Origin of the sequence: Rheinheimera texasensis DSM 17496 (assembly GCF_000711985.1) — a bacterium.
GTDB classification, from domain to species: domain Bacteria; phylum Pseudomonadota; class Gammaproteobacteria; order Enterobacterales; family Alteromonadaceae; genus Pararheinheimera; species Pararheinheimera texasensis.
On the sequence record NZ_JONU01000016.1, the window covers coordinates 1 to 57,671 of the forward strand.

Genomic DNA, 57,671 nt, shown 5'->3' on the forward strand with positions numbered 1-57,671 from the left:
TAGCAGCGCTACTGAAAGCAAAACTGTAAATCCAACGATGCGACTGAGTGCAAAACAAATTCATTTTTGTTCTGCGCCAAGCACATGCTTTTACCTAAATAAACCATAAGGAATTTTTATGGATAATCTTAAGATTACCAACCCAACCATAAGCAGGAACAAAAAGTTCCGCTCTTTCTTTTCAACGATTGCGAGGTGGCAAACAACTAAAAAAACCGAAAACATCTACTGCGGTACATTCCAAGTGAATGGGCCATCCGAACCAATTGGACAATTCGAATTTGATTTTACAATGGCATCTAAAGAGCAAATTACACTTCTTGAGATGCGGATCTATAAGTACGATCAAGGCAATCACACTAAAATTGCCACATACAATTTTGTTACAAACTCAATTGAGATTCATAGACTCAAGACAACCAGTACGATCAACCGATACCTGAAGAATCTTAAAAAGTTGATCGATTGGTTCTGCGCTGAGTACGAATTCAATGCGCTCAGACGGACTGAATTCAGCTTATTTGCCACTAGTCACTAAACCCAAACCAAGCAACCTACAGCCTCAATATCCAGATATCCACCACATATCTGGCGGCAAACTTTTATCCAAAATTTAGTAGTAAGGTACTTAAAATGAAAAAAACCAACTCAAACTTCAAACTGTTCAGCTTGCATAAAACAGAAGAAATTGCATACCGACATGCAACTTCACAAGAACGCTTATCGGCGTTAAAAACTGCTAACTGCGAGGAAAGAGCAATCGATGAGGCAGAACGTTGCAAAATTACGAAGATATCAAGAGCAACTTGGAACCGATATGCTAGAGAGAATAAAGTACCGAAGCCCTTGTCAGGTAGTACTAAAAATCGATGGATGCTCTCGGAAATTCTAGCCTACATGTATCGTCTTTCAGACTCGTCCACTGATACTAACGGTAACACGAACTGAAAATTCATGATGAAACTTAAGTGATGTGATCAATCAATGGCAGATCACATCACGCCTAAAATGCTTAGCAAAATAACAAACAAAAAGTTTATCTGTATCTTTAAACGTTTTTTGGGTTGTTTTTCGGCTGAAAAACGCTGATTTCGCAATTTATATAAAGTTTAAACTTGTGATAAACGCAAATTGTAAAGATTTTCTTTCGATTTGATTTTTTGGACGTAAATTTTTCATGGAAGTGTTTTCTTTTTTTAAGCAACCTGGTCTGACCTGTTGATTGTCAGATTGATCACCTCGAGGTAAAATTCTAACTCGTTCACGCTTTGTGAATTCGTGCGACATGTCGTTGAAGAGTAAAAAGTTGCTTCAGCTTTAGGCTTTTTTCCGCAGTGTAAAAATGACACTAATAGGAAAATTGATCTATTTCCTCTCATCGCAACAACACACGTAATAATCTTCTCAATCAATTTTGTTGTTCATTACTTGCAAACTTCACAAAAAAATTGAGCAATTACCTTGGATTTCAATACATCTTAGCTTGAATAAAAATACACATATGCAAACCACATTCACATTAGATTATTCTAATTAAATTGAGTTCTACGAAGCTAATCTCGGTTTTCGGTCATATGTCCGAAGAGCTCAACTTGCAATTAAGACGATACAACTCATGAATGACGTTGAGTAAAATTAGATAAACCTTATCAACAATTTTTCGTTTTACTTTCCAAAGTACTTGTCGCAAACAGCACGGCTTATAATGCGTTTAACAACTCAAGGATAGTGAACTGCACTTCTGAAGTGAATAAATAAGACTAACTTGATGTTTAATTTTTTGTAAATTTAATTTCTTACTAGCTAATGAACATCGTCTATCAAAGTAGAAGTACAGGCCAAAAACTTTGACTGTCGGCTGCATTCAAACGGATACAAGAGGAATGGCAAGGACTCTTCTTGTAAGAATTCAAACTTATACCATTAGCAGATTTTTCTTCGTTCACTCTGCTTCAGAATAAACAGCAGGCTAGCTTTCGACGCAGAAGCTAAAATTCTGAGTCTGACATCGACGATGTTATTGTCGACCCTAAACTAAATTTGTGGTCGTAGTGAACACGGAATCGATAAATAATTCTTATCGATACGCTATATATTTGGCGACAAAGTTTTGAGAAATATTTTGCTAAACTCAGTTAAGGTCGAGTTGAATTTCATCTACCGCCTGTCGTAATCCAAATAACAATGGTCCCCATAAAGTACTGTTCAAACGCATACTAGGATGACCAAAGTTGATGATCGCTGTTTTACGACCAGAGTTGTTTAAACTGACAATAAAATACTGAACACCATTTTGGGTAAATTTGTACTGGTCATTTTCAGTCGCAAAGAGAATCTGAGTGAATGCAACCCAGTTGTCGTTAGAACCACAAGAGATGATAATGTCAGGTGCATAGATCGAAATTTGTTCCAGAATCAGCTGCCGGTATTAGATTATCACTTCAAAGAATTTTTCTTTGTTAACAACATCAGTGTATTTTAACTGACGCCAGCTCATCTTGTAAGATGATTAATCGATACAAGCACTCAATGATTTAGAGTAATTAAAGTTGGAGGCCAAAAATAAAAATGACAATTTTTAAGCCCTGTAGTACGATTAGCAAGCTAAAAAATGACCGAAACCTACCCGCATTGTCATAAAAATCATTATCTTGCAGAAATAGGCATTTTTGCAAAACTCATTTAGCTTTCGGAGCTTAACTAACTTACTTGACCGGAGCTTGTGTTGTATAAAGGATTTACAAATTGAGCAATAAGTATATAAATGATTCATTAAGAAAAGTTGTTTCTAGTTATAGTTTTAATCTATTTGCTGGTCTTTGTAGTATTATTGCTCTTGTGGGTTGGGCTCTACAGACATTTATCACTTGGAGCGGAATTTCTGGCGTTGTAGGCTGGTTAGCAACTACGGTTATAGTGTTAACATTTTTTATGACTCTTATGGTACTTGTAGTTTTTGCGAGAAAACATTATGTATTAGCTGACGAAAGGGAAGCAAACTCTAAGTTGTTAGAGCATCAAAATTTAAATTTGCAGAACTTTTACCATTTGCGTTCAGCTATTGATCGACTTCAAAAGCTAGAACAAGAAGTGTTATCAAAAATGAACGAATTCACTTCAATCGAAGCTCTAAATTCTTATATAGAGTTAAAAGAAAAAGATGGCGCCGCCATATTCAAAAAATTTGCAACAAAGGCGGTTAACAACTCATTCAAACTCGCCAAAATTTATTTCATTGCTAAAAAAATAAACGTTGGGAGTCTTCGACTAACAGTTAAAGCTATAATTTCTCAAAACAATCAAAACAGCGCTGACTGGTTAGTCAAAACAGTTGTTAGAGACTCTGAGACTTGGCAAAAGCTTGGTAATGATGATGAAAATTACACTATCGATAGTAAAGAACATAAAATTGGTGATAACACAGATTTTTTTTACATTGTAGACAAAAACAATCCGATGTTTGTATCAAATGATCTTAAAAAACTTTCTGCTAAGTACAAAAATAGCTCTAACAATTGGAGTGAAAACTATAACGCTACTTTCGTTGTTCCGATTGCGACACAGTATAAAGAGTCTTGGATGTATTTTGGATTTATTGCTTTAGATAGTTTAAACGAAGAAAATCTTGAACTATTTATAAAGTCTAAAGATAACGAACTTTATCAAATACTAAAATCTCTCTCAGAGGCAATTGCAATTTGGCATATGGTCTATAATGGATATATTCAGAACGTTTTAAAGGAATTTTCTTTGATTCAGCAAGCCAAAAATGAAACCACATGTACACAAGCTGGAGCATGACAATGAACGAGAATCAGTGGAGAAATCAAGCATTGCGTAGAAAAGTTGGTCATACTTCTGAACAAGTTTATTATGCATCGAATTCTGTAGGCACAGTATACTCTTCTCCAAATACTGTAAGATTATATTTAAGTTTATCCGACAAAGATGAAGCTCCCAAAAAAATGACTGGTATGAAGACTAAGATAGTAACCAAGTGATACTTATTCACTTACGTTATTTATGAATTTATTCATACTTTTATTAAAAATTGAATTCAACTTATGTTCTTTATCGATATTATTTTCGAAAGCAAACCCTAGTTATTTTTCATAAGTAAAATCAATTTTCAATTTTGAAAATAATTTATATTAGCATTCCCAATAATTGGTCACTCTATTTTAAAAAACTAAAAACACTTTTTATTCCGATAATATTCTACCCAGACTATATTTATTTTTTCGTTCTTCAGTTGAGGTATTAAAAACTATCACCTCTATACAGTCCAATTTCACTCTGTCTCCAAGACGAAGTTTTCTTACATCTGAAAAAAGCTTTTTTGAATATGATACTTTTATAATTTCACCATTATCTTGCTTAATATCTAATTTTCCAGAACAGCTAATAAGCTCAACAACACCAGCTACGATTGTGTTAATGGGTTCAGTAGAATTAAATCCATCTAGTAAATTTTCAAGAATTTGAATTTTATCCCGACGTCCTTTCCAAAAATGTTTTGTTTGATTTGGAGCTGTCCAGCTCAATTCCAACTCAATATTTTTTTTCCTTAAAACTTTTAAGAACTCGGCTAAATTATGGGTACTTCTTATTCCAAGAAAATGAACTTGATCGCTTAAACTTTTGTTTAAATCTGAATTCAATAATTCAAACAACCCGTTAAGACTGCTCTCCAAAAGGCTTTCGCCAAAAAGATCAGGAGAAGTGTCACCGGTAATAAATAAACGAGACGAGCCTTGACCAATATCAGCAAATCTTAAATTAAGTGGATAGGTTATCTCAGAAGGAATAACACCAGAAAAATCCTGACCAAGTTTTAATTTAGCAGAGGCTGCTGTAATTAAACCCGAGAAATACTTGGAAATATTTGCCAATAATTCGAGTGGAACTGTACCATTATCAACTTCATGACCAATCAAACGTAATTCAACGACTTCTTTCTTTCTTTGTTCTTTCGCGGTTTTCAATTGAAAAGATAAATCATTAATGTGAGATCTGAGAGAATTTATACTTAATTCAAGAGCGAAATTTGCTTCGTGTGATAATAATTGGCTTTTTTCATTTAAAAGTTTTTCGGCAGCAGCGATCTTAGTCTCCAAATTTAAAATACTCATAACTAAGCCCCAACCCTAATCCGTGCTATGCCTTTAGGATTTTCATTTCGATCAAATCCAAATAATCCACGCCAGTAACTTTTATCATGCAAGTCATCAATCACGAAATAAGCATCACATTCATATCTCAGCTTAGTCGCAATTTGATCTTCGAATAGCTCCTTAAGAATCAGCTGCTTTTCTATAGACAGTTGATTGACCTCACCTTCTTTGCAAACAACAACAAGATCAATATCACCAGGATGTTCTTTTCTTGTTGCAAATGACCCGTCTATCCAGACCTCCATATCAATTGCTACTTCTTTTAGCCGACTAATAAACGCTTCAAAACGACTTAATAACTTTTCTCTACGCTCAAAATTTTCAAAGGGGTCAACAAAAACACTTCTGAGTTCTGATACAGTCATGTTGTGCATCCCTGCCTCAAGTAACGCCGGATAGTCCATTTCTAGATCTCGCAAGTTTTATTCTGGCTTTTGACTAATAGTCATCACTGTCTAAATTTCGTTAAGTACTAAACACGATCCAATCTACTTAGGTAACGCTTCAAGTCAATTTGAGTAATACACAAGCATATACTGCCGTTTTATAGCCGTTGTTGCAACAATCGGAAAAATTGAACTTACGCAACTTATTCTTTCGTATAGAAAGATTAGAGATCACTCAGCTCCACATCAACCTATTTAGAACTTAGACTAGTTGGTTAGAACTCCAACTCTTAATATCTTTATACCTTTGGGCTAGATCACTCCACAGTAATTGCTTTTCAATGACTTCAACAAATCTATTTGCTGTGAAACCTTCCTTAAAAAACGATGTTGCATCAGCATTCGCATCGATATCGATATCGATTGGATTTAGTAGATGCAATTCGTCCCTAAGCACAACTTCAATTACCTCACGAGAAACCACCAAAAAATCATCAATGTACTCTCCATCGAATTCGACCGACGTATCGACTATCCATGAGCGGATGGTTGTTGGTGTACTTGATAGATCGAGCTGCTTTTGCAGTTCAACATTTGTTTGAAGTAGCTTTAGCAGCACCTGTTGTTTTCGCTTCAGCTGCCAACTCGCTTTTCGAAGTGTGTTATTGCGATGAAGCCATATTTCCGAGCGCTTACCTCGGACATAGGTAGTTTTCATTTCAATAATGAGAACAAGTCCATCTCTTGCGCAGATCAAGTCTACTTCCCCAACACATCCATCTGAAGAAGGTTCTGGCTCATAGCCAACAAGAACCGAAAATCCTTTTCCCCTTAGTAATTCCGCTAGATTGTTTTCCGCAGCAGACGTTTCACTTTTTAGTTCAGGTCTAAAACGATTGTAACGACGTAAGTTATTTACAAGCGCAGCGAAGTTATCTGTCTCACTGCAAAAAAATGGTAGCTGCACCAGATAATCACCAAAACGTATAATCGGTTTCTCATGCAGACGAGGTTTGGTTGTTGCTTGATTTGTATTTTGAGCGGAGAAATCCTTTGCGTTACAACTCCAAAACTCTAAAGCCGACTTTGCAGTTAATGGATTGCCGTTGGGATATTCTGGCGTTTTAAACCAATCTGACATTCGAATCATTTTTTCAGTTGTTCCTGCCCATGTGATTGGACACCTGTTCTCGTTAGTTAAAACTCCATCAACCATCACCTTTGCTAATGCGGCATGAACAGTACTGCCATTCTGAATTGAATGTAGTAATGGTTTTACAAATTGATCCGTGAAAAAACCCGAGCATAGCTCGATCAATCGTGAGCACTGTTCAGCATTTAATTCGTCTGTCGATGTTAATTCTCTTTCCGGAGATATACCGAATAAAGTCTCAATTTGGAGCATAGAGCGACAAGTTTTCGTTAAGGCAGTCCATACAGCATCTTGTTGATCTTCTTTAACAGCTAATATCGAGTTAGTGCTTGAGGTAATCAGTGAATCAAGGCCACGATGAAACCAATAATTCCACAAAATTCTTGATTTTTGTCCGGTCCTTTCCCAAATAACATCGGAAAAATTACATGAAACAGTATCCTGACTATTTGAAAAGTCGACAGGAACAACAGTGGCGACACAAAAGGAATCGATTTTAGCTTGGTGGTTTAAAAGACTCTGTGCAGATGCAACAAGTTGAATCACCGAAGAAAAAGTTTTATGCGACTGTTGTATTCTCTGCTGAATACTTCGCGATGGAATTAATAATGGAACAAAGTGATAACTAAAATCTTGATGGATAGATTGCTCATTTAAGGTTAACTCTGCCAATTTACTTTGCGAGTATTTGTTAGCTAGAATCAGATCGATTAGCCCACTAAAATCTCTACTCTCACCTTCCAAGACACTTTCAAAGTAAAGCTCCCAACAAACCATACTTACGTAAAAAGTGAAGGCAAATGGTGACAAATACTTCAAACGCGTTTCTGCGGCCTTAAGCTGTTTTAGCTCATGAATTTCTTTTGCAACTAGTCCATCACAATATTTGAAAAACTCTGTCCATTCGTTATCTGTAAAAGTGGTTTTAAAAAACAAATACAACTCACTATCGCTGACTCTAAAGAGCTGTGAATTGCGTATGGCGGCACGAAGTAAAATCGGTGACTGATTTTGCAATACTATTTTGAACTGAATGCAAAGTGATATATCAGTGCGAAAAATTTGGCTGAGTGCAAAGCGAACAACTGGTGTATCTGGCAACGATTCTGATCTATTCCAAATATCTGTTTGCGTAAGACCAACAATACGATCGTGAATGCTCGTAGTCGCAGGTACACCGTTTAAAAATACATGAAGTGTAGACTCAAGCGCTTGAGGAAATGGGTCTGTTTGGCGCTCGAAGTATTCCTGATAAAATGTTTGACATCGTTGAGCACCATCCATAAATGGCTTTTTAATATTCATTATCTATTTTCCCTGTGCCGAACGATGTTTCAAATATCATACCAGCGATGTTCATATCTTGTAGGGAAATAATCTTGTAGGTAAACCGCTTAAGCAGGCGAATTGACGAACAACCGATTAAGATTCCTCATTAATCATCGGAGTCATGATTATCCATTTTTCAAACTCTTCTATGATCTTTTCATAGTGATTCTGATAGTTGGCAAATTCATTGACTATAAAATGCGGGTCGATACCTGAAGATAGAGCAGTCTTGACCGTTTTCGTGTACATGTTTACGACCAGAACTTGTAGTGCAACTTCTAAAGGAGGAGAAGTCATTTGATTCACTTGTGTTTGTGGTATGAAGGCCCAAGCAAACATTTTCCAAAAATCACTGATGTTGATATTTAAAGTACCATTTTGCCAACGCTGTACTCGTTTTTTTAACTTGGCATGATCAAGAAGTGTTAATTTGGCCTCTGAACTGCTTTTGGGCAAACATCTTTGCTCCTCAAAATAGGATAAATACCTGAAAAACTCTTCCTCACTTTTCTTAGTTTGGTATTTCTTTATTAAACTAGTCTTCAGAGAACTTATAAGTTGCTTTGCTGGTAAGGTTAGAGAACATGTATTATCTATGGTTGGCAGGTAATTGTGGAATACCGACGTTTGGACATTTCTATTATCGAGAGCACTGCCGAAAAGCAACTCACTTAACGAAGCAAATTGCGTCAGTACTGCAATTTGAATTGCGAATTCTAATTGCGTTTGAGTGCTGAATCTTTCATAAGAAACATCCAATGCATCCTTAAAAATTTTGGCAATTTCAGAAGCCTGTGTTTCTCCGTTTTTAATTGTTTTTACTCTAGCAACTGATTCGACCTCTTTGGCCAAAATGCTTTTATAAAAATCTAAAACTTGCAAAAATCTGGGATCTTGAGCAATACCAGTTAAAGGACTACTCAAGCCATTTACAAAATCTAGCATTGTAGCGGACGCACATATAAGATCGTTTCCTTGAGAAAAATCCTGAAAGTTAGGAAATTGCCATGTTCGAAAGGCGCACATTTCAGTGAATAGATCACTAACATCCCCAAGTTCAGCTGAACCTAAACGTATTTTTCGGATGATCTGATCATCTGAATTAACCAACCTTCGGTCGCTCGCACGATCTACATTTTCAATTTTTTTGGCAAGTAGCAGTATGAACTCAGATAGTGTGGAGTTTATTCCAATTGCAGTTAGGAGCTTTCTAGGCAGTTTATAAAAACGAAATCCAAGGTCTAAAGCAGCAGGATGGATTTCATTCATTTGTCCCAGATTTGGTTCATCCATTTTGTTATTTTTCTCCTGCTTTATAAATGAACTTAACAAGGAGTAATCAATGTCAAGAACATCAAACGACGACCGTAGCGATAGCATGAACCCTAACAACGATGCCTATTGGGATAGCTTGGATAACCATGCTAACCAGCTGAATCCGAACAACGATGAATATCGCGGAAAGGACGAAGACGAATAGTTACCATGAATACAACGTATTGGCTTGCCAATACGTTGTTCGTTTTCCTAAGAGCATTTTGTCGAGATGATGTGAGATATCACTCTAAAAGCAATTCAATGAGGTGAGCTCTGCCGATTATTAAATTACTGAATATACAAAAAGAGGGAAAAAACAGCCACAAATTCAAATGCTCACTTTGATTTTTATCATACACCTTAATAGCCTGTAAGGCTCGCAAGAACAGACTCTGCACTCTGTAATTTTATCTAATTTATACCTAACGATATCTTTGCTTCGTCCAAGGATAATGTGTGTCCTTCACAAACATCAATCAGCCCCTGCACTACCGCCTTTAGAAGGCTTAACTCCTCTGCAGTTCGCTCAAAATCGTCAAGACCTTGCACAACTGCGATACCACGACCATGACTAGTAACCAAAGTAGGACGGTGTGAGTCCTGTGCTCGGCCAACCACCTTTCCGGGATTGATTTTAAGGTCTGATAACGGAATAACGCCTTAGAAAATGTCGCAGTGCATAAAATTTACTCAACCATCCTGATTAGTTCACTTGAAGCATCTGCTCACTGGCGATGACCATTCGCATGCCACTAAATCCGTTCTATTCTGTTGCTTTAGGTGAAATAGTAGCTCAGATGCTTGTAGGAGGTCACTGAATACAAAGCAGATGCGCAGAGGAAGAGTTAGGACATTTGCAACTGCTGAAGACTAGCTTTTGACCACCTGTGCAGCTATGATAGCTGGAGTAGTAGAGACCTTCACTCTTGTCTAAACCGCCCCACTAAAAGCCAATCAAACTGATTCATTCAGCATCACAAAAATGGTTACCAGTATGGTTACCAGTTGAGAACCTTTTTTGACTCATATCTATACATATCAATGATTTACAGTTTAGAATCAATAAACAGATCCAGAATATTGAATAGCGTTAATCTAGATTTATCTAGAATAAATACCAATAAATTACAAACACTTAGACGCATTTCTACAACTAACTATACCTAGTTAAATTAAGTTGGCTTAAATCTAAGGTATGACACAAAGTTTGACACGTGTGTCATACCCCCTATACTCATTCACGAGATGTCATACTTTTGAGTACTACCTGAATGAGTAAATCCTTACCAACTACAGACGCTCAAATCAAATCACTTGTCACCGCTGGTAATCCAAGTCTGCATAAAGTCGAACGTAACTTATACCTCCGTGTAACCAAACCTGGTACGGGTTTTTGGGTGTTTCAATACACCCTTGCAGGAAAGCCACATCGCATGACGCTGGGCCGATACGGTCGCAGACCAGAGGGGATGCCGTTAATTGATGCTCGCGAGGCATTGATTAAGTCAAGGGCACAATTTCGAGAAGGGATAGATCCACTATCGGAAAAAAGGCGCACGCGCGCAGCCATATCACAGACTGTAGATGACGTCGCAGAGTTATGGCTCAAAGAGGTCAAAAAGAGTATTACTAATCACCACATACCCGAACGAATTTATCGCAAAGAGATCAGTCCCCTAATTGGAAAAATGTCTATTGCCCGTGTAACAGGGTTAGATATCAACAATGTACTGAACACAGTTAAAGACAGCGGTAGGCCATGTACAGCGAACGACACACTCACGCATCTAAAACAGCTATTTCATTCTGCAAATAAGCTGGGGCTCATTTCTGTAAACCCTGCTCTATCATTCAAGATTAGTGATGCTGGTGGGGCGGAAAAATCACGTGAAAGAGCTTTGTCAAAAGAAGAAATCGCGGCTTTCTTCAGTGTCGCAAGGAAATACCGAATTAATTTCACCAGAGAAAATTACTTAGCTGTCGCTTTACTATTAGTCTTACTTGTTCGAAAAACAGAGCTAACCTCCGCACCCTGGAGAGAGTTCGATCTGGATGCTGGGGTATGGCACTTACCCGCAGAGCGTGCAAAAACTAAAGTAGCAATTGCAATTCCTTTACCACATCAAGCAATCGAGTGGCTGAAAGAACTTAAAATAAGAGCCTCAGGCTCTGACTACGTCTTCCCTTCCCGTCGAAAAAGTAGCAGGCCATATATTTCTGACGATACTTTAAATACTGCGCTCGCCAATTTGTTTGGAATATCAACACGCAAGACAGGCAGCACAACAGGCGATGTATTAACACCCGCAGGCATCGAGCATTTTGTTGTGCATGACCTACGACGAACTGGGCGTACTTTGATGTCATATTTGAAAATCTACCCACACGTCGCAGAAAAATGCCTAAACCACAACCGCGGCGGAAAGCAGAAAATTTATGACCGTTGGGAGTATTTCGAAGAGCGGAAAGAGGCTCACCAAAAGCTTGCAGATCTGATTGCTCTGTATGTTGATATTACATCAGCAGATACAGCATGAAAATGTCACCCGAATCTACCGTCATCATACCCGGCTGATTACCTCTCATTACATTTAGGCCAAACTAAAATCCAGTACTTAGCTCGTCGATTTTCTCGAATTTCTCCCCCCAAAAAATTATACATAAATCGCGAATGTAGTCACTTTGCGCTGCCTTGCTAAGTTTAGTAAGCAGCGGCAAATGTAACGTGGTTGCTATTGGTCGTGGCAGCCACAGTTCAGTCACAAAATAAATGCTGTATTAAGCGCGCTGAACGATTCTTGAGTAACCAAGCATTTCTTGAGGAGGCCCGTTTTTTTCCGCTTAGCAAATTCTACAAATTGAGATAAACCGGCCACAAAATTGTGGACCGGGTTAATTGACTCTTGCAACTCAGAACTCAGCCGTCAATCATCCAGCCGTTGAGTTCCAACCAAGCGGATTCGAGGTCTTTTAAGTTTACTTGCAAGTTCGGATTGTTCTTTACCACGAGCGTCCAAGCAGCGAATGGACTTATTCCAGCAAAAAGGCCTCCTTCGCTAAAGTCCGACTCTAGCAGATCACCTTGACCGGTGACGCTAGGGAATCCGCGGAATAGCATAGATTTATGCGTAAAAGTCTTGGAAGTACCATCGGCACGATAGATTCTCTCGCTTCCCATATGAGTGAGTTCAACTGGGAGATATTGCTGACCAGGCGCAGCCTTAGCTCCAATTAAAGACAGCTGGCACCCCGTAATTCTAAGTCCAGGGGAGTTATCAAAAATCGTTCCGTAAAATTCATGGTTGTGCCTGATCGTGAAAGTAAGTATGCCGGTTTTCTTGAACATTACCCAAGTGTCCTTCGCGACCAGTTTTTGTAGATCAATTTTAAACAATCCCGGTTTTAATGGCCGCTTATGCTGTGATTGCTCCTTCCACGATGCCCATTTTGACTTGTTTTGCAATACAGCCCCCATAAGATCTGCTACGTTGATCGCCGAAATTGGAGCATCTTTTATCTCAACCATATAATAGTTCAGGGCTTTTCTTTCAGCATGGACCAGTTGAGCTGCCAGAGATAGCGTGTCGCGATACAAGCGGCTCATCATGCATATTAAGTAAGGCTCAGCGGGGTCGGACTTGGCATTTAAGCCGCTCTGAATACCATCCACAATTCGATCAGCAGCCTCCAACTGGGCACGTATATCTATCAACTGCACTAGCATCCCATTGTAGTCGACGATAGCCTGATTTCTAGCTTCCACGGCAGCCAAGTAGTCATATCCAGCTTCCTTATATTCTGAAGCTTCTGGCATTTCAGCGTATTCCTCAGCAACCCGATCAAACTGTTCACGCTCCATCCTAAATTGTGGTAATGACATTTGCTCAGGGTTAAGCTTACTCACAGCCCCCTGGATTGATTTAATTGATTCGTTAACAGTTTTGGCTTCCTTGCCAATAGTTTTAAGGTCTTCCTCCAGCACACTCTTACTGTTCCACAATGATTTCAGTGTACCGTCGGTAGCTGACATGTCATTCCACAGCTTAGCACCAGCACCAGCGGCGCCAATAAGAGCCGCCCCGCCGGTGGCCACCCCAGCGACAATCGTACCAACAGCCATCAAGGAACCAACGAGGTCGCACTCCTTGTTCTTCGATTGGATGACAGCGTCCAACTTGTCCCGCGCCGCAAGAAGCGTGTGCATCGTGGTATCAACGCGGCTATCTAAAACTGTCAATTCCTTTAAATGTCGGTGCGCTCGTGTTTTGCTGTCTTCGTAATATGCGAGAACATGGTTCTTGCGCGCGACAGCCTCATTCATTGAAGAGCGTAAAGCGCTGCGCTGCTGTTCTGGTACTTGACCTTCATCCCAATAACGATTGAATGTGTCCTCAATGATCTTTGCTTGGGGCAGGATGTGTTCCCGGAGCAGCTCGCCATATGCATAAAAAGAAAGTAATGGAACCTGCTCTTGGGTATATCCGTAAAAATCTAAACCCAAGTTAATTTTACGATTCATAGCAAAGGCTCGGGCATAAACTTCCTGCCTGAAGGATGAAGGTCGCTCGCCAGCATTTGCTATGTTCAAGAGGAAGGTCACCCTCTCAACCAGATCTGTGGCTTGTGCGTTGCCAGCTCGCCGGTAGTCGTTTTCGATAAGCAGCATCATAAGTTCAAGCCATACTTCATCTGCGTTCAAACTAAACTGTTCGTTAGTGATCACCTCTTGGCATTGTATGCCACTAATCTGTTCACCCGGCGAAGATTGACGAACAGATACCTCTGCCGCACGAGCATCTCCGATTGGGCCAACTATTCCAACCCGTCCTGGGATAACTTCTCGGACTCTTGTACTTGGTGCACACTGTCGTGGTCTGGGTGTCTTGTTGGTATCATTGTCCTTTGGAGCGAACCATTCTTGTAAATCAAAATTTACATGCACATATCTTGGATTCAGTGCATGAAGCGCCCGTTCTGTTTGAATCAAGCTCGCTATTGCAGCATCTTCGTGGCTAAGTATTTCCCCAGCAGCTAGCTGATCCGCCAATTCATAGTATTGCTCCAACTCAGCCAATGGATTAACAAAGTAAGGTTCACACCAGGGTTCCAGGACTTTAAGTTGGCCTGGAGGACCGCCGTCGCCTCCCTCTCCAGGTAGCCCTGGGTTGGCAAAATCCGATGGTTCACCTGCCGCGACGTCTGGCAGCCAAGTAACTGGTTCGCACATTAACTTCAAAGTTACGTTGCCACCTTTGCCCCCCATCGCTCGAACTCCAGGCAAACCAGCAGCGCCCCCTTGGTAACCTTGACTACCATCGATGCCTGTGCGATCGTCTCTCGACCTTTCAACAAATTGCCCCGCAGTCCCCGTTGCACCTTTAATACCGTGTCCACCATCTTCAGGTCTCCCGCCCTTTCCACCACGTGCAATTATAACGGGAACCCCAATCACCCTTGCGGCTAAAATAGTGACATCACCAGCGGATTGCCCAGAACCACCTGGCCGACCATCTATCCCCCAGGCTCCGGGCATATGGGCAGCTTCTTGTCTGATGCCTGGTTCAAAACCACTCCCCTTCCCCCCTGATGTGTCGATGGCACTATTGCTTTCAAAACTGAGCACTCGACACACAATTATAAGAGGGTGACCTTTAGTTGCTACACGGCTACGAACATTTACGGTATCGGCATAAACAACCGTCGCTTTGTTTTGCTGAATCACTTCATCGAGATTGATTGGAAGTGCCGATAGCATTTTAAATGATTTATCTGTGTCACGAGAAATAACCAGCTGATTCCTTCCTAAACCCATAGTTCTCTCCTTGATATTTTTCATGTAATTGAATGGACAGATGCAATTTTTTAAACATTATAGACGTACATTTGTTTTTTACTTTGAATCGTCACAAATAGGCTATGAAAAGCCGTAACTCACTACGGTTTTTGCTACGCAAAAACCACGTTCGCCAACACTATATCTAGTGTTGGTTTCGCGGCCTGTTCTGGTACAGTACATCGTCGCCATCTAAAGACATCTGCAGCTGCTCGTACTTTTGACGCCAGTAAGCGGCTTCATTCGACATTTCTTGCAAACGCTGTTCGTGATACTCAAACGCTTCGTCTGATAGATCACTAATCGAATTTTTCCATTTTTCCAATTTGACTGGAGAATTTTCGGGGGACTCAAGCCCCAAATTTTGACTAGCGATTTTTGCCAGATTCAGTTCCCGGTAAAACTCTTTCAGATCTTTATGTGAAGCTTTCGAACCTTGTACCCCCCGCTGAAGACCAGTACATTCCAAAGCTTTAGCGTATGACGTTTGCAAATTGGAGAGCTTTTTTTTGTTTCCAAAGAATCGATCAGAACTAAGTCTATATTTCTGCCAACGATCATTAAAATAGCTGACTGAGATACAGGCGTGGATGTGGAAATTCTGCTCATCGCAGTGAAGCACTGCGTTAACAAAATTATCACGAAATTGTGCTCGAAGCCATTTTACTGATATGGCTATCCAATCACGAATTTTCTCTTTTGCGTCAGGTGTGTACTTACCATCTGGTGTCCTTACCCATTGCGGTGAAAATGCTAATACCGCTTCAACGGCCAGTACTCCGTTTTTGCGCAAATCTTGCCCCGTATCAATTCCTATTTGCTCAAAATGTCGAAGTAAATCAGCCTTGATATCCGAGGTGCCAACTAGGCACCTATTCAGATGCCGTTTGCTAGGGATCGGCATTCGGCACTCTTTGGCGTCGGTAATTGTGATTGCTCATCGCAACAATCTCGTCCCAAGTTTTTCGTTTTTCAATTCGGAAAATTGCAAAATTCATAGTCCTTTTCCTTTTAAAAAGGCTGAGCGCAGGCATGAACCTGAATCTGATTGATTGGAGTTAGTGTCATCAGTTGTCAGCAACTTTGTTGCCATCAGCAGGCCAAGCAATTTGGCCTCACCTCCTGCGATTTGACAAAGTTCGGTGAACTTATTTTCGATTCTTTCGAGATCTGCAATTCGTTTTTCCTGGGATATCCTCATATCCAATAAATCCATCAAAGGAGCTTCCCAAAACTCTTCGCCCGCAGTCTGTTCACGAGGAATTATTATTGGAAAGTACTCACCAGTTTTTGACTCTGGGAAAAACACCCACAACTGTGCTCTTGTCTCACGCGCTCTCTCGAGCACGCTTGACACTGTTCGATCAGAATAGAATTCAAATTTCATAGCAACCTCCTTTTGGTCTTCACAGGCAATTTAGCCATCAAAAAAATGTTGTCAAGTAATTGTTTTTATTGAATTTAACCAAGATTCCACTCCTAAATTCGTTTGCATTTAGGTAGCTTAAATAAGATTAAAAAAATATTTTTTATTGGTGAGTACTCAAAGCCCAAAATTACAACTCTGAGGCTCACGAAGAGGAATACCGACGTGCTAAATCTCAGATTTAGCCCACTGGGTTGCCGAGAACTTCTATTAGAACTCCCCACCCGATTGAACCGATATTCACTCAACCTTCCTCACGCTTTTAAATTCGTTTTTTAAGTACGAATAAAATAATTTCAAAAAACTACTTGCATTCTTTTGGACGGTTGATCTACTATTAGTTCAACGAAACAATTCGTATGCAAAAAACGAAAGGAGATGCAAATGAAAACTATCGAGATGTTATGCAATGAACTAACTACTGGTGCTACAAATGCTCTGTTCGAAAAGAGTGAAAGCAGTTCTGAAGGCACGATGCTTTTACTGACAGGTAGCTCCGTTAATCAAAACGGTGAAATCGTTGAGCAACAACTTAGCCAAATCGAGATCGCAGAAGGTAAAGGTATTCAGCGCTTTCTCCTGCAAGAAGGTGATGTGGTGTTACTTGCGAAAGGTAACTCCATCAGAGCAGGCTATGTTACGGAACAGATTGCAAAGCTGAATGTAATTGCTTCTGCCAATTTTATTGTCTTAAGACCAAACAAAAATGAATTACTTGGTGAGGTGCTTGTCGCCTACTTTAACTCGCCAGTGGGTCAGAGCGTATTAGAGGCCGCGAGCACAGGCGCAGCAATTAAGAACATCAACTTATCAAACATCCGAAAGTTGGAGATTGAGCTCCCTTCGTTAAGTAAACAGCATGAAATTGCAGAGCTATTTCATGCAAGCAATCAAGCATATAGCGCCACAATCAACTTGGCTGAGCAACAGAAGAAAGTTGCTGTGGCTTGCATCGATCAACTTATGAAAGGAGCTGCATAATGGATACTCTTACAAAACAGTTATCGACATTAATGGATATCAGCCGTGGCGCAATGGAAGCGTCGCATACTCTGGAATTGATTGTTTATATTGCCTTCATTGCAAAAGAGAATCCTGAGTCCTTTCAAGCCATTGTAAATAGCGGCCATGCTAAACAACTAAACATGCTGGTAGAAGCAGGTCAGGCACTGACAGCAACTCACCCGGCAGAGGTTTGCGCAGCACCAAATCAGTACCGAATAGATGCAAGGATGATTAACCAGATTGTTTCTTTCATCGCTCAGGTGACTGACTTTGATGCCCTTGCTAGTGCCTTAAGAGATTTAAACGCACAAGCACTTGGTCGATTCGACGTGTCTTCAGCGAACCAGAACATGGAGAATATCTTCTCTGCTCTGATTGGTGATTGTAGCGAGAAAACTGTCTACGACGGTGCTTGTGGTTTAGCGAGAGTTGCGTCCAGCTTAAATCCTAAAGCTTTGTACCTCGAAGAAGTGAATCAAAGTACCTATTTGTCCGCATACCGACTTTTAACGCTGGAAAATAGACATTTTAGCTTGGTCAATACCAATTCACTGTTAGAGCCTGCCTTTGACCAAAAGCTGCAGTTCGATGTGGTTGTCATGGAGCCGCCAATGTCGCAAAGGTTCAGTGCTGACGAACGCCGGATGCTGATTGAGGCCCCTTTTATTCGTGTTCCCGTTGGCAAAGCAGTATCGGCAAACGCGGGGGACAGCCTATGGGTACAACAAGCTCTCAGTCATTTAAATGAGACCGGTAAAGCATACATTCTGTTGCCGCAAGGGATTTTGTTCCGAGGCGGTTATGATGCCAATGTCCGAGAGTACTTGTTGGAAAATGAACTGCTTGAAGCGGTTATCGGGCTTCCTGCATCTATTCTCGACGGTACAAGTATTCCACCCGTCATCTTGGTGCTGAATAAAAACAAACCTGCGGGCTCACCCGTTGTTTTTGTCGATGCCAGTGATATGGGGCGTGACGAGAAACATAGAGTCACGATTACCCAGCAAGACGCGAAACTAATCGCAGAGCTGGCAGCAGGCCAACGGGTTGATGATGAACGCTACAAAGCGGTATTCATCCCTGAAATTAGACAGAACAATAACGAGTTGAGTATTTCGCGCTATATCGACAAAGAGATTGAAGTCGAAGAATTGAATCTAGCGAAAGAATTAAAAATACTAAAAAGCTACCAAGCTGACTTTGATCAATCACAGCAACGGCTGACGCAATTACTCACCAAGTATCAATAATTTAGTTGTATTATTGCGCTCTAAACACCTAAGCGCTTTACAACATGGAAAAGAAGGAATTCAAACATGGCAGATTTTAAAAAGATTGAAGAATTAGAAAAGCGCTTATGGTCAGCAGCAGATTCATTACGCGCGAACACCGGTTTAACTGCACAAGAATACTCTCGCCCAATACTGGGTTTGATATTCCTCAAGTACGCAGAATATCGCTTCACGCAGGCGAAAAGTAAAATTGAACAGCAAGCCAGTTCACGTCGTCGTGGCAGTGGTGACATTCGATCTCAAGTTCAGGCCGAAGGCGCAATGTATGTGCCGGATGAGGCACTGTATACCACCCTGCTGGCATTGCCAGAAGGCGCAAACATTGGTGTTAAAGTCAATGAAGCGATGAAGGCACTTGAAGCCGAAAACGAAGCAATCAAAGACGCACTGCCTAAAACCTACACGCGTTTTGAAAACGACATTTTAAAAAGCTTGTTGAAGAACTTTAACGAGATCGACTTTAGTTTGGGTTCAGATATCTTTGGTCGTATTTACGAATATTTCCTCAATGAATTTGCCAAAACTGAAGGCCAAGGCGGTGGTGAGTTCTTCACACCCTCAGCATTGGTCAAGTTAATCACGGAAATTATCGAGCCCTATCATGGCAAGGTATTCGACCCCGCTTGTGGTAGCGGCGGTATGTTTATCAGTTCAGCTGACTTTGTGGCAAAGCATAATAAAAATGCCTCGGATGAGCTTTCTATCTTTGGCCAAGAAAAGACCGGTGATACCGTTCGTTTATCAAAGTTAAACCTTGCTGTGCATGGCTTACAAGGTGATATCCGTGAAGGAAACTCCTATTATGAAGATCCGTTTGAACTTGCCAAAGGTGATGTCATTAACGGTAAGCAACACGGCCAGTTTGACTTCGTTATGGCTAACCCGCCGTTTAACGTAAACGAAATCCAAAAAGACCGCTTAGAAGGTGATAAACACCGTTTCCCTTATGGTATGCCCCGCAACGACAACGGCAACTACCTTTGGATCCAAATGTTCTATTCAGCATTAAACCAAAAAGGCCGAGCGGGTTTTGTGATGGCCAACTCTGCCAGTGATGCCCGTGGCTCAGAGCAAGAGATCCGGCAAAAGCTGATTGAAGATGATGCTGTCGATGTGATGGTGGCAGTCTCCAGTAACTTCTTTTACACAGTAACTTTGCCATGTGCCCTGTGGTTTTTTGATAAAAACAAACCTGCACACAACAAAGATAAAGTACTGTTTATCGATGCACGTCACATTTTCCGCCAAGTCACCCGAGCAGTACGTGATTACAGCAGCGAACAACTGAACTTTATCGCCAATATTGTCCGTTTATACCGTGGCCAGGATATTGATAACACTTATCTTGAAACCCATCCAGATGTCGGAAACGATGGCAAGTTTACACTGGAAAACTACTTCAAAAATGACAAAGGCGAACTGACATATCGAAATATCGCTGGCTTGTGTAAAGTCGCTTCTAAGGCCGAAATCATTGAACAAGGCTACAGCTTAAATCCTGGTCGCTATGTAGGCGTTTCGGAAAGTGAGCAAGCAAGTGATGAAGATTTTGCAGCTAAGTTAACTTTGTTACAAGAGGAACTTGAGTTATTGAATTCTGAAGCGCACGAATTAGAAGCTTCTATTTCTGAGAATGTAGCCAACATCTTAGGAGCACTTTAATGGCTGAGTTAATTAAGGTTGGCAATCTCTGCGAAATAACCTCTAGTAAACGTATTTTTGCGAATGAATACCAAGAGTTTGGTATTCCTTTTTTTAGAGGAAAAGAAGTTACAGAAAAATATAATGGCAAACTTGATGTAACGACTGAATTATTCATCAGTGAAGGAAAGTACGTTGAGCTTAAAACAAAATTTGGCGTACCTCAAACAGGAGATATGTTACTCACATCTGTTGGCACACTTGGATCAACTTATATTGTTAAGGAAAGTGATAAGTTTTACTTTAAAGATGGAAACTTGACTTGGTTTAAAAACTTTAAAGGCCTAAATAGTCACTACCTGCAATACTGGCTTCAATCACCAGAAGGCCAAGGTCAACTCCGAAAGTCAGAGATCGGCTCATCTCAATCCGCTTACACGATTGCTAATTTGAAAGAAATGCACATTAGCTTGCCGCCAATTGATGAACAATTGCGTGTGGTCAGTTATATCAGTAAATATGACAACCTAATCGAAAATAACAACCGTCGTATCGCTATTTTAGAAGAGATGGCGCAATCACTTTATCGCGAATGGTTTGTTAACTTCCGCTACCCAAACCACAAAGATAACGTTGATTCAGAAAGCAAACAAAAACTCATCGACTCGCCATTAGGCCAGATACCAGTGGGTTGGAAGTTGAAACCATTAGGTGAGCTAGTTGAGTTCAAAAGAAAATCAGTAAAAAAAGGACGTGTGCCAGAACAAACACCTTATATGGGTTTAGAGCACTTTCCTAGAAAATCAATTGCATTGTCTGATTGGGAAGAAGTGTCTGAAATTGGCAGCGATAAGCTGGTATTTAGTCGTGGTGACATATTGTTTGGCAAAATTAGACCGAATTTTCACAAGGTTGGTGTTGCTCAAGTTGATGGCTTATGTTCCTCTGACACATTTGTCCTTTCTCCAAAGAAACCTGAACACCATTCATTGATCGCCATGGTTACATTTTCGAATGAGTTCGTTGCTCAAGCGGTGCAAACTGCACAAGGCAGCAAAATGCCGAGAGCGAGTTGGGATGTTTTACAAGACTTTACCGTATGCGTACCAGACACCAATACACTAAAAAGTTTTAACAGTGTAGTGGCACCAGCTATTGAGCAAATAAGAGTACTTAGCCTTAAGAATAGAAACCTTAAACAACAGCGAGATATGCTGTTACCAAAATTAATTTCAGGGACGATAAAATTATGAGCAATGAATATTTAGGGAGTCGCTGGTATAAGTTTGATTTTCATACTCATACTCCAGCTTCATCAGATTATAAGAAGCCTGAAGAGACAGAAACTGATTGGTTAAAAGCATTAATGGCAGAAAAAGTTGACTGCGTTGCTATCGCTGATCATGTATCTGGTGCTTGGATAGATCGATTAAAAGATACTTACGCAGGACTAGATCAATCAGCCGATTGGTACAGACCAGTTTTGTTGTTTCCCGCATGTGAGATAACTGTCAGTACAGGACAAGGTCGTATTCACATACTTGCGGTTTTCGACCCTAGTTGCGACTCAGCAAAAATTACCGCCGTGTTAGGGCAATGCGGAATTACTGAAGGCCATGGTGATGCGGAAAACACTTGTGCAACCGAATCCATTGATAACTTAATTGATATTGTAGATGCAGCCAATGGCATCGCAATTCCTGCGCACATTGATCGCACTAAAGGTTTACTACATGGCATTAGTAAAACCAATAAAGAAATCGAACGTTGGGTGAGTAAAATTTCAGCGGCTGAGTTTATTGACATAGATTTTCTGACTACCGTCAATCAAGAACTTGCCAACGCTTGTTCGCATTTAGCTAAGCTTCAAGGATCAGATGCACATGAATGTAGTCGTTTAGGTAAACGTTACTCGTGGATTAAAATGAGTCAGCCCTCAATTAGTGGTCTTAAGCTTGCCTTACATGATCACAATTTTTGTGTTGATAATGGCGTTGAAGATCCTAATAGCACTCCTGACTTATTTTTAAAAAATTTAAAAATAAATCAAATGCAGCATTGTGGGCGAATACCCGGTAATCCAACAACCTTTCACTTACACCCTTTATTTAATGCTGTCATTGGTGGTCGGGGATCAGGTAAATCTACATTTATAGAGTCGGTACGATTGGCGTTAGGCCGTGAAAATGAAGTCTCTGATCTTCCACTGATTCATGATGAAATATGCTCTTTCAAAAAGGGAGTGACCAAATCTGATACAGAAATTTTTGTTGAGTTGCAAAGGAGAAACGAGACATATCAAACTGTATGGAGACACAACACTGCTCCCTATATCAATAAACTACAAGGGGCTACTTGGGCTCCCGATAATGGACGCCCAGAAGAACGTTTTCACATTAGCTTGTATAGCCAAAAACAAATTAATGCATTGGCAGGCAACACTAATAGCCTCTTAGAAATTATTGACCGTTCAAGTGAAGTCAATCATTCTGCCTGGAAGTACAACTTTGATAACGAGTTGAACAAATTTTTAGGTCTTTGCAGGGAAATTCGACAGCTGCAAGTACAACTAAATAATAAAGGCACTCTTGAATCCCAGAAAGACGATTTAAATAGCGATATTGAAAGTTTCGAAAAAGGCGGCCATAAAGATATATTCCATGCTTATCAAACCTTTAATCTCGAAATGCAAAAGGTTGAAAAAGCAGCAGACGTTGCTGGTTTAATTGAGTCAATAGACAGCATGTTGTCTGAGGAATTTGCTGAGCTTACTCTTGTAGAAGAAGGTGTAGAAAAACCTGATTACGTCACCGAATTAGAGGAAATACAAACAAAATTCAAGGGTGATTTGGTCTCCGTCCAGACTGAACTTGAAAAGATAAAAGGTTTGATAACTAAAGCCAAGGAGGAGCGAGCAAACTCAATTAGACAATCGGGTTGGCATATCAAAGGTATGGAAAGTACACAAAAATATGAGCAAGTTGTTCAAGAGTATGCTGAAAAAGGGGAAGAGCTTAACCCAGAACAATACGAGAATTGGCTTAATCAAAGAAATAATATTAATAGTAAATTGGATGAGTTAAATACTGCTGAAGCTAACCTAACAGTAAAAATATCTCAGCGTAATAAATCACTTAACAAGCTATTTATTCTGAGAAGACGATTACAAAGATCTCGCCAAAAATTTATTCAAAACGTTATCGGCGGAAATCGTTATGTAAAAATGAAAATTTTGCCATTTGCAAACAAAACTGCGATTGAGAAAAAGTTCAGGGAGCAAATTGGAGTAGAGAATAGTTTTGCAACGTCTATATATCAAGATGATCAAACAAGCAGTCTGCTGTATGAATTGCTCTCTAAAGATTTAGATCTTAAGGATATTGCAAGTGAAGTTCACAAGTTAAAATCTGCGATCCTAACCTTAGCCTCAGGAGTGGATGTTCCGCAATATAGAATTGATAATCGGTTGAAGACTTTACTTGTACAAAAGTTATCACAACAACCTGAAATTTTTGACCGCTTAATGACTTGGTGGCCTGAGGACAAACTCGTTGTTGAGTATGCAAAAGATATTGTAAGAGCTAAGTTTGAAAATATAGAAAAAGGCTCTGCTGGGCAAAAAGCTGCTGCTATTTTAGCTTTTTTACTAAGCCATGGTAATAACCCGATAATAGTCGATCAACCTGAAGATGACTTAGATAATGCGTTAATTTATCAACTGATTGTGTCGCAAATTCATGAAAACAAAAAACGTAGACAGATTATCATGGTGACACATAATCCAAACATTGTTGTTAATGGTGATGCGGAGTTTGTAAATGTTCTTCATTTTCATGCTGGCCAAGTCCAAGTATTGAAAGCTGGTGGCTTAGGTGAACAGGATATTAGAGATCATGTCTGCGATATTATGGAAGGTGGTGCGGCAGCCTTTGATAAGCGTTACAACAGATTGAGATTGGTATAGGAACTTGTATGACATACACGGAAGATGCATTAGTAGAACAACCCGCGATTAACCTTTTCTCTGAATTGAACTGGGATACGGTAACGTGTTGGGACGAGGTTTTTGGTTCGCTAGACGATGCTCACCTCGCTGATAACCCGTTGTTTTTTGGCAGAGAAACCCGCAACGATGTGGTTTTGTTTGCCAGGCTAGAAGCTGCTCTACTTAAGCTAAATCCTGATGTTAATAAGCTAGTTATCCAAGAGGCTATCGACGAAATTGCACGTGATCGCAGTGCAATGACTTCGATAGCCGCGAATGAAGAAGTCTATCAGCTGTTAACTAACGGCTACGTGTACATTACCAATGCGGAAGATGAAGAAGATTGCGTGGTTAGATACATAGATTGGTCAGACGCCAGCAACAACGACTTCCTGCTTTGCAGTCAAATGAGTATTACCGGCGAGATTGAAACCCGTCGGCCTGATTTAATCGGCTTTGTGAATGGTTTACCACTTGTTTTTATAGAGCTTAAAGCAAGCCATAAAAACCTATTAACCGCGTATAAAAACAATCTCTCAGACTACAAAAAGACCATCCCTCAGCTGTTTGTATACAACCAGATCGTAATTCTCTCGAATGGCGTACAGTCAAAAGTGGGCTCGATATCCAGCCAATGGGAACATTTTGCGGAATGGAAAAAGATCGAAAGTGAAAAGGAAAAACGAAGGGTCAGTTTAGAGGTGGTGATACGCGGTGTTTGTGAACAAAACCGTCTGCTAGATATTATTGAGAACTACACGCTATTTGTTAAAGCGAAAAATACGGTTAAGATCATCGCCAAGTACCACCAATACTTAGGTGTGAATCAGGCGTTATCGGGCTTAAACAACGTTAAAGAACGCGCTGGGCAGTTAGGTGTGTTTTGGCATACTCAAGGCAGTGGTAAAAGCTATTCCATGGTGTTCTTCTGCAAAAAGGCCTTTCGCAAATACACCGGCAACTGGACCTTTGTGTTGGTCACAGACAGAACAGATCTAGACGACCAGATCTATAAAACCTTCAATTCAGCAGGCATTGTTACCGAAAACTGCCAGGCAGAATCAGGCGCTGAACTGAAGGCCCTACTTGGTGAAGATCATCGGTTTGTGTTTACGTTAATTCAAAAGTTTAAAGGCGATGAGAAAGGCAATTACCCTGTCCTCTCAGAGCGAACAGACATTATTGTGATTACTGATGAAGCACACCGCAGCCAATATGATTCGCTGGCTATGAATATGCGTAGTGCCATGCCGAATGCTTCATTCATGGCATTTACCGGTACGCCGTTATTGGCAGGCGAAGCAAAAACGCAGGAAGTGTTTGGTGACTACATCAGTATTTATAACTTTGCAGATGCTGTAGATGACGGTGCAACACTGCCACTCTATTATGAAAACCGTGTGCCTGAAGTTTCCGTATCGAGCGATACGCTAGGTGACGATATTGCCGAGCTACTCGATCAGGCAGATCTGACCGATGAGCAAGAGGCTCGCCTAGAGCATGAATTTTCCAATGCCTATCACATTATTACCCGAGATGACCGGTTAGAAACCATTGCCACTGATTTGGTTGAGCACTATATCAACCGCGACCCGTTTAAAAATGGCATGTTGGGCAAAGCGATGGTGGTGTCAATCGACAAAGCTACCGCCATTAAGATGTATGACAAGGTTCAGGCAGCTTGGAAAGCAAAGCTCAATAGCTTAAAGACGCAGGCCAAATATGTGTCTGGCAGTCGATTAAACAAACTGCAATTTCAAATCGCTCATATGGAAACAACCGATATGGCGGTTGTGGTGTCAGGTGGCCAAAATGACGATGAACGCTTAGCTAAAAAGGGGCTGGACTACAAACCTCATAGAGAACGCTTTTTAAAAGAAAAAATTGATGAGAAGTTCAAAGATCCTGAAGATAATTTAAGAATCGTATTCGTTTGTGCGATGTGGCTAACGGGCTTTGACGCCCCTTCTGTTTCAACGCTTTATTTGGATAAGCCGCTAAAAAGCCATACGTTAATGCAAACCATCGCACGCGCTAACCGTGTTTTTGAAGGCAAGGCTGCTGGGCAAATCGTAGATTACATCAATATATTCAGTGCCCTGCAACAGGCCTTAGGGCTATACGGCGGTGGCGTCACTGAAGGCGGTTCAGCGTATAACGTGGATAGCCCAGCAAGAGATAAATCTGAACTGGTTGCAGCTTTAGGCGTGGCTGTTAATGAACTGATTGTTTTCTTAAATGGGGTCGGTGTTGACCTCAATCAGATTGTATCGGCACCTGCAGATGGTTTTGCCAAGCTTTCACTATTGGATAATGCCAGCGAAATACTGCTTGATCCCAAAAACAAAGACGAGTTCACTGCATTTTTAAGACAAATCAACCGTATCTTTAAAGCGATCATGCCTGATGATACTGCAAACCAGTATGTGCCTTGCCGGATAGCCATCAATATCATCTATTCACAAATGCGCTTGAAATCTGGCTTATCCATCGATGATGAAGATGTGTTGGATGTTGTTCGTAACCAAGTAAATGAACTACTGGATGAGTCAATCTCAACCATCAAAATCCAGAGCAACTTACCGGAACCAGTGAACATTGCCAACATCGACTTTGATGCGTTAGCGGCAATGGTGGCGAAGGTTGAAAAGCCAAAACAATCAGATGCGGAAAAACTTAAAAACCTGATTGAGCGCAAATTGCAGCCCATGGTACTTAAAAACAAAACGCGCCAAGATTTACAACAAAAGTTTCAAGAGCTTATCGAAGCATACAATTTAGGTGCATATACCGCTGAAGAATTTTTCAATCGTTTGAAAGCGTTCATCACTGAATTAGAGCATGAAGATAAACGTACGGTCCGTGAAGGTTTAACGGAAGAAGAACTAGCCGTGTACGATTTGATGGTTCAAAAGGCCCCTTTAACCGAGAAAGAACGTAACCAAGTCAAAGCAATTGCCAAAGAGCTCACCGAGAAGATGAAAGAAATTCTGGTCATTGACTGGCGTAAGAAACAGCGCACCAAAGCCAGAGTTAAAAACTTGATAGAGGAAATTTTAGACAACTTACCTGAGTCCTATGACGACGACTTGTGGCCTAAAACCTGTAGTGAAGTCTTCATGCACATTTTTGAGAAGTATCCTGGGCAAGGGCAAAGCCCGTATGCGCATTGAGTTCCCGAACCAACTGAAATAACCTATTCTATGAATTGAAAAATAAGGCTATTTCCAAGTCTGCTGTTCAACCAAAAAGCACTGACCAGCATAGACCTCGATGCTTATAGAACAATTTGAAGCCCCACAAAAAAACACTGACATTACTGACAAATCCACAGCTTAGCTATTGAGCATGAATGGAAATGTCAGGTCAGGCTATTTTCAATGTATGCTGGGCAACCAAAAAGCACTGACCAGCATAGACCTCAATGCTGATAGAAAAATTTGAAGCCCCACAAAAAAACACTGACTTTACTGACAAATCCACAGCTTAGCTATTGAGCATGAATGAAATGTCTGCGTCAGGCGGTTATCACCCCTTATCAGAACCTGCCTGATGTAATTTAAGGAATAGTGGCAAGGAGCATTTAAACACCTGTGTTAATCATCTAGTGGTTTACTGAAAAGTCTCAGTAATAGCTGATAATAAAGCTAGCGAAATTAGCCTAATTTACTAATATCGGGGCTTTTATATGGTTTAGTGATGGGAGATTACTCAGACTTCTCAGTAATCTCGTAAATTTAAAGTAAATTAAGTGCTTATCCGACTTCTCAAGTCATTGATTTTCGGTAAACTCATTGATATGAATTAATTTTGCCTTTCGAATATTACTGAGAGGTCTAAATAATAACTGTTAGCCATTCATGGAGTATCAATTTGGTAGATAATAAATTGGAGCTGAAGATAGCAATCGACAGTTTTAAGAGCGCGACTGATAATTTTATCCAAAGTTTGTCCTTTTCCACGCCTGAATTATTCGAAAATCAAATTGAGAATAAAGGTTTAGAAATATCAGGGGTTTACTATATTGAGATCCGGAGTGAAAAATTTTTACGTGAACGCCAAGCTGACTGGAAGAGACAGTTTATCTCTTTTTGGGATAAAACAGAGTTTCACGCAACATTCACCCCAAAAAGTAAGAAAAAACGGCTAGATGCTCATAAATCCATGAGGGAGTGGACTCCACTATACATTGGTAAGAGTGAGAATATAAAGAAAAGATTAAACGACCACAAGACGCTTAGATTAGATCAAAGAACTCGTGGGCTTAAATTAGATGCTAGAGGCGTATACGAGCACGATTGCTTTCGAGTATCACATATAGAGATAAGTATGGATATTTACAATTATATATCGGCAACGGTTGAAAACCATTTCCGCAATACAATCAACCCTCTAGTGGGTATATGAATACTAACAAGCGTATTAAGTATGGGACGCAAAGCACTTGGCTTTCGCTACTTCGACGGTAATTCTAGCCAAGTATATGTACGCCCCTTATGCGGACTTTCTCTTAACACCTAAAAGCAGACTTTGATGCCTGCACATTGAAATATCCGCTTTTGGCACATAGCCACTATCCGCTGAAGTGGTACTTTCCATGAAAGTGGTGGTGCGATTGATTTGCAACACGTGGTAAGGGCAGGTTGCAATGAGGTGGTAAATTAAATGCAATTAACTACCTATTAAAAAACACTGACATTACTGTCAAATCAACAGTTAATCTATTGAATTGACAGTAATGTCAGTATCTCTTTCAGCGGGTACAATAATCTGCATCAACCAAGTTGTTTATCCACAATCGATATAAGCTTGGGATGCCGTTTCTTACTTGTATCGAACACTCGGATGAAGTTCGTAACGTAGCAAACTACGCCCGTTTTGCCCATAGCATTTTATAGAACGAACATACCCATGTTCCTCGAGTACGTCTAACGCTCGTTGACATTCATCTCTTTGAGTTAGCCCTCTCCACTTTTTCCTGCAAAGTGTACGAAAATCAAACTCTTTTGGAAGTTTTTGCAGATTTTTGAGCAATATCAGCGCTGGTTCTATCTCGGCCTCCATAGTCAGCAGTCCTTGAATGCGACGATTGTGAGACATCAACAAATTTGATAACTCAATAGCCTTTTGAAGTTGCATCAGTCCTACTACAGCACTAGGAACAAATTGCATGTGGTCTTCAGCGCTCTCAGCTTCAAAAAGTAGCTGCAAAATCAGACTTAGTTTAGCAACTAGTGATGGGTATTTACCCATAACCGCTTGGTCACTAATATCTGCATGCTGCATCATATCACACTGCGCACTAGCCCAAGTATTCCATAGATTTTGTGCCTCTTCGGAAAAGTTGAACGTCAGACGGATGCCATTTTCGTACAAAGATGCTAGACAACAAAATACATGCTGCATTTTATTTAACAGTTTTGGATTGTCTTTATGATCGGTGTACTTCGCAGTGGTATCATCATAAATGATCATTTGAAACCGTTCGAAAAAACCGTCGTTGCTCTCACCACCGGCACGTCCCTGAAGCAATGGGCGTAATCTATCCGGTTGAATGCAACCAAAAACACACACAAAGAAGTCTTCTAGTATAACTGGGGGACGTGACACTCGTTTCTGCACGAAATCGTTGTTACCAGCAAATCCCTCGGTATACAAGGCTCGTTCTTCAGCATGTTCACCACGTTCCATTTTGGATAACCACCCATAAATTTCATCGCGAATTACAATACAGCCGTTGGGATTTTCTTGCAGGTGCAACAGAAGTGCTTCAGGGGTGCAATCTTGAACAATAACATTTCGAGGGGGAACCTTAATCGGAGGAGAGTCTTCAGAATCATGTTCACATGCCTCTGCAGCTTCTTTATCGCGCCGAATTTTGTTGCGATCGATAACTTTTTTTTGCGCAAATTTTAGTAGTCGATGACCTACGCCCATAGTTCCACTTTTGTTTTTAGACGGGTCCCCGATATTTAACCCCCAAAGTGCTTGCGACACGACCCATGATTTATCAAAGCGCTTTGGTGCTAAGTTGCATGATGTACCGATAAGTGCAGCTGCACAGGTCAATGTTGACACCATAACAAATTCCGGAGAAGCATTATTAAATCGATATGCCTGATCGGTACAAAAATCATACAGCGTATGGGTCAACATCGAAGGCTGTAATTCCATCACTTGCCTAAGTCCTTTTTGCAGCGGTCTAATTACTGGCCATTCCTGGCACCTCAGTTCTGCAACTGCAAGCGATTTTGTTTTAGACACACAAGAATCTGAAGGTAGCTCCGTTTGCTGTGACTTCGCCGGTGGCCACGCCTGAAAAGTCGGCTCTGCAACAGCAGATAGTTCTGCCGTAGGCTCACCAACAGCTGAAAATAGATCCGTTTGCTGTGACCTCACCGGCGGACACTCATGAACCTCCGGCTCTGTAACCGCGAACAGTTCTGCCGTAGGCTCACTAACAGCTGAAAATAGATCCGTTTGCTGTGACCTCACCAGCAGACACTCATGAACCACCGGCTCTGTAACCGCAAACAGTTCTGTCTTTGGCTCACTAACAGCTGAAAATAGATCCGCTTGCTGTCACCTCACCGGCGGACACTCATGAACCACCGGCTCTGTAACCGCAAACAGTTCTGTCTTTGGCTCACTAACAGCTGAAAATAGATCCTCCTGCTGCGTATTCACCGAGGGCCACGGCTGAACAGTCGGCTGCTCTACAACAGCAGATAGTTCTGCAGTAGGTTTGCTAATAGCTGAAAATAGATCTGCCCGCATAGCCTTTACCCTGGGCCATTCCTGAACAGGTTTCTCTGCAATCGCAAACAATTCTGTTTTAAGCTCACTGACAGCTGAAGATATTCCGGCAAGAGTAGTCTTAAGTGCTTTGCGCTGTCTTCGCTTAAACAAATTTAAAATACAGTCCATCTTAATTTCCTTTTAATAACGATGCGGGGAGCACCAGCATCCATTCCCAAACTAACGAGACTCGAGCCAATCGTTGAGCACCTCTGCCCTCCAACCAATAAATCGCGGCCCAAGCACGATTGGCTCTGGGAGAATTCCTTTTTTGCGCCACGACCACAGCGTGGGTAAACTGACATGCAGTACTTCTGCGAGTTCTGCCGGACGAATGATCGGTTTAGTAAATGTCATTTGGTTTCCCTCCTAATAACGACGAAAGGAATGTACCTTTTTTTTTTCAAAAACGTGGAAGATGTTACACAACCATATTAACATTAGAATGGAGATAGCAGCATTTCACAGATAGGAGATGGTCTTGCTGAATACAATCGATGAGACTTTTTTTTGCTGTCTTTGCTGGAATTCAACAGAAGACGTTTACCCATCCATGACAAAAAATAAATTGTTTTGCAAAGATCACTTGTGTTCAGGCGAGACAAAGAAACAGAACTTTCGAGACAAACGTTTAATTATTCGCAGCTTAGCTAATAAAAATCATTTTTTGCCAGACGGTATTCACGGAGCAGAGCTATATAGACATCTTTCACGAAATCTAACAAAACTGTCTATTGATCCCTCGATCTTGATTAAAAATGACGCATTCAAAGAGCAGGATTCACTGCTATCAACTGAATTTCGCAACTTAATCAGTAGATATTACCCGATAAGTTTTAAATGCATAAAAGCATGTTTCAATTTGCAAAATGTCGATGAATTGGTTCGTTCCATCGTCTCAGAAGTGTCGAAACCATCAAACTCTAACTCATTAAACAAAAAAGGAATCGAGCAAAGTCCAAAAGCCCTGAGGCAATTATCATCCCCTGCTCTACTGATTCACATGCTCGCGAGACATGAGGCGTTTCAATTAATACATGAAACACCTGTTAAGCGTGGACCGAAGAAAAAATTCCATCGTGACGAGACTCTACGAGCAAAAATCTCTCAACTGTACAGAGGTTTTATTGAAACCGGAAACTACAGATGCCAAAGCAGAATTGCAGAACAACTTGGCATATCTACAGCTCGAGTCTCAATTCTTATGAAAGAATTGATTCGAGAAAAAAAGCTGACAAGAAATATGACACAAAATAAAAATTGAATATATAATTTATTTTTTATTGCTGTTTTTATTTATTTTTTTAAAAATTAACAACGAGAAGATCCAGAACGTGGAGTGATGGCTCCGGCTAGGACTAAGCCACTTTTATAAATCATATCTTAATGATTTATAAAGCTTTACAACTACCTATAGCCATTCAGCCGCAGACAACTGGTTACCACATAGGTAGCCAGTTTTGTTTTTGCGGAAGCTAAGACTGATCCAGCCGATACCGCGTACTCCTGCCCCCAGCCCCAGTTTTCACCAAACAACCCAACTCAACCAGCTGGGCCAGATGGCGGGTAGCGGTAGCCGGGCTTACTTTGGCAACTTTACTGTATTGACTGTTGTTAATACCTTCACTGAAATCGCCGTCCAATAACCGGTTCAGAACTTTGACTTGTTCCCTGCTCAGTCGGGTTTGGTCTACGCGCTGCCAAAATCTGGTTTTTTGCAGAGTTTGTTCGATATCCGCCAGCACCTGGCGCATGCTGGCAGCCAATGTATCGAGGAACCAGGTTAACCAGGCGGTAATGTCAGTGCCCCCTCGTTGGCTTTGCTCAAGGATATCGTAGTAACTATTTCGACGTTCCAAGATGGCAACCGACATGGCGTAAAAGCGAATAGACTGATGCTCTGCCTGCGCCAGCGCGAGGTCTGTCAACAGCCTGGCTAACCGGCCATTACCATCTTCCATCGGGTGAATGGTGATAAACCAGAAATGTGCAATGCCAGCGCGCAGCAACGGATCTAAATCGCCGATTTCTCTTGAGCGGTTAAACCAGTCGATAAAGCATTGCAGTTCACGCTCTAACTCCTGCCGTGGGGGCGCCTCGAAATGCACTTTAGGCTTGTCTATGCGACCCGAAACGACCTGCATGGGGTCATTACCGCGCAGCTGACCACCCTGCACTCGCTGCACCAGTGAACTGTCAGACGGGAACAACCAGGCATGCCATTGCAATAAGCGCTCTAAAGTTAACGGTTGCAGCCAGTTGCCAATTGCATCGGTCACCATGGCAGCAAGGCCATCAGACTGTAATGTTGTTGCGGTCGGCTGCAGCTCGGAGATACCCAGCTTACGGGCCAAAGACGATCGCACCACGCTGTGATTCAGCTTCTCGCCCTCAATAGCGCTGGACGTGAGGACATTTGCCAGCATGGTATCAAGAGCAGCTTCCTCGTTAGCCTGCACACCCATTTTACCCAGCAGTAACCCTTGCAAAAAATGCAGCTCACGTAACATCGGCGACAGTTCAGCCAGATCATAGCGAAAGGCCGGCGATACCTCTTGCTGACGGCCAGGCCAGTCCGGTTGTTGCCAGATCCACATAGACAGGACTCCTGCTGATTGAGGGGAATAACACTGACAATCTAATCAAATTGTGAGCAGATTAGCAAATCTATTCGCCTCATTAAAACCCAGCTTAGGTACCTGAATATCTGGCCTAAACTGCATCTATCAGTTCAGACGTCTTCGTCAAAACCAATCCAGGGAACCAATTCATCCAGCACCGCGAAAACTAAACGATAAAGCTGTTGTTTCCTGATGCTGCTTGGCCCTGCCACATTTAACCGCGCAACATTCGTTGCCATCAACCAGGCCCTGATCTCGTCGGCAGCGGCTGAAATCGTCAGTTCACTCAGATTCACCAAATAAAACGGCTTGCCATGTTGCCGGCACAATTCAAGCGCGAGTTTGCCAGCGCCACGTAAAGGCGCGTCCGTCATGATTAAGGTTGCATCACTTGCGAAAACATTCTGCTCCATGACAAAACGTTCACTGCGCGACTGCGTCTGATGCAGCTGATACTTCAGGTTCAATCCTGCATCGGCCGTTTGACGTTGTTTTCGGCACCATCCGGCATGCGGGATCCGTTCACAGATAGCCCAATCCAATGCCGCACGGCCTACCTCAGTCTGAGCGCCAGACAAAATAGTGACAGGCAACCATTCGGGCACCTGCCGTCCTGAACGTAAACGCCGCGCCTGCGCCGGCAGTGTTTTCAAACCGTCACGGAGAACGTCTTTTGTTTCTTCAAACTGTTCATTCGGGTCCTCAAACGGCTTTTGATAAAACACACTAATATTGTCCGGCATCTCAGCACGTAGACGCCGGGCAAGCGCCAACCCGCGTCGATGAAAATCAAGCCAATCCAACCTGGCAGCACCGGTCTTTGCATCGTTTACACAGTCTTCAAACTCAGCCTGCCAATCCGCCAAATCTGCATCTAATGCGGCGGATACAGAGTCGATGATTGCATGTTCATAATCCGAAGCTTCAAGCCTGGATATATCTGGCGCAGCAACCAGATTGACCCATAACCACATATGGCCATAATCTGGCATTACCGTTATGTTCGCCTTGTACCCGGCGTTTTTGCTGATAGTCAATTTGGCTTTCCGACAGGTTGAATAAAAGGAGCACTACAATAAATTCATCTGGTACAAGTGCGGTTGGGCATCCTTGCCCGGTATTCGTCCTGTCACATCCTTTTGCTTTAACTGTGGCAGCCATCCTGCTGCCGGTCCCAATGGCACATCCTGCTTCCCTGTGCCGGCAATGCGTCCTGCACTGCTTGTTGTCGCCCCATTCCCTCAGAGCATTTCCCTCGACCATCATGCTATCAGCGTAAATTTTCGCCGCCAGAGCTGTGTTTTTACTCATGTATGGTTTGGCTACAGCACTGGCCGTGGACGGCAAAACGCGCGCAGTGATTTTAATTGACCACAAAGCAGGAACAGCTTAGATTCAGCCTGACTATACCCAAAATCATTGAAGATTCGGGTAGGCGACAAGTGAGTGAGACCGCAGGAGCATAGCTGACTATGTGACTGCGGCGAACGAGCGAAGTCAACAACCCCGAAACTTCAAGGAATAAGGGTATATCAATGCATTACAGAAGGAACTGTGAGATGTCTGAGCCGGTTGCGAGCGCATTGCCCTATAGCTTTGAAGTACTGATGCGCTACCGCCTGATTGAAATTATCGCGCTGTGGGAAGGTCGACTCACTACCAACCACTTATGCCAAAGCTTTCAGATTAAGCGCCAACAAGCCTCCAAAGACATCAATAAATACAATCAGGACATCGCCCCCGGCAACCTCGTGCTTGACCGTAAACTGAAAGGCTACCGCCCTTCTGATACCTTCAAACCAGTATTTACCCGCGGCATCGCCGAAGAATATCTGCTGGCGCTGGCCAGTAACCGCGACATTTCGCACAACTTCAGCACGCTGGATTTAGGCTTTCACCAGACCGAAATACTGCATTCGCCGATGCGTCATGTCGACCCGATGATCCTGCGGGCATTAGTACAAGCCGCGCGGGATGGTGAAAAAATCGATATGGGTTATGTGTCGATGACATCACCCAACGAAGAGAGCCGCATCATCACGCCGCACACGCTGGTGTGCACCCCACTACGCTGGCACGTGCGCGCTTACTGCGAGAAAAACCGCGACTACCGCGATTTTGTATTAAGCCGCTTTCGTTCCATCAATGGCACTGAAGGCCCAAGCAGCAATCTGAAAGACCAGGATAGCCGCTGGCATACCGAAGTGAATATTGTGCTAAAGCCAGACCCGCGCCTGACCGACTACCAACGCGCCATTGTCGAACACGACTACGGCATGGTCGACAGCGTTCACACCGTCAAAACCCGCTCTGCCCTAGTGCCTTATGTGATCCAGCAGTTGAACCTCGACCTTAGCAAACTGGAAATCAGACCCGAGGCACAGCAAATAGTCGTCGCTAACTTAGAAGAAGTGCAGAAGCATGCGTTTTAGGCGGATCTGTCTACTTTGCAGACATTACTAAAACCACAGTATTGGCTGGCGACCGGCAGCAAAAGCTTTGACGCCAAAGGAAAATTAGTTAGAACTCCGGCCTTTTATGATATCGCCTTGGCAGAACAATAAGGAATCTGATGCAGCAACTTGGAATTTATGAGCAACTTCTTACACAGTTGATTGAAAGCAAGTTGGATCGCGAACGTTATTATGTTGATGAGCGGCCATTGACGAGCAACGAAGCTGCCAAGTGGTTGGCAAGCTTTATAACGCCGATCTTTGAACAGGCTGTTGCCGCAGTCCCGAGCAATGACGAGCAATTGGCGAACCAAATCGATCTGGCTAATAAACTTCTACTTTGGTTAAAACAGCAGTTTGCCGAGCAGCAGGCATTTGACGATAACCTCATCCTCTCGCAGGGGAGAATCCTGCGCGCTATATACGATACTCATGATCCAATTGCAGCGAATCTGAAAGAATATGTCGCTAATGTATTCCCGTTAACTGGACTTCGGCAAAGCGAACTGTTTTGTGGCAGTAACGCGGGAATCTCTTTAGAAACCGAGTTGAAACGTGAAATATTGTCAGCTGATAAAATTTATTGGCTGGTGTCATTTATCAAGTGGACCGGGATTCGCATCTTCAGTAAAGAACTCGAAGTATTTACCCAAAGCGGACGCCAGTTAAAAATCATCACCACGTCATACATGGGGGCGACTGACGCTAGAGCCGTGGAATACCTAGCTCAGCTTCCCAACACTGAAATCAAACTCAGCTACAACACCAATCGCGAACGCTTGCATGCCAAGAGCTATTTGTTTTTGCGCAATACTGGTTTTCACACTGGCTATATCGGGTCGTCTAACCTGTCACATTCCGCCTTAACTAGCGGCTTAGAGTGGAATCTCAAAATCACCTCGCAAGAGATCCCGCATATTATCGAAAAATCACTGAATACCTTTGAAACCTATTGGGCTTCAAAAGAATTTGAATTGTTTGATGGCTCAATAGCCAGCAAAAGCAAACTCAACCAAGCCTTAAAAGCATCCAGCATGCAAAAAGAAGAAAGCCCGGCTTTCTTCTTTGAAGTAAAACCGTACGCGCATCAACGTGATATTTTGGAACAGTTGGCTGTCGAGCGGCAGGTGCATGGCCGATACAAGAATTTGGTGGTGGCAGCCACTGGCACTGGCAAAACACTGATCTCCGCCTTTGATTTCGTTCGTTTTTTAAAAGCTCAACCAAACGCAACATTCCTGTTTATTGCACATCGGGAAGAAATCTTAAAGCAAGCCAGAAACGCCTACCGCGGAGTCCTTCGCAATAGCAACTTTGGTGAATTATGGGTTGGCGGCCAGCAACCAGATCATTATCGACAGCTATTTGCGTCAATCCAAACACTGAATAATCAGTTAGATACCTTAAAACTCTCACCTGATTACTACGACTACATTGTGATCGACGAAGTGCATCACGTAACCGCACAAACCTACCGCAAACTGCTGGACCACTTTAGGCCACAGATCTTGTTGGGTTTAACCGCCACGCCCGAACGACACGATGGTGGCAACATTTTGGCTGATTTTTGTGGCGTGATTGCCGCCGAAATCCGTTTGCCAGAAGCGATTAACCAACGGCACTTGTGTCCGTTTCAGTATTTTGCAGTAGATGACGATACCGACCTTCGCAAAATCAGCTGGTCGAGTGGACGTTATGACGTGACGCAGCTCACGAACCTGTACACGCACAACAGTAGCCGCGTGCATAAAATCGTGCTGGAGATGCAGCGCGTGATCACTGATTTAAATAGTATGCGCGCACTGGCGTTTTGCGTCAGTCGTGATCATGCCAACTACATGGTCCAGCAGTTTCTGCTCAAAGGGATCAAGGCAGACATTCTAACCAGCGACAACAGCCAAGATCGTGCGGAAAAACAACAAGCACTGCGCAGTGGGAGCATCAACGTGTTATGCGTCGTCGATATCTTTAATGAAGGGGTCGATATCCCTGAAGTCGACACTTTGTTGTTTTTACGACCTACAGAAAGTTTAACCATTTTCCTGCAACAACTCGGTCGAGGCTTACGTTTAGCAGATGACAAACAATGCTGCACAGTGCTGGACTTTGTCGGCAATTCGAGGCCTGAATATGACTTCGCCAGCAAGTTTCGTGCATTGATTGGTCGCAGTAACAAAGCCATTTCCAATGAAATAGAACAGGGTTTTCCTAATGCGCCGCTAGGTTGCAGTATTCAACTGAGCAAACAGGCGCAAGAGCTGGTTTTAGCCAATATCCGGCACGCTATTTTTAACGCCGCACGCTTGCGCCAAGCCTTGCAAAATTATTCGCAGCACCACAGCGAGCCATTGAATCTTATTAACTTTTTGCGCTTCAACCCAACTTTAGATATTCGGGCACTTTACAAACATCGAGGTTGGGTGCAGCTGCTGCAAGAGACAAATGCACTGGCAAATTACAAACCCACTATGCCAGAACTCAAAGTAGCAGAAGCCAACACAGTCAGTTTTTACACAGTACCTTCCGAAGCGCTGCAAAAACTGTTTAAACGTACAATTGTGACGCGATTTCTCGGTTGTGATGACTACCAGTACTTGCAATATGTGAGAAAACTTTGTCTTACCGGATTTAACTTAAGCGACCCGCCAGACATTCGTTCATTGATGTGCCACTACGATTTTTACCAGGCAACAGGTCCAGCTGCTGGCTTTGAGAATTTAACGGCCAGCTTAAAAGCGCTCTGCCAGCCAGAACTCTGTAATGAACTGGCTGAAGTTTTAACTTGGCAAATGCAGCAAATTAAACATCAGCAAACATCAATACCAGACCTACCTAATGTGCCATTACACTTGCATGCCCGCTATGCCCGTGAACAAATCATTACCGCGTTTGGCGCTACAACATTTGATAAACAAGTGGTGTCACGCGAGGGCGTTTATGTTGTAAAACATTTAAATATCGAATTGTTGTTTGTCACGCTAAACAAAAATCTGAAGATATTTACTCCCAATACCATGTACCACGACTACGCCATCAACGAGGCGTTATTTCATTGGCAGTCGCAAAACAACTCGCGCCCGGATTCAGGCAAAGGTTTGGACTACATCCGACATAAAGAAATCGGTAAACGACTCTTCTTATTTGTCCGTGAACAAAGTGATGACGAATTCGACAACACCATGGGATTCGTCAACTTCGGCGAAATCGACTATGTGAGTCATACCGGCTCGCAACCGATGAATATCGTATGGCAACTCCGCAATCCGATGCCTGATTTTATGTGGCACGAAACGGCCAAATTGGCGGTGGGGTAAGAGTTTCCTCCTACCACTCCGCCACCTGCAACCTCTGTTTAATCCCTGCCGACTGGAACTGCAGGGCTTCAAACACCAGGTCGAAATCTGTGCTGTTGTCCGCGATGTTGGGCAGGGACAGCGCTGCTTCGGTGAAGAACCGTTTTTGTTCGGTTTGACTTTGCCAGGCTTGTTGCCACCAGTCGGTGATTTGGCTGCGTGAGGTGTGCAGGCGTTGCCGGCTTGGTAAGCGGTCGCTTTTTTGCCGGTTCTCGGCGCTGCTGGCTGGTAGCAGGTTCCACAGGTCGTTGTTGGGCCAGTAGCTAAATGGCAGACAATGGTCGATGTCGTAGCTGTACAGCGGTTTACCACTCCAGACGCTGCGCACGTCTTCGCCCGCGCTGCGTAGCGTTTCAACTTTTTTCCTGACATAACCGGTGTCGTGCTGCCGATCCAGCCAGCGCAGGTGAAGATGGTAGGTTTCCAGCGTAAGGTTTTGTTGCTGATTTTGCTGATATTTTTGCATTTCACTGACCCACTGCTGCACCAGCAAAGGTTCTATCCAGCAGCCATAGACCCGAAAGCAATCCCACATGGATTCAGAGAGTTCAAACTGGCCGTAACTTTCAAGAAACTCTCTGTCCAGTAACACCAAGTCGCGGCGGGTGGTTTTCCCCCGCTGCATCCGGAACAGCCGGTTGTCTTTTTGCCCTTGCCAGATGTAAGTGACCGGGCCGTCTTTGATGGTTTTCAGCGTATCGCTAAACAGCTGTTGCAACGCTGCGGCCTCTGCGCCACTGAACAGCATGCCGACGGCAAAATCGTCCGCGGTCAGGTGCTTTAATGCCAGCCAGCCCTGTGCTGTGACAAAACCTAAGCCTTTGGCCGGGTCAGAGTTTTGCTGAATATTGTTGTCGACCAACCGTTTAAATAAGCGGATCCAATACAGCGCCACCAACCCGAGTGAGATTTGCACTTTGCCGTCCTGCCGGTCCAGCACTGCGCCCGGATGCGCGTCTGCTATCCGCACCAGCGTACGCAGCAGCGCCAGTTTGTAGGTCGAGGATTTGCTGTCGTTCAGCACAATATGGCGGATACGGCTGAGGCTGGCGCTGCCATCGTCCGGCAATTCCAGTACCAGCGTTTGCCACTGCACATCGGCCCTGCCGCCACTGTCAGCCGTTTTGTCGCTGATATAACGCAGCACCAGGCCAAACTGTTTGGCCAGCTGTTCCACTTCGTCGACGCTGACCGGGAAAGATACCCGGCCGTCAGTAAATTCGCCGTAGCGCAGGCTTAAAACAAAACGCCCGCCGGGGGCAAGCAAATTGGCAATTTTGCGAAAAGCGCGTTCACGCTCAGACGTTACGATATGCATCCAGACGGCGCTTAGCAAGATGGTTTGAAATTGCAGATTCAGCTGATAACAGGCTTTGAGTTCGGGCAGGCTGTCGCTAAGCCATTGCACTTGTTCAGCAGTTTTGAGCTGGCCGATATTACGCAAATCCGTGGCCGGCTCCACTGCGATAACCTGACAGCCCTGCTCAGCCAGCCACAACGCATCACGGCCACTGCCGGCGCCAATATCCAGCACCAGGCCTTGCTGAGGCCAATACTGCTGCCAGCTTTGATGCACCTGTTCAAAACTCAGCGCATCATATTGCTCTGCGTATAATTTGGCACTCTGATGGTAAATGTCCTGCGTTTTGTTCATGTACATCCCTGCAGCGCCCAAGATGGGTCTGAGCTTTTGTACCAATATTCACCAAATCCTGCAATCCGTTTAGTCGCATGCCAACACCGCAAATACATATCCAATCAGGGCTTTAGCGCATTCAGCCTGCCAGTCCTCCCCAAGAAAGCCCGTCTTTCGATAAGAAGCCTACGCCATCGTCATTAACGGCACACAGATGTCTGCCATACAAACCTGCTGCCGGCCATTGCCCTTGGCTCTATACAGTTGTTCGTCCGCCTGGCGGATCGCATCCTCGATGGCCTGCGGGTCATTGTGTTCTTGTTGCATGTTCAGCGCTGCCGTGCCGGCGGAAAAACTGACACTAAAGCCAATCTCACCGTCCTGCAGACACATTTGTTGAAAGCACTGCTGCAGCCGTTGTAACAGGGACGCGAGCGCGTCGGCATGTTGCTGCGACGTCATCAGGATAAATTCTTCTCCGCCAAACCGCGCCACAACATCAGTTTGGCGCAGCGTGGCTTTGGCGGCATCAGCAAAGGCGCACAGTACCGCATCTCCGGCCTGATGACCGTGCTGATCATTGATTTGTTTAAAGAAATCGAGGTCAATCAGCACGACCGACAACGGGAACTGCTGACGTTGTGCCAACAGTTTTAATTGTTCGGCCTGACGCATAAAAGCGCGGCGGTTCAACAACCCAGTCAGTGGGTCGGTATCGGACAGCTGCTGCAGTTTTTGTTGAAAACGCCGGCTGCGGTACAGATAAAGCACCAGTACCAATGTCACTACGCCACCAGCGGCAATCACCGTCAGCATCAGGTTTAATCGCGCTTGCGCTTTTTGCTCTGCGGCCGCCAACTGTTCAGCTTGTTTGGCTTGCTCAGCGGCTTTGGTATCTTCCTGCGCCAGCTCTAAGCGAGTTTGGTAGCTACCCAGCATCAACGCGCGGGCGTCGGCATCCTTTTGTGCGCGCAGCTGATGATACTGTTGGCTGGCGGCATAAGCGGCCTGATAATCGCCTTGTTTGGCGGCCAGCTGCTGCAACAAGTCATAACGCTCCCAGTTATTCGGGTCGGTCAACCGGTTGAGCATTTGCTGTGCGGCAGCAAGGTCATTGAGGTGCAAATACGCGAGGCCAGCATAATAAGCCGAGCGCTCATTTAAAATAGGCATCTGCTGGGCGGGGTTAAATTGCTGCAGGCGGGCAATATTCGTTAAATCGCCTTGCTGCACTTGCTCTAAAAGCACCAGTTTTTCCATCACGTCGGCGCAAGGCACATTGTTGCTCACTGCCAGAGAGGCTTTGGCGTACTGAAATTTCTCGGCCAGCGGTAAAAAGTACCAATTGGCGATATTGCAGTTGGTTATCGCCAGATTGTCTGTATGGTTTTTTAGTTTTGTTCGTTCGATGATTTTGTTAGATAGCACTAGAGCTTGTTTGATATCGCCGATTTGCCCACTGTGATAAGCCAGCTCTTCTTCAATGTCGGGGAAAAAGTTCTTGTAAACTGGCTCAACATCTTTTGCTGAGAGTGTTTTAATCAACATAAATAAAGGCTTAGAGATTTTGTCGTATTGCTTTAATAGGTAATAAGCCTCTAACAAATTACCTAAGCTAATCACTCGGACATAAAAATCATTCTGCAGCGCAGGATGTTGTTGCACTTGCTCCAGTAACACAACTGCTTCTGCTGCACGGTTTTGATACATATAAAGCCCATAGGCCTGAATGGTCATGGCATGTAAATACTGCTCTGGGTGCTGCTCCTGATTAATCAGCGGTAATGCCTTGGCCAGGTTTTCATCAATAGCGGCTTGTCCACTATGTATAAGTCTGTGAGCTTTCAGCAGGTATAAACCTGCCAATCTTGCCGGGTCATCGTTAACAGCAGCAATCCGCGTCTCAATCTCTTCTAATGTTTTTTTCACGCTAATCGCGGCTAAGGAATCGATTTCAAGCCGCTCAGCCTGAATTTGCGTCAGGGTATAAGGCGCGTTAGCGGCTAACGCTGAGGCATTGCCGAGCCAAAGCAGACTAAGACCAAGCAAGACACGAAGCGCAGCACCTAAGCGCCGGCGTAAAAGCAAAGCAGAGAAATTCCAGCAGGTAGCTACCATCAACAGCATCACTCCATGAACGGCAGGGTTCATCCATTTATGCGTAAAAACTTATTTATAAACGAGTTTCTGTTTTAAGCACAATGGTTTTGCTGCAATGCATGACGACCAATCGTTGTCACGCCAGCAACAGCGAGTTTGCCAGTTGTGACAACGTGATACTGCAGCGCACTGCTATGTACAAGGGCATTGCGCCGTGAAAACGGGATCACGACTGCCGCCGTTCCTCGCCGCTGTATAACCGGTAACCATTGCGGCCTTGTTGTTTCACCTGATACATGGCGCTGTCGGCTTTTTCCAGTAGTTCGGCCAATTCCTGGCCGTGGCGCGGGTGCAGGCTGACGCCGATGCTGGCGCCGAGTTCATAGCTGTTGCCGTCAATCTCCACCGGTTGCTGCAATTGTTTTAACAGCTTGGCAGCGATTTCCTGCACGTACTGTTCCTGCTCGATTTGGGTGGCGATCACGACAAATTCGTCACCGCCGATGCGGGCGCAAATATCGGTGCTGCGCAGGCTGGCTTTGAGGCGGCGCGCCACTTCCTGCAGCACTAAATCACCGGTTTTGTGGCCGGCGCTGTCGTTGATGGGTTTGAAGTTATCAAGATCGATATAGAACACCGCTAAGGCCTGATGTGGCCGGTTCGCAAGCTGCAACGCCTGACCAAACAATACGTCTACATATCTTTTATTGCTAAGGCCAGTGAGCGGGTCCTGATAAGCCAGCTCCAGCGCCTTGGCTTCTGATTCGGTCAGGCGGCGGCAAAACAGCACTATCACAGTGCTCAAGATCAACAGATATTGCAGCATCGCCAACACAGTGCCGAAGACAAAACCTTGCTGGCGCCAGTCCGGCAACAGCCAGATATACAGAGGCACAATCAGGCTCCAGTGCAGCGCCAGCAAGGCCGCTACGCTGACAATGCCGGATTTGAGCCACTGCGGCAGCCGGATGCGGCTGCAATACACGGCGCTCGCCAGCAGCAACAGCGCCAGCACATTAAAAGTGGCGAGACCAGAATCATAGATAACCCGTGGTAACCCAAGATGGCCATAAGCGAAGATCCAGCCGAGCAATAAGGCGACAGCACTATATAGCCAGCGGTCGGTGACCATACCGCCTCCCAGCAAAAACACCGCGCCAAAGAACCGGAAAGCGCCGAGTAACAACAGCAATTTCTCCAAACCGATAAACACGCCATACCAGAGCAAACCAGGGGCGGCATCCGGTTCAGTCGGGAGTAGTAACATGGCAAGACGGGCGCAGCAGGCGGCCAGCGCCGCAAAGGCCCAAAAACTGATGCCCGGGTTCGTACGCGGCACCAGCCGGGCACATAAAAACAGCAGAAACAACATGAAGTACACGGTGCTGCCGACCGCATGCATGATTGGATACAGCATAAATCGCCCCTGCCCTCTTCAAATGAGACCGGATCACACGCGATTTGATAACACAGCTGGTGGAATCAGAATGGAGCCATTCCCTCTGTCAGCGCAGGCAGAAGGAAAAGCTTTACACAGCATGCTTGGCGACCATGAAACTTGTCAAGCAACACGTCAGGCTGCCAGCCTATCCCGGGCAGCCTGGCCTGATGCTTAACGTTTTTGCAGAAACAATTTGTCCAGCGTCAGGAACACCACAGGCGTGGTCAGCAGTGTCAGGATTTGGCTAAAGGCCAAACCACCGACAATGGCTACCCCGAGCGGTACCCGCAGTTCTGAACCGGTGCCAAAACCCAGCATCAGCGGTACTGCACCTAAAATCGCCGCCAGCGTAGTCATCATGATGGGGCGAAACCGCACCAGACAGGCCTGATGAATGGCATCGCGCGCGCTTAAGCCCTGCTCGCGCTGCGCCTGCAGCGCAAAATCGACCATCAGAATGCCGTTTTTCTTCACGATGCCAATCAGCAAAATGATGCCGATCAGCGCCATGATAGAGAAATCTAAGCCCCACAACCACAGCAGGCCAATAGCGCCAATCGCCGCCGACGGCAATGTCGATAAAATGGTCAGTGGGTGGACAAAACTCTCATACAACACACCAAGGATGATATAAACCGCCAGCAATGCGGTTAGGATCAGCAGCGGCTGACTGGCCAGCGAATCCTGAAACGCCTGCGCCGCCCCCAGGAAAGTACCCAGCACCGCGGGAGGCATATTCAGCTCGGCCCGCGCCTGCTCCAGCGCTTTAACCGCATCGCCAAGCGCCACACCGGCCGCCAGGTTAAAGGAGATATTCGCCGCCGGCTGCATGCCGTGGTGCGCAATGACCACTGGGCCACTTTGCGCCGGCAGCACTTTGGCAAAGCTCAACAGTGGCACCATGTCGCCGGTCAGTGGCGAGCGCAGGTAGAAATAATTCAGGCTTTCAGCGCGGCCACGTTGCTCCGGGCTTACTTCCAGAATCACATTGTATTGATTGGTTTCGGTCTGATATTCGCTGATTTGGCGCTGGCCAAAAGCGTCATACAAAGCCTGGTCCAGGTCAGCGGCGGTAAAACCCAAGCGCGCCGCAGCCTGGCGGTCCAGTTCCAGCCGGATAATATTGGCGTCCCACTGCAGGTCATTCGACAAATCGGTGAACAGCGGGTTTTGCCGCAGTTTGGCGGTGAGCTGATTGGTCCAGCTGGCTAACTCGTCGCTATCCAGCGCCTTGAGTACATATTGATATTGCGCCCGGCCCTGGTTCGCGCCGAGGTTAATGTCCTGCGAAGCACGCAAAAATACCTGCAGCCCAGGGATTTGTGCAAACTGCGGCCGCAGCCGGTCGATGATTTCACTGGCGCTGGCGTCGCGGTCATCCGGGTCGCTCAGCACTATCCAGATCCTGCCCGAGCCAGTGGAGTTATTGCCGCCGACCGCATGGTTAAAGCCGGTGATGTCCGGGTCTTTGCGTAAAATGTCTTCCAGCTGTTTATGTTTAGCGACCATGTCTTCATAGGAAATGTCCGACGCGGCCTGAGTAGAGCCTATAACAAAACCGGTATCCTGCAGCGGGAAAAAGCCTTTGGGGATAGCGATAAAACTCGCCACACTGCCGGCCAGCGTCAGACCAAACACCCCCAGCATCACGCGCTGATGCGCCAAAGCCCAGGTTAACACCCGGTCATAACGCCGGACCAACCGGTCAAACAACCCCGGATGATTCGGGTCATGATGCGGCGCTTTGTCCATAAAAATCGACGCCAGCGTCGGCGCCAGCGTCAGACACACCACCACCGAAATCAGAATGGCGGCGGCAGCGGTTAATGAGAATTCGAGGAATAACCGGCCAATAATGCCACCCATAAACAACAGCGGAATAAAAGCCGCAATCAGCGACACTGAAATAGAAATCACTGTAAAACCAATCTCTTGCGCGCCTTTAAGCGCTGCTTCGGTTTTACTGAGGCCCAATTCGAGATACCGATGGATGTTCTCGATGACGACTATCGCATCATCGACGATAAAGCCAACAGCAATGACAATCGCCACCAAGGTTAAGTTATTCAGGCTAAAACCGGCGACATACATAAAAGCGCAAGTGGCAATCAAGGAGACCAGCAGCACGGCTGTGACGATTAAAGTCGCCGACCACTGCTTTAAAAACGCCGCCATCACCGCAATCACCAGCACCACGGCAATCGCCAGTGTCAGCTCTACTTCGGCCAGCGAAGCGCGAATCGTGCGGGTACGGTCGTTAAAGACTTCCACTTTGATATCAGCCGGCAATGCTGACACCAGCTGCGGCAACGCTGCCTGAATGGCATCGGCGGTGGCGACAATATTGGCGCCCGGTTGACGGCGGATGATCAGCGCGACACCAGATTCACCGTTCGGCCATATCTGCACAAAGTCGTTTTCGGCGCCGGCCACCACATTGGCGACATCGCGCAAATACACCGGGTTGCCGTTGTCGTATTTGACAATCAGCTGGCCATATTCGTCAGCACTAAAGATTTGGTCGTTGACCGCCAGCGTCGACACCCGGTTGGCACCAAATAAAGCGCCTTTAGGCTGATTAACGCTGGCTTTTTGTACCACAGCGCGAATATCGGCCAGTGTCAGGTTATTTGCCGCCAGCACTTCCGGCCGCGCCTGAATGCGAATGGCCGGCTTTTGCTGACCACCGATAAAGACTTCGCCAACGCCATAAATCTGACTGAGCTGGCGCGCCAGCACCGTTTCGGCCAGGTCACTGATTTGGCTGCGCGACAGGGTTTCTGAAGTTACGCCGATGATTAAAATCGGGCTGTCCGACGGGTTAGCTTTACGCCAGGTCGGCTGATTCGGCATATCCGGCAAACGGCCGGCGGCCTGATTGAGCGCAGCCTGTACTTCCTGCGCGGCGGCGTCGATGTCTTTTTCCAGCACAAACTGCAGCGTGATATTGACCGAACCGAGCGCACTACTCGAGGTCATTTCGGTAATACCAGGTACTGAGCTCAGCGCAACCTCCAGCGGCGTTGCCACAGCGGAAGCCATAGTCTCCGCGCTGGCGCCGGGTAAACGGGCGCTGACTTCAATGGTGGGGAATTCAGCTTCCGGCAAAGGCGCAATCGACAGGCGCGGAAAGGCCAGAATACCCATCAATACTAAGGCAAAGGTCAGTAGCACTGTGCCGATCGGGTGCTGCATACACCAGGCAAAAATACTCCGGCTATTCATGCTGCGTGCTCCGCCGCGGCTTGCTTGGCTTGTTTTTTCGCTTTAGCGGCCTGCGCCTGTTCGGCGGCGGTTTTAATCAGCACTGTCGCGCCCGGCCGCAGCCGGCTTTGGCCGTCGACCACCACTTGCTGGCCGGCACTGACACCGCTGACGACAACCACAGTCTCAGTGCTTTCCTGTACCTGCACCGGCACCACTTTAGCTTTGTCACCATCGACAGTCCAAACAAAAGCCCCCTGCGGGCCTTGTTGCAGTGCTTTGACCGGAATGGTCAGCGCCTGTGCTAATAATTTGCTGCGAAGCGCCACCACCACAGTTTGCGCTGGCCACAGCGCCTGCGTTGGGTTAGTAAAATCAGCTTTGATGCGGATAGTGCCGCTGCCGGTGCTGACTTTGTTATCCACGACCGCCAAAGTGCCACTCGCCAGTTTTTCGCCGCCATCCTGTACAAAGGCTTCGACCGGCACCGCCTGCTGCTGGCGAACCTGCTGCATCAGCTGTTGTAACTGCGGCAGTTGGGCTTGAGGTAGGGCCATTTCCACACTGATCGGGTCAAGCTGCACCACAGAGAACAAGCCTTGTGTATCAGACGGCCGCACATAATTGCCGGCGTCGACATTACGAATACCGACCTGACCGCTGATAGGCGCATGAATTTGCGTGAAAGATAATTGCACTTGCTGCGCATTGATTTGCGCATCGACACTTTGCAGTTCGGCCTGCAGTTGCTGCACATTGGCTTGCTGCTGATCTTTTTGCTGGGCGGAAATCGCCTGGCTTTGGCTTAAATTCTGATAACGCTGTAAATCACGTTTGGCCACATTGAGTTTGGCTTCGACCACCGCGCGCTGCGCTTTGGCCTGTGCCAGTGCGGCTTTGATCGCGCGGTCATCCAGCGTAGCCAGCAACTGGCCGGCGCTGACCATCTCGCCTTCGCGCACCAGCACTTGCTGCAATAAACCATCGACCTGCGGCCTAATCTCGACACTTTGCTGCGGCTTGACCTGCCCAATACCGCGCAGCCAGACCGGCACATCTTGTGCGGTGACTGTGGCGACCACCACAGGCACAGCGGGTGCTTGCGGTTTTTGCTGGGCGGCAGCCGGCACGGCTAAAGCAATTGCACTGAAAATACCAAGCCAGGTCAGCGTTTGTCTCATGTATCAGGCTCCAAAAACAGGTTGCGGCAAGTTGCCAAACGATATGCCGGGAATTCTGCCCAGTCAGAACGCAAAAGAATGCACTGACGATCAGCAGATGCGGTCAGGCCCCCTGATCAAACGATGAATGCCGGCGCATCAATGCACTAAGCTACCAGCCCGCTGGGTGACAGCACAATCGCTGTGCGCCTGAAGAAAACACGCCGGCAGGTGCCGGCGTGTTTTTTGCTGTGATTAGCTGCAGAAATGCGATGGTTTATTGCGCAATACCCAGCCAGGTCAGTTTGTGCGGCGTGTAGTTCAGCTGCAATGTCGACGTCACCTGTAACCGAGTTAAATCAACGGCCACCACCGATTTATCGACCGGATTGCTGACATAAGCGCGGTATTCACTACCCGCCAACGTCAGTTGCAGGCTACTGCCGGTTGGCATCGCGCTCAGATTGGTCGCAACCTGCACTTTGCCGGCCAGCGTAAAAGCGCTGCCGCTGTAGTTCAGCACTGTCAGGTAACCCTGATTATCCAGCAGCACAAAGTGTTTAGCTTTCGCGGTAAAGCCATAACCGACGATGCCAGCGCCGGTAGGAGCCTGCCAGTCGATTTTGCTCATAGTGTTGGCTTTTGGATCAACAGCAAATACTAGCGCACCAGCAAACCCAACAAAATGCGCCGCATCATCGTGTCCTTCGACAGTCCCAACCCGGTTGGTGCCGGTGATGTCCGCCGGATTGGCGATCTTACTGGCGGTATAAGTAGTGCCGGATTGCGCAATCACCAATACACCGTCGGTACAACCGAAGCCGATAAAACCTTTATTCTGTGCACTGCCGTGTAAGCGTGGGCAAGTCGGAGTGAAGGTCTGGCTCAGGCTGAATTTGCCGGCGGTCTGGCTATAAACGCCCACTTTGTCCGGCAGAATATCGCTGCTGGCTGCATCGCGGATGGTGGAAATTAACTGGTCGCCGCGCGGCTGCGCCGCACCATGCATATGGGTGTCATATTGCAGCAGCGGCAGATCTTTTTTGTCAGCAGCGATCTGCGCTTCATTTAACGTCACCACAGCTGCCGGGGTTTTACTGGCGGCGTCGCCGTCCATAAACACAGCTGTGGTGCTGGCATTACTCTGCACGTGGGTTGGCCGGCTAGCGTTCAGCTGAAAGCTCATCAGCTTTGGTTTTTCTGCATAAGGATGCAGATGGTCGCCGTGATCTTCCTGCCACTGACCACCATCGACTACCTGTACGCGGTCATTGGGCCGCTGCACCACCAACGCATAGCGCTGGCCGGGTGACGGATAAACCGCATCTGGTGTATTAATCAGCTGGAACTGTTCGATGAGTTCTGAGCGATCCAAATCGTAGACACTGACGACTGCGCTGTTTTTATCGCTGACCAGTAAGCGGCCCTTCGACACGGCGGCGACCGGCGGATTTGGATCTGGGATCACAACCGGCTCTTTTTCGACGATGTTCGTCGTCGCATCCCCACAGCCCGCCAGAATAGCGCTGGCGATGGCCAGCGGCAGCAATTTCATTTTTACACTGTACATATCAACTCCTGTTTTAAATTGGTATGCCGGCACGCCGCCCGGGCCTGCCAGCTGGTTCTGGTCAGAATTCGCCGCGGATGCCGAGACCAATCGAGCGTCCCGGTAATGGCGCTTTGTCTTTTAAAAATGAGGTGTGGACGCGGGCGTCTTCGTCGGTCAGGTTCTGCCCTTTCAGATACACCGCCAGCTGCTGGTCAAACAGGTCGAGGTAATAGCTGACATTGGCATCCAGCAGGTTGTAGCTGCCGGTCGCGCTTTCCAGCGTCTCGACTTTGTCCTGTTTGCTGTAGTGGCTGTAGCGCAGCTCGGCACTGAACGCGGCCGACTGCCACGACAGCGCAGATTGCAGACGCAGCGGTGGAGTGCGCGGTAAATCACCGCCGGCATCTAAGCGGGCGCGCACATAGTCGACTTGCTGGGTCCAGCGCCACGCCGGCGCAAACTGCCAAATCAACTGGGCTTCAAAACCGTGCAGGGTCACATCAGCGGCGCGGAACAGATACACCGGCAATTCGCCGCTGTGGTCATGCGCCTCATCGGCATGCTCTGCTTCAGCATGATCTGCATGATCGTGACCATCTTCGGCGAACAAGCCGGTATTTTGCTGGTAATAGTAGTTATCTACCTGGTTGTAAAAAGCATTCAAAATCAGCGCCACATCGCCGCTGTATTTGCGCCAGGTCAGGTCAATATTGTTCGATACTTCCAAATCCACCGGATCTTTGTTCAGCGCAAAGGCCTGATGTGGGTCTTGCGTTGGATTCAGCCGGAATAACGCACCGATCTCATAAGCATTGGTGCCGATATGCGGGCCGAAGGACAGCAATTCAGCAGCGGAAGGGGCGCGGCCTGAACGCGACAAAGACAGCGCGGCGTTATAGCCGTCCTGATATTCCCAGACGAGGCCGGCCGACAGGCTGTAGGGCTTGAAGTTCTGGTCAACGGCGAAGGTGCGGATCAGCTGATCGCCGCCATGATCATGATCATCGTGTTCGCTGCCGTCATGGGCATGCGCCGCCAGCTCCGGCAGCAGAACCTGATCGGCTTTGAGCGTGACCCGCTCCAGACGGGCACCGGTTTGCAATAACAGCGGGCCAAAATGCCGCTCTTCCATCCAGCCAACCGCCAGCATTTCCTGTGTCGACGGCGGTGTGAAGGCTTCGTCCCCTACCGCAGCAAAATCGCTGTGTTTGTAATGCAGGCTGAGGCCACCGCGCCAATCCAACCATTCACGGTGCAGCAGCTCGAGGCGCGCTTCGTCACTGCGGTTTTTAAACGTGGTGCCGATAGCACCACCTTCAATTTCGGCATGTTGGTAGTCGGTATAACCGGCTTTGACATTAAGCTGTGCCAACGGCCCGCCGCTGAAATTCAGCTGGCTATGCAGTTGCACCCGGTCTTGTTCAAGGTCAGCAAATACCCGCTCTTCGGCGTGCTCTGCGCCCTCTTCTTCATGATCATGCCCGCCATGTGAATGGCCCGGAATGCCGTATTGCCGTTCCAGCCGGCCCACCGACAGCCCAACAAAGCCATTTGGCAGCAAATAACTGGCACCCAGGGTGCCGCCTTTGCCTTCTGCGTCGGTATTGGCAACGCGTCCGCCGGCGGCTTCGTCACTGCCTGTTTCGGCGACGCCAGGAATTTTGTAATTGTCCTGGTCACGCCAGAACGCATCGGCATAGAGTGCGACATCACCGACGCTGGTTTGGCCGGCAGCAGCGGCCAGTTTTTCGTTGTTGACGCTCTGGCGTTCCAGCTGCCAGTTCGCCTGCGTGTCCCGGCGCGTCGGCACGCGTTCGTCCACGACATTAACCACACCGCCGATGGCACCGCTGCCGTAAAACAAGGTCGCCGGGCCCCGTAGTACTTCAATTTGCTCGGCGGTACCGGCTTCACTGGCCACGCTGTGATCAGGCCCGACCCTCGATGCATCGCCGGCGTCTAACCCGTTTTGGGTGATCAGCACTCGCGGACCATCTAAACCACGGATGATTGGGCTACTGGCGACTGAGCCATAGAAATTGCTGTGCACACCGACCTGATTTTTCAGCGTGTCACCGAGTGTCGACGCCTGCTGCATTTTCAGCTGCTCACCAGACAACACAGTGACCGGCAAGGCCGACTCTGTGGCCGAGGCATGTAGCGGACTGGCTTTGACATCAATGACTTCAAGTAAGGTGGGCGCCAGACGCAATTCGACATTGTTCAGACCAGCCTCTGGCACATTCAGATGCAGATTGCGATGGGCAAATTGCGGCGCTTCAACGTGCAGCTCGGCCAGCTGTCCGGCCGGCGCGGCCAGCAGGAAAGTACCGGCCGCATCGGTTTTCACCCGCGCCTGACTGCCAGCCAGCGACACTTCTGCCCCGGCGATCGGCTGGCCTTTATGGTCAAGCACCACGCCAGACACACTTTGTGCCCACAACTGCTGACTAAATGTCGCCGCCACCAGCATGGCTATTTTGTTACGGTAATGCATAGATCTCCCTGCGTTATACCCAAATCAGAAAACGTTACGTTCGATTCCGCGCTCGATAATGTGATAATATAACATTTCATTCAGGTGTGGAAACCAGCGTTTTCCGTTCAGGTGCAGCAGAGGTGAGACCAATGAAAGATTTAGTAGCGGCTTATATATCAGGGCTTTGCATCGTACATTGCCTGTTAACACCAGTTTTATTGGCGCTCGGTGGTGCGGGTTTGCTGGGGCATTGGCTGGAAGCTGAGTGGGTGCACTATGTGCTGATCACGCCGATCTTATTGCTGGTTGGCTGGAGTCTGCCGGCGGCACGACACCGGCATCAGCAGCTGTGGCCACTATGGCTTGGCTGCGGTGGCGCAGCCTTGATGCTGCTGTCATTGGCGGTGCCGGCAGCGCTGGAACCCTGGTTGGCGATCAGTGCCGGCGTGTTGTTGATGGCGGCTCACCTGATGAACCGCCATTTATTACAGACGATGGCAGCACCTGCAGCCGGGCCGATTCAGAAATAACGCACCCAGCGCCAGTGGCTGCGTTGCTTAAAACCGGCAAACCAGCGGGTTGGCCAATACAAAGCGGCGGCGAGCAACACGGCAATCAGCCAGACCCAACCAACATGACTGACGCCAAGCATCAGGCCATACGCGGTTTGTTGATTCGGTGCAAACACCAGCGCTGCCAGGTTATAGAGCATCAGCAGCGCGTACAGATGCAGCAGATAAAAAAACATCGGTGCCGCACCAAAATCAGCCAGCACCTGCTGCCAGCGCGCCACCGGATTGGCCGTGGCAGCCCGTTCCAGTGCCCGCAGCGCCAGACACATCAGGCCGAGCGTCAGCAGCAGAAAATCCAGCGATGGCGGGTATTTAGTGAAATTCAGTAAGTCCATAACAGTCAGCATCGCTGTGGGCTGAATCTGCCAGTCCAGCGTCTCGCCGTACAGATTAAAACCTCGAAGTAGCAACAGCGCAGCCAACGCCAACCAGCCACTGCGCCATAAAATTCGCTGCCGCTGTGCTGCCGATTGCTGGAACCAGCAGCCAGCCAAATAGCCAAGCACAATGACACCGACCCAGGGCAACAGCGGATAACTGATTTTGACAGCAATGGCCGCCTCACCGGGCGCCAGTAAAAAACCGCGGTCGTGCAGGATAGTCCAAAGCCAATAACCACTTTCACCGGGAGAAAACTGGATTGGTGTCAGCAGGTTATGCCCGCCAACCAGCAGCAGCCCGATGACCAGCAATACCGGACGCGGCAAATGATGCAGCAGCGCCAGCAACAGCATACAGAGGCCAAACACCCAAATCACCTGCAAATACAGCGTGTGGTAGCTGCCAAGCCAAGCGAAATTCACCAGTGTCAGTTCCAGTACAATCAGCACCAGCGCGCGTTTGACTAAAAACGGCGTCAGCGGCCGGCCCTTTTGTTGATACAGATAAGCCGACACGCCGGATAAAAACACAAACACCGGCGCACACCAGTGCGCCAGCAAACGGCTGAAAAACAGGCCGGGTTCGGTCTGGCTGATGTCCATCGGATCGCTGACCTGCAAATGCAGCAGCACCCTTTCGCGCACGTGGTCCAGCAGCATAATCAGCATCACCAGACCACGCAGCATATCGATGCTGTTGATCCGGCCGCGCGGCAATGGTGCCATTGCGGTCGTCGTCATCTTCAGAACTCGTAACGCAGACTGAGTCGCAGCGAGCGAGGTTCACCCGGATAAGTCCAGATCGCTGAATATGAGCTCTGGATCCAGGCTTTATCCAGCAAGTTTTCTACCACCGCTTCGGCCTGCCACTGTGAGCTTAATTGCGTGCTGGCAAACAGGCTCCACAGCGTATGCGACGGCAGCACATAAGACGGCGTTACTGCGTCACCTAATCTTTTACTCTGATAGCGCAGCCGCACGCCAAACTGGCTGTCGTAGCCGGCAATCGCCAGCTGCTGACGCAGCTGCGCACTGAGCGTATGACGCGGCACATTGACCAGCGCACTACCTTTGGGGATGAGCACGCCCCAATCAATGTTGATACTGTCTTTGAGGGTTTCGCTGTCAAGCCAGCTGTAAGACAGCGACAGATCGGAATTGGCCGAAAGCGGGCCCGCCAGTTCCAGCTCGACGCCACGGCTTTGCGCCGCACCGAGCGTGGCGGAAAAGCCGACGTTCACCGGGTCGGACACCAGAATGTTGGATTTCTCCGCATCAAATACCGACACAGTTGCTTGCCAGGACGCCAGCGCCAGCTTCATGCCCACTTCCACCGATTCGCTGAGTTCAGGCTCAAACGCCTTACCTGCGTAATCCGTACCCGACAGTGGCAGGAAACCCTCGGCGTAATTGGCGTAGAAGGTGATCTGGTCATTGAACAAATAATTCAGGCCAACACGCGGGCTGACTTGCTGGTCTTCGGTACGGGCGACGGTCTTTTTCACCAGCTCTTCAATGCGTTGTTGGTAGCTGTCGTACCGCACACCCAGCAACAACTGCCACTGACTATTCAGCTGCACTAAATCCTGCAGGTAAACCCCCACAGCTTGCTGCGATTCAACGTTTTCATACAAAGTGGCGATAGTGCCGGCTTTGGCAACCCCATACAAAGGCGCCTGAATATCAATGGCATAGCTACCTTTTGGCCCACGATAACGGCCCAGCAGTGTGTAGAGTTCATAGTCATAGGCGTCAGTGCCTAGCAACAACTGATGGGTGAGACCGAACAGCTGCGGGCTGCCGCTCAGCTCCGCGCGGGCGGTGCTGTCTTCAGAGTGATAGTCACGGTAGCGGCGCTGGCGCGTCAGCGTTTTGCTATCATCAGTCACGCCCTGGCGCGCTTTCGCCAGTTCCGCATCGGAAGAAAACCCCTGCAGGCTGGAATCGCGGTAACCGGCGCCCAGGTTCAGGTGCCAACTGTTGCCTAAATCACGCTCGTAACTGAGCTGGTGGCCGGTAGCTTCAATTTCAGTCGGTTTGTCGCCGGGTTCGCCCAAATAGCGGCTGTGCGGCACCGTATCAAAATTGTTGTTGAGTACGACAATACCGCGGTCAAACAGTTGGTCCTGCCGCAGCACTTCAACTTCGTACAACACAGAGCTGTCGGCATCAAGCTGCCACAACACAGAAGGCGTCAGCACCTGCTTTTCACTGGTCACTTCGTCGCGAAAACTACCATAGTCCTGCACTGCGCCGTTGACGCGCAGCATCAGACTGTCGCTGTAGGCGTAGTTATAATCACCTTCCAGCCGGTATTGCTGCTCAGTCGCAGCGCTGGCTTTGAGGTAGCCGCCGTTGGTCTGATTCGGTTTGCGCGTGATGATATTGATGGTGCCGCCGGGTTCAGAGCGGCCGTACAAAGCCGAGCCAGGGCCTTTTAAAATCTCGACCATTTCGATATTTGACACATCGCGATGACCACTAAAACCGCGGCCGCCGTTAAAACCGTTGATCAAATACCCTGATGGCATGTTTTCGTTGCCGGGAAAGCCACGCAGCGAAAAACTGTCCCACAGGCCGCCGCCATTGTTCTGCCGCGCAATACCGCTGGATAAATCCAGCACATCCTGAAAACGGCTCATCGACCAGTCAGAAAAATCATCCTGCCCCAGCACTGACACTGCCTGCGGTAATTTTTCCACCGGTACCTGGCCGCGATAGCTTTGATGATGGCGCACTTCAATGTGCTCCAGATTTTGTACTTCTTCAGCGCCAGCCGGTGCAGCGCAGAGTAGCGCCAGTACAGACAGCGGAAATAATCGGTGGGGGATCGCCTTCACGGCAAAGCGGCGCGCAGAAAATGACATATCAGCCTCAAGAAATGTGATGTTATCACATATTAACTTAAAGCATTTAGTCACGGGAAGCCCTGCGCCGGTGATTTCGGTTCAACTGCCGGAAAACACCGTTGACTGCCACCGGTAACATCTGCTGAAAAAAATCTCGCTCTGGCTGGCGAACCAGCAATTAATCGATTAAGTTTTGCTCATCCGGGTACAACAACACAGGTCGAAAATGGAGTTCCGCCTCTCGCGCTGGCTCAGCGCATTTTGCCTTGGCTGTGCTTTAGTACAAACCACCACTGCCGCAGAACTACAGTGGGCTGTGAATCATGCCCCGCCTTTTCATATCGTCGACGGTCCTTTGCGTGGCCAAGGCATTTGTGATGTGTTGATTGAACGGCTACATCTGCTGCTGCCCGGTGTCAAAGCCAAACTGAATCAGATGCCGCAACTTAGGGTGACCCGTGAACTGCAGCAACAGCATCAGTTGTGTTTTGCCTGCATGCTGCAACCGAAACAACCACTGAGCGGCGTGATT

Annotated in this window: 39 protein-coding genes (1 of these 39 running past the window's edge); 17 read left to right on the forward strand and 22 right to left on the reverse strand. The window is 46.1% G+C overall.

The window, feature by feature from the left end; genetic code table 11:
- Positions 1 to 118 precede the first annotated feature (118 nt).
- The 4 genes from Q399_RS0110085 (at position 119) to Q399_RS22110 (ending at position 4,001) form a co-directional block, all read left to right on the forward strand.
- Positions 119 to 538 (forward strand): hypothetical protein, encoded by a 420-nt coding sequence (locus Q399_RS0110085; RefSeq protein ID WP_031568232.1) that lies wholly within the window; start codon positions 119 to 121, stop codon positions 536 to 538.
- Positions 539 to 633: 95 nt separating this feature from the next.
- Entirely contained in the window at positions 634 to 948 is a 315-nt protein-coding gene (locus Q399_RS22105) for a helix-turn-helix transcriptional regulator (protein WP_157836271.1), read from the forward strand.
- A gap of 1,797 nt (positions 949 to 2,745) precedes the next feature.
- A complete protein-coding gene (locus tag Q399_RS0110090) occupies positions 2,746 to 3,801 on the forward strand; it encodes a hypothetical protein (RefSeq protein WP_031568233.1) in 1,056 nt (351 codons plus the stop codon).
- 2 nt (positions 3,802 to 3,803) lie between these two features.
- On the forward strand, positions 3,804 to 4,001 hold the full coding sequence (locus Q399_RS22110) for a hypothetical protein (protein ID WP_157836272.1): 198 nt from the start codon (positions 3,804 to 3,806) through the stop codon (positions 3,999 to 4,001).
- A 201-nt stretch (positions 4,002 to 4,202) separates the two neighbouring features.
- On the opposite strand, the gene Q399_RS0110095 is transcribed toward Q399_RS22110, so the two are convergent.
- The 5 genes from Q399_RS0110095 to Q399_RS21900 form a co-directional block, all read right to left on the reverse strand.
- Complete coding sequence (locus tag Q399_RS0110095) at positions 4,203 to 5,132, reverse strand: hypothetical protein (RefSeq protein WP_031568234.1); 930 nt, start codon at positions 5,130 to 5,132, stop codon at positions 4,203 to 4,205.
- A 2-nt stretch (positions 5,133 to 5,134) separates the two neighbouring features.
- Positions 5,135 to 5,578: a DUF6932 family protein gene (locus tag Q399_RS21525; protein ID WP_051685898.1), complete on the reverse strand. Its 444-nt coding sequence runs from the start codon at positions 5,576 to 5,578 to the stop codon at positions 5,135 to 5,137.
- 244 nt (positions 5,579 to 5,822) lie between these two features.
- Positions 5,823 to 8,018, reverse strand: coding sequence for a PDDEXK family nuclease (locus Q399_RS0110105; RefSeq protein ID WP_031568236.1), 2,196 nt, complete (start codon positions 8,016 to 8,018; stop codon positions 5,823 to 5,825).
- A 117-nt stretch (positions 8,019 to 8,135) separates the two neighbouring features.
- Positions 8,136 to 9,335 (reverse strand): hypothetical protein, encoded by a 1,200-nt coding sequence (locus Q399_RS0110110; protein WP_031568238.1) that lies wholly within the window; start codon positions 9,333 to 9,335, stop codon positions 8,136 to 8,138.
- Positions 9,336 to 9,770: 435 nt separating this feature from the next.
- Positions 9,771 to 10,013 (reverse strand): type II toxin-antitoxin system Phd/YefM family antitoxin, encoded by a 243-nt coding sequence (locus Q399_RS21900; RefSeq protein WP_084164252.1) that lies wholly within the window; start codon positions 10,011 to 10,013, stop codon positions 9,771 to 9,773.
- Positions 10,014 to 10,630: 617 nt separating this feature from the next.
- Between Q399_RS21900 and Q399_RS0110120 the strand changes: the two genes are divergently transcribed.
- The gene (locus Q399_RS0110120) at positions 10,631 to 11,896 is read left to right on the forward strand and encodes a tyrosine-type recombinase/integrase (protein ID WP_037046052.1); all 1,266 of its coding nucleotides are present in this window, start codon (positions 10,631 to 10,633) and stop codon (positions 11,894 to 11,896) included.
- A gap of 380 nt (positions 11,897 to 12,276) precedes the next feature.
- Here Q399_RS0110120 and Q399_RS0110125 read toward each other — a convergent pair whose 3' ends face one another.
- The 3 genes from Q399_RS0110125 to Q399_RS0110135 all read right to left on the reverse strand — a co-directional run bounded on the left by Q399_RS0110125 (position 12,277) and on the right by Q399_RS0110135 (position 16,579).
- Positions 12,277 to 15,171, reverse strand: a complete 2,895-nt coding sequence (locus tag Q399_RS0110125; protein ID WP_031568240.1) for a hypothetical protein — start codon at positions 15,169 to 15,171, stop codon at positions 12,277 to 12,279.
- A 166-nt stretch (positions 15,172 to 15,337) separates the two neighbouring features.
- Positions 15,338 to 16,096: a plasmid recombination protein gene (locus Q399_RS0110130; RefSeq protein WP_031568241.1), complete on the reverse strand. Its 759-nt coding sequence runs from the start codon at positions 16,094 to 16,096 to the stop codon at positions 15,338 to 15,340.
- Between the two features lie 90 nt (positions 16,097 to 16,186).
- Positions 16,187 to 16,579, reverse strand: a complete 393-nt coding sequence (locus Q399_RS0110135) for a hypothetical protein (protein ID WP_031568242.1) — start codon at positions 16,577 to 16,579, stop codon at positions 16,187 to 16,189.
- 423 nt (positions 16,580 to 17,002) lie between these two features.
- Here Q399_RS0110135 and Q399_RS0110140 point away from each other — a divergent pair, with 423 nt between their 5' ends.
- From Q399_RS0110140 to Q399_RS0110170, 7 genes are all read left to right on the forward strand, one after another.
- Positions 17,003 to 17,599, forward strand: coding sequence for a restriction endonuclease subunit S (locus tag Q399_RS0110140; protein ID WP_031568243.1), 597 nt, complete (start codon positions 17,003 to 17,005; stop codon positions 17,597 to 17,599).
- Entirely contained in the window at positions 17,599 to 18,873 is a 1,275-nt protein-coding gene (locus Q399_RS0110145) for an N-6 DNA methylase (RefSeq protein WP_031568244.1), read from the forward strand. The genes Q399_RS0110140 and Q399_RS0110145 overlap by 1 nt, the downstream gene beginning before the upstream one ends.
- A 66-nt stretch (positions 18,874 to 18,939) precedes the next feature.
- The gene (locus tag Q399_RS0110150; RefSeq protein WP_031568245.1) at positions 18,940 to 20,577 is read left to right on the forward strand and encodes a type I restriction-modification system subunit M; all 1,638 of its coding nucleotides are present in this window, start codon (positions 18,940 to 18,942) and stop codon (positions 20,575 to 20,577) included.
- Positions 20,577 to 21,809, forward strand: a complete 1,233-nt coding sequence (locus Q399_RS0110155) for a restriction endonuclease subunit S (protein WP_031568246.1) — start codon at positions 20,577 to 20,579, stop codon at positions 21,807 to 21,809. Before Q399_RS0110150 ends, Q399_RS0110155 begins: the two co-directional genes overlap by 1 nt.
- Positions 21,806 to 24,520: a TrlF family AAA-like ATPase gene (locus Q399_RS0110160; protein ID WP_031568247.1), complete on the forward strand. Its 2,715-nt coding sequence runs from the start codon at positions 21,806 to 21,808 to the stop codon at positions 24,518 to 24,520. The genes Q399_RS0110155 and Q399_RS0110160 overlap by 4 nt, the downstream gene beginning before the upstream one ends.
- 8 nt (positions 24,521 to 24,528) lie before the next feature.
- Complete coding sequence (locus tag Q399_RS0110165; protein WP_031568248.1) at positions 24,529 to 27,714, forward strand: type I restriction endonuclease subunit R; 3,186 nt, start codon at positions 24,529 to 24,531, stop codon at positions 27,712 to 27,714.
- A gap of 700 nt (positions 27,715 to 28,414) precedes the next feature.
- Complete coding sequence (locus Q399_RS0110170; protein ID WP_031568249.1) at positions 28,415 to 28,948, forward strand: GIY-YIG nuclease family protein; 534 nt, start codon at positions 28,415 to 28,417, stop codon at positions 28,946 to 28,948.
- A 417-nt stretch (positions 28,949 to 29,365) separates the two neighbouring features.
- On the opposite strand, the gene Q399_RS0110175 is transcribed toward Q399_RS0110170, so the two are convergent.
- The 3 genes from Q399_RS0110175 to Q399_RS22525 all read right to left on the reverse strand — a co-directional run bounded on the left by Q399_RS0110175 (position 29,366) and on the right by Q399_RS22525 (position 31,696).
- Complete coding sequence (locus Q399_RS0110175; protein WP_157836273.1) at positions 29,366 to 31,036, reverse strand: DUF3987 domain-containing protein; 1,671 nt, start codon at positions 31,034 to 31,036, stop codon at positions 29,366 to 29,368.
- 87 nt (positions 31,037 to 31,123) lie between these two features.
- Positions 31,124 to 31,468, reverse strand: coding sequence for a hypothetical protein (locus Q399_RS0110180; protein ID WP_031568251.1), 345 nt, complete (start codon positions 31,466 to 31,468; stop codon positions 31,124 to 31,126).
- Between the two features lie 51 nt (positions 31,469 to 31,519).
- Entirely contained in the window at positions 31,520 to 31,696 is a 177-nt protein-coding gene (locus tag Q399_RS22525; protein WP_157836274.1) for a helix-turn-helix transcriptional regulator, read from the reverse strand.
- A 124-nt stretch (positions 31,697 to 31,820) separates the two neighbouring features.
- On the opposite strand from Q399_RS22525, the gene Q399_RS0110185 reads away from it, so the two are divergent.
- Positions 31,821 to 32,603 carry a hypothetical protein gene (locus tag Q399_RS0110185; protein WP_157836275.1) on the forward strand — a complete coding sequence of 261 codons (783 nt, stop codon included), beginning with the start codon at positions 31,821 to 31,823 and terminating at the stop codon, positions 32,601 to 32,603.
- 211 nt (positions 32,604 to 32,814) lie between these two features.
- On the opposite strand, the gene Q399_RS0110190 is transcribed toward Q399_RS0110185, so the two are convergent.
- Both Q399_RS0110190 and Q399_RS21530 read right to left on the reverse strand, forming a co-directional pair.
- Complete coding sequence (locus Q399_RS0110190) at positions 32,815 to 33,936, reverse strand: Fic family protein (RefSeq protein ID WP_031568253.1); 1,122 nt, start codon at positions 33,934 to 33,936, stop codon at positions 32,815 to 32,817.
- 134 nt (positions 33,937 to 34,070) lie between these two features.
- Positions 34,071 to 34,952: a YpsA SLOG family protein gene (locus Q399_RS21530; RefSeq protein ID WP_051685900.1), complete on the reverse strand. Its 882-nt coding sequence runs from the start codon at positions 34,950 to 34,952 to the stop codon at positions 34,071 to 34,073.
- 567 nt (positions 34,953 to 35,519) lie between these two features.
- Here Q399_RS21530 and Q399_RS0110205 point away from each other — a divergent pair.
- Both Q399_RS0110205 and Q399_RS0110215 read left to right on the forward strand, forming a co-directional pair.
- Complete coding sequence (locus tag Q399_RS0110205; protein WP_037046055.1) at positions 35,520 to 36,392, forward strand: BrxR family helix-turn-helix transcriptional regulator; 873 nt, start codon at positions 35,520 to 35,522, stop codon at positions 36,390 to 36,392.
- A 140-nt stretch (positions 36,393 to 36,532) separates the two neighbouring features.
- A complete protein-coding gene (locus Q399_RS0110215) occupies positions 36,533 to 39,727 on the forward strand; it encodes a DUF3427 domain-containing protein (protein ID WP_031568256.1) in 3,195 nt (1,064 codons plus the stop codon).
- A gap of 10 nt (positions 39,728 to 39,737) precedes the next feature.
- Here Q399_RS0110215 and Q399_RS0110220 read toward each other — a convergent pair whose 3' ends face one another.
- The 7 genes from Q399_RS0110220 to Q399_RS0110255 all read right to left on the reverse strand — a co-directional run bounded on the left by Q399_RS0110220 (position 39,738) and on the right by Q399_RS0110255 (position 53,356).
- A complete protein-coding gene (locus Q399_RS0110220; protein ID WP_031568257.1) occupies positions 39,738 to 41,420 on the reverse strand; it encodes a class I SAM-dependent methyltransferase in 1,683 nt (560 codons plus the stop codon).
- A gap of 168 nt (positions 41,421 to 41,588) precedes the next feature.
- Positions 41,589 to 43,520, reverse strand: a complete 1,932-nt coding sequence (locus Q399_RS21535; protein WP_245612874.1) for a GGDEF domain-containing protein — start codon at positions 43,518 to 43,520, stop codon at positions 41,589 to 41,591.
- A gap of 208 nt (positions 43,521 to 43,728) precedes the next feature.
- Positions 43,729 to 44,919, reverse strand: a complete 1,191-nt coding sequence (locus Q399_RS0110230) for a GGDEF domain-containing protein (RefSeq protein WP_037046057.1) — start codon at positions 44,917 to 44,919, stop codon at positions 43,729 to 43,731.
- Positions 44,920 to 45,114: 195 nt separating this feature from the next.
- On the reverse strand, positions 45,115 to 48,168 hold the full coding sequence (locus Q399_RS0110240; protein ID WP_031568260.1) for an efflux RND transporter permease subunit: 3,054 nt from the start codon (positions 48,166 to 48,168) through the stop codon (positions 45,115 to 45,117).
- Positions 48,165 to 49,328, reverse strand: coding sequence for an efflux RND transporter periplasmic adaptor subunit (locus Q399_RS0110245; RefSeq protein WP_084164258.1), 1,164 nt, complete (start codon positions 49,326 to 49,328; stop codon positions 48,165 to 48,167). Before Q399_RS0110245 ends, Q399_RS0110240 begins: the two co-directional genes overlap by 4 nt.
- Positions 49,329 to 49,584: 256 nt before the next feature.
- Positions 49,585 to 50,877, reverse strand: coding sequence for a YncE family protein (locus tag Q399_RS0110250; RefSeq protein WP_031568263.1), 1,293 nt, complete (start codon positions 50,875 to 50,877; stop codon positions 49,585 to 49,587).
- Between the two features lie 61 nt (positions 50,878 to 50,938).
- Entirely contained in the window at positions 50,939 to 53,356 is a 2,418-nt protein-coding gene (locus tag Q399_RS0110255; protein ID WP_031568264.1) for a TonB-dependent receptor, read from the reverse strand.
- 131 nt (positions 53,357 to 53,487) lie between these two features.
- Between Q399_RS0110255 and Q399_RS0110260 the strand changes: the two genes are divergently transcribed.
- Positions 53,488 to 53,868 (forward strand): MerC domain-containing protein, encoded by a 381-nt coding sequence (locus Q399_RS0110260; RefSeq protein WP_031568265.1) that lies wholly within the window; start codon positions 53,488 to 53,490, stop codon positions 53,866 to 53,868.
- Here the strand turns inward: Q399_RS0110260 and Q399_RS0110265 are convergent.
- Together Q399_RS0110265 and Q399_RS0110270 are read right to left on the reverse strand one after the other, a co-directional pair.
- A complete protein-coding gene (locus Q399_RS0110265; RefSeq protein WP_031568267.1) occupies positions 53,859 to 55,031 on the reverse strand; it encodes an acetyltransferase domain-containing protein in 1,173 nt (390 codons plus the stop codon). The two genes, Q399_RS0110260 and Q399_RS0110265, sit on opposite strands and share 10 nt — an antisense overlap.
- A gap of 2 nt (positions 55,032 to 55,033) precedes the next feature.
- Complete coding sequence (locus Q399_RS0110270) at positions 55,034 to 57,157, reverse strand: TonB-dependent receptor (RefSeq protein ID WP_051685903.1); 2,124 nt, start codon at positions 57,155 to 57,157, stop codon at positions 55,034 to 55,036.
- 208 nt (positions 57,158 to 57,365) lie between these two features.
- Between Q399_RS0110270 and Q399_RS0110275 the strand changes: the two genes are divergently transcribed.
- Positions 57,366 to 57,671 carry the 5' portion of a hypothetical protein gene (locus Q399_RS0110275; protein ID WP_051685904.1) on the forward strand. 501 nt of this gene lie beyond the right edge of the window, so only the first 306 of its 807 coding nucleotides appear in the window; its start codon is at positions 57,366 to 57,368; its stop codon lies off the right edge, out of view.

What these genes read in the sequence shown, in the direction of transcription:
- Q399_RS0110130 (WP_031568241.1), bottom strand. Translation starts at nt 16,096, where the DNA reads ATGCCGATCCCTAGCAAACGGCATCTGAATAGGTGCCTAGTTGGCACC.
- Q399_RS22105 (WP_157836271.1), top strand. Translation starts at nt 634, where the DNA reads ATGAAAAAAACCAACTCAAACTTCAAACTGTTCAGCTTGCATAAAACA.
- Q399_RS21535 (WP_245612874.1), bottom strand. Translation starts at nt 43,520, where the DNA reads ATGGTAGCTACCTGCTGGAATTTCTCTGCTTTGCTTTTACGCCGGCGC.
- Q399_RS0110095 (WP_031568234.1), bottom strand. Translation starts at nt 5,132, where the DNA reads ATGAGTATTTTAAATTTGGAGACTAAGATCGCTGCTGCCGAAAAACTT.
- Q399_RS0110205 (WP_037046055.1), top strand. Translation starts at nt 35,520, where the DNA reads ATGTCTGAGCCGGTTGCGAGCGCATTGCCCTATAGCTTTGAAGTACTG.
- Q399_RS0110085 (WP_031568232.1), top strand. Translation starts at nt 119, where the DNA reads ATGGATAATCTTAAGATTACCAACCCAACCATAAGCAGGAACAAAAAG.
- Q399_RS0110250 (WP_031568263.1), bottom strand. Translation starts at nt 50,877, where the DNA reads ATGTACAGTGTAAAAATGAAATTGCTGCCGCTGGCCATCGCCAGCGCT.
- Q399_RS0110165 (WP_031568248.1), top strand. Translation starts at nt 24,529, where the DNA reads ATGACATACACGGAAGATGCATTAGTAGAACAACCCGCGATTAACCTT.
- Q399_RS0110255 (WP_031568264.1), bottom strand. Translation starts at nt 53,356, where the DNA reads ATGCATTACCGTAACAAAATAGCCATGCTGGTGGCGGCGACATTTAGT.
- Q399_RS0110215 (WP_031568256.1), top strand. Translation starts at nt 36,533, where the DNA reads ATGCAGCAACTTGGAATTTATGAGCAACTTCTTACACAGTTGATTGAA.
- Q399_RS0110105 (WP_031568236.1), bottom strand. Translation starts at nt 8,018, where the DNA reads ATGAATATTAAAAAGCCATTTATGGATGGTGCTCAACGATGTCAAACA.
- Q399_RS0110135 (WP_031568242.1), bottom strand. Translation starts at nt 16,579, where the DNA reads ATGAAATTTGAATTCTATTCTGATCGAACAGTGTCAAGCGTGCTCGAG.
- Q399_RS0110245 (WP_084164258.1), bottom strand. Translation starts at nt 49,328, where the DNA reads ATGAGACAAACGCTGACCTGGCTTGGTATTTTCAGTGCAATTGCTTTA.
- Q399_RS0110145 (WP_031568244.1), top strand. Translation starts at nt 17,599, where the DNA reads ATGGATACTCTTACAAAACAGTTATCGACATTAATGGATATCAGCCGT.
- Q399_RS0110230 (WP_037046057.1), bottom strand. Translation starts at nt 44,919, where the DNA reads ATGCTGTATCCAATCATGCATGCGGTCGGCAGCACCGTGTACTTCATG.
- Q399_RS22525 (WP_157836274.1), bottom strand. Translation starts at nt 31,696, where the DNA reads ATGACATTTACTAAACCGATCATTCGTCCGGCAGAACTCGCAGAAGTA.
- Q399_RS0110220 (WP_031568257.1), bottom strand. Translation starts at nt 41,420, where the DNA reads ATGAACAAAACGCAGGACATTTACCATCAGAGTGCCAAATTATACGCA.
- Q399_RS0110260 (WP_031568265.1), top strand. Translation starts at nt 53,488, where the DNA reads ATGAAAGATTTAGTAGCGGCTTATATATCAGGGCTTTGCATCGTACAT.
- Q399_RS0110140 (WP_031568243.1), top strand. Translation starts at nt 17,003, where the DNA reads ATGAAAACTATCGAGATGTTATGCAATGAACTAACTACTGGTGCTACA.
- Q399_RS0110160 (WP_031568247.1), top strand. Translation starts at nt 21,806, where the DNA reads ATGAGCAATGAATATTTAGGGAGTCGCTGGTATAAGTTTGATTTTCAT.
- Q399_RS21530 (WP_051685900.1), bottom strand. Translation starts at nt 34,952, where the DNA reads ATGCCAGATTATGGCCATATGTGGTTATGGGTCAATCTGGTTGCTGCG.
- Q399_RS0110150 (WP_031568245.1), top strand. Translation starts at nt 18,940, where the DNA reads ATGGCAGATTTTAAAAAGATTGAAGAATTAGAAAAGCGCTTATGGTCA.
- Q399_RS21525 (WP_051685898.1), bottom strand. Translation starts at nt 5,578, where the DNA reads ATGGACTATCCGGCGTTACTTGAGGCAGGGATGCACAACATGACTGTA.
- Q399_RS22110 (WP_157836272.1), top strand. Translation starts at nt 3,804, where the DNA reads ATGAACGAGAATCAGTGGAGAAATCAAGCATTGCGTAGAAAAGTTGGT.
- Q399_RS0110265 (WP_031568267.1), bottom strand. Translation starts at nt 55,031, where the DNA reads ATGACGACGACCGCAATGGCACCATTGCCGCGCGGCCGGATCAACAGC.
- Q399_RS0110155 (WP_031568246.1), top strand. Translation starts at nt 20,577, where the DNA reads ATGGCTGAGTTAATTAAGGTTGGCAATCTCTGCGAAATAACCTCTAGT.
- Q399_RS0110120 (WP_037046052.1), top strand. Translation starts at nt 10,631, where the DNA reads ATGAGTAAATCCTTACCAACTACAGACGCTCAAATCAAATCACTTGTC.
- Q399_RS0110270 (WP_051685903.1), bottom strand. Translation starts at nt 57,157, where the DNA reads ATGTCATTTTCTGCGCGCCGCTTTGCCGTGAAGGCGATCCCCCACCGA.
- Q399_RS0110190 (WP_031568253.1), bottom strand. Translation starts at nt 33,936, where the DNA reads ATGTGGATCTGGCAACAACCGGACTGGCCTGGCCGTCAGCAAGAGGTA.
- Q399_RS0110180 (WP_031568251.1), bottom strand. Translation starts at nt 31,468, where the DNA reads ATGGACTGTATTTTAAATTTGTTTAAGCGAAGACAGCGCAAAGCACTT.
- Q399_RS0110240 (WP_031568260.1), bottom strand. Translation starts at nt 48,168, where the DNA reads ATGAATAGCCGGAGTATTTTTGCCTGGTGTATGCAGCACCCGATCGGC.
- Q399_RS0110125 (WP_031568240.1), bottom strand. Translation starts at nt 15,171, where the DNA reads ATGGGTTTAGGAAGGAATCAGCTGGTTATTTCTCGTGACACAGATAAA.
- Q399_RS0110110 (WP_031568238.1), bottom strand. Translation starts at nt 9,335, where the DNA reads ATGGATGAACCAAATCTGGGACAAATGAATGAAATCCATCCTGCTGCT.